Raw genomic sequence first — 48,853 nt, forward strand, 5'->3', positions numbered from 1 at the left:
TTCGCGCTGAGGCGCGTCAGTTCCGTATCGGACCGGTTGCCGGAAAATTGCGACTCCGTCGGCCAGTAGTTCTTCACGCACGTCCACGTGTCGGGACTGCTCGTCGTGTACACGCCGGTGTGGGCGTAGACGGTGCCGCCGAAGTCGATGAGGCCCTGGGTGCCCTCATCGGCGTTGAAGAACACCGTAACCGAGCCGTTTTCAGACGGAACGACCGGCTCGGTTTCCACGACCGGGCTGCTGCTCTGCCCGAAGGCCGGCGGCGCGAGAGCGAGGGACGCCGCGGCGACGACGCCAACGAACAGGGTCAGCACTCGCCGCAGAAGCGTCGAGGTGCGATAGGGAGTAGCTTCGGACATGAGATCGCGGGGACAGGCGGCGGGCTGCGAGGAAAGGAGGTGGCTCGGACGAGATCACGGCCATCCTCTCGGAGAGACGGGCGACGGACGCCATTCGTCTCTCCGGGAGGGGCCCTGGGACATCAAAAGGGCCACGTTACATCGTAGAACCCTGGTGTAGCAAAAGCGCACCGGCTACGCGGAGCCGGTGCGCCTGAGCTACCGTCTCACAACATCATGGTCATCATGGTTGCAAGAGCCTCCGTACGCGCGGAGCACCGCATCGAGCGGTGCAAGCGCGGCGGTGTGGGTCAGTTCCCTGCTGGCTGAAACTGAACGTCATCGATGAGGAAGTCTGGATCCGAGCCTCTCGACTCGAAGCCGACGTTGTTCAGTCCTTCGGCATAAATGGCCGACGGCTCATCCCCCATGGCGGACAGCGGGATCGTGACGGTGGTCCACTCCGTCGCGGCGGGGAGAGCGATCTCCGTACCGTTGTCGAAGTTGTACCCACCGGCCGCATTCGGCGTCTCAAGGAAGGCGAAGAGAGCGTCACCGTCCACGGCTCCTTTCACGCGCAGCGAAAGCACGCCGTTGTTGGGCAGGTTCACCTTCAGGCCGTTGTAGTTGTAGCCGAAGCAGCCGCCACCGTCAACGCGCCGCGAGGTGAAGCCGGCACTTTCGTCGGCGACGTCGCTGGAGCCTTCGAGCGTCACGCACGAGTACTCGAGCGTCGCGGCCTCAAAGTCGTCAACTTCGACGACATCGAGTTCGGCCGTCGACAGCATCATGTCGTCTACGGCGTAGGTTACGTTCGCGTCGGCGGAAAGGGTCACGCTTTCCAGCGGCCCGGATCCTCCGGCGCGGCTATCGACCGGGTCAAACGATGGGTTGATCTGGTCGAACCCGATCCCGTATTCGACCCACTCATCCCCGCTTTCGACGGGAATCGTGTAATCATACGACGCGGTGCCGCCACCGATGTCCTCGGTAAAGGTGAGCGTCAGTTCGAAGTCGGTGCTCGGATCCGGTCGCACGATGAACGAGAAGCGGTCGGCGGACGGCGCACTGGCGCGGCGTTCAAACGTGACGCTACCGCCCGTTCCAGGATCACTGATTTCGAGCGAGTTGACGCCCGTGCTCCGCGTCAGGTTGAGACTGGACGACTCCACGACGGTGGCGCTGGCCCCTCCGGTTTCAGACCGGGTGCGCTCGTCGTAGTCGGACACGACGGCGAAGCGCGGCTCGAAGTCGGTCGACACGACGAACGGGGCGATGGAGACGCTGACCGTATCGGCAATCTGGCGTCCGTCGGCCTGTCCGGCGACAGCGATGGTCTCACGGACGATGCTGTTGCCCGAGATCTGCCCGTCGTAGGTGACCTCAAGCTCTTGCGTGCCACCGCGCTGGGGCGAGCCTTCCTCGCTCACAACCGAGGTGACAAGGTCGCCGGAGGGCGTAATCTGCGGGGCTCCGTCGAGTCCCTGGTACGAGATCGTGAAGGTCGTGCGGGCGTCGCCAATTAGCACCAGGCTGGCAGAGGCGGGTGACCTCAGGTCGGGCTGGAAGTCGAAGTCCTCGACGCTGGTCGGCGTTTCGTCACACCCGGCGGCAACAAGCCCCAGGAGGACGGCGGCCATCAGGCCTAAGGATAACTGTATGATTCGGCGCATGTCGGCTCGAGAAAATGTGAGAACAACAGTGTGTACTTCGCAATGGGGATCGCGGATGTGTGCGTACCACCGGCGGGGCCGTCCCCGGTCCAGCAGCGCGTCAGCCGCGACGCATGCGCTACCCCGGACGCCACCGAGCCGTCAGCCGACCCGGCGCGCGTCCGAAGCAGGGCGTCGGCATGCGCTTAGCAGGTTTCATTTTCCGGAAGGTTCGGATTGGCCGCCAGCTCGCCGGCCGGCAGCGGATAGAGCGCGCGGCAGGCCCCGATGGAGGTCCCGTTCTGCGCGCCACCCTTCCAGGCCCAGACGTAGTCGCTTCCAGTGAAGCGGCCGAAGCGAACCAGGTCGGTCCGGCGCTTCGCCTCCCAGAAGAACTCTCGTCCGCGCTCTTCGAGCAAGAACTCAAGGTCGAGCTCCGACGACGTGATGTCCGTCGTCAGGCCTGCCCGTTCGCGCACGTCGTTCACGTAACTGAGCGCGGTCGATGGGTCGCCGGCGCCCGGGTCACGTGTGACCGCCTCGGCGTAAATCAGGTACGCCTCGGCGACTCGGAAGAGCGGGTAATCGGTGTCGGGGAACGTGGGATTCTGCCCGTCGGCACCGGTCGATGTCTTGTTCTGGAACTTCGGGACGGCATAGCCGGCGGTCGGATCGAGAAGATCCGTCACCTGAAGGCTCTGACCGCTCCGGAAGAACTGGTTGCCCGGTGTGTTGTCGAAGACCGGACGCTGGTCGCCTGTCTCAAACAGATCGACCGTCTCAGGCTGCGTGCGCAGGCCGTCGTACCCGGTGTCGATGCCGTATGCGGCCGGGTCCATGTTCGCGTTGATGACGGCGGCGTGCGTCAGGAACTGCGTCCCGCCGAAGTGCTGCGTCCGCTGGCCGTCGTTCGGGATCGCAAAGATGATCCCGTCCGCCGTGTGGTTGTCCGCCAGGAACAGGTGCTGGTACTCGTCATCGAGCTGGAACCCGAAGTCGATCACCTTCTGCGCGTACTCGGCTGCGTCCCCGTAGCGGGGCTCGCCGATGTAGACTTCGGCGTTCAGGTAGATATTGGCCAGCACCATGTAGGCGGCGGCTTTGCTGGCGCGTCCGTACTGCTGCTGCGATGGATCCGGAAGAACCTGCCCGTCGGGCGTGTCCGCTTCTCCGGTGATAGCCAGCATTTCGGACTCCACAAAATCGAAGACCGCGCGCCGCGCTTCTTCCTTGGTCTCGCCGGGGTAGGGCGGTGGCGTGGTACCTGCCGGGCTTTCTTCGGTTACGATCGGAACGCCGCCGAAGAGATCAAGCGCGTGGTAATAGCTGAGTCCACGCAGGAAGCGGGCCTCGGCGATAAACTCCGGAATCTCTTCCTGCAGCGTCTCGCTCACCTCCCGGTTGGCGAGCACATTGGGCTGGGACTGTTTGATGAAGATATTGGCGTTCGCCACCTGGAAGCCGATCCGGCTGTACATCCCGGCCAGAAAGGCGTTGGATGGGTTCCAGGTCGCCTGGTTGAGTTCCTGCGGAGCCCCGCCGGCATCCTGATAGGTGATGACGGCGCCGTCGGCCGGAAGCTCTTGCATCTGCCAGTACAGTCGCATGTACTGCGAGAAGCCTTCGTCGGCGATCACTTCAACGTCAACGTCGCCAAACGGGCCCACCTGCCCCGTCACGTTCAGCCCGGCGTACAGCTTGCCGAGATACTGACGATAGGCGTTTTCATCCTGGAAGATCAGCTCTTCCGAGGCCTGGCTCTTCGGGGGAACTGCGACGTTGTCACAGGCGGCGAGTCCGAATAAAACCGCGGCAAGCGCGAGCGTAAGTACCACACGCGGCAGCCGGTACAGCATCGTGCCGTTCAGTGTCGTATACATGGAGGTTCGATGTCAATCTGAGCAAAAGATGTCAGGCTGATGCAGGCGCTTGCTAGAGGCTCACGCTGATGCCTGTGGTAAAGGTGCGCGAGCGGGGATAGATGTTGTTGTCAATCCCCCGGGAGTCGTCACCGCCGACCTCCGGATCCACACCGGAGTAGCCCGTCAGAACGAATGGGTTCGAGACCGAGCCGTAAATCCGGACGCTGTTGACGTACGGGATGACATTGGTCGTGTACCCGAGCGTGATGTTGTCCATCCGCAGAAAGGCCGCGTCCTCGACGTACACGTCTGAGAGATAGAGCCCATTCTCGAAATTATTCTCGAGAGCGGAGACGTGCAGGTTCGAGAGCGCCGGGGATCCCGGCGAGATGCGGGAGTAGTTCCCGTAGTTCGAGGCCACGTTGTTGTAGACCTGGTGCCCGAGGTTCGCGCGAATCGTGAAGCTCAGGTCGAAGTCCTGGTAACGGAACTGCGAGGTATGACCCAGGACCCAGTCCGGCTGCGGCGATCCGGCAATGTAGCGATCGTCGGTGTTGATCTCGCCGTCACCGTTGCGGTCGACGTAGTAGTCGAGGCGGTTGGCGGTGCCGTCACCGTTGTGATCGACGCCGTCCACGAGCGGCTCCCCGTTCTCGTCGAGCTTGTGCTCGAACAAGTAGAAGGACCGGATCGCGTCGCCTTCCCGGATGATCTGAACGTTGTTGCCGATACCACCGGAGATGCCGCCGACCAGTTCGAAGTCGCCAGGCTCACCCCGGACTTTCGTGATTTCGTTCTGGTTGTAGGCCCCCGTGAAGGATGCATTCCAGCTGAAGGCCTCCGTCCGAATGATCTCGCCGTCCAGCGCAACCTCCACGCCCCGGTTCTCAACCGAGCCGATGTTCGTGACGGCAAAGTCTCCCGGCTGAATGAAGCCCGGAAGCTGCACGTTGAAGAGCAGGTCGTCCGTCACGGAGTCGTACAACTCGACGGAGGCGTTGAACCGGTCGTCGTAAATTCCGATGTCCAGCGCGGCGGTGTACATCCGCGTACGCTCCCAACCAAGGGTCTGGTCGGCAGCCGACGGGCGAATCGTGTTGATGAACTCCTCGTCCTCTCCGGCACCGAATTGCGCCTGGGCCTGAGGGCCACCGGGCGTGTAAAAGCGCTTGTAAAGGAAGTCGCCGAAGTTCTGGTTGCCCGTCTCTCCGTACGAGAGACGCAGCTTCAGATTCGACACCACGTCGGCGAATGCATCGATGTTCTGGAGGAACGGCTCTTGATGCGCGCGCCAGGCAACAGCGGCGGAGGGAAACGTACCGTAGCGATTGTCCGGACCAAAGCGAGAGCTGCCGTCGCGGCGAACCGTAGCGGTCAGCAGGTAGCGGTCGAGGTACGTGTAGTTGATTCGACCGAAGACGGACACGAGCCGATTCTGAAGCTCGTTCAGCGCTGTTGTACTGAACTCGGTGTTCGTGACCGGCGTCGCGTTCTCGCCGAAGGCGTTCGTGGAGAGGCCGTTGGCGGTAAACTCCGGATACTCCTCATCAAAGTCCTGGAACGAGTATCCCGCCGTCACATCGAACTTGCTGTCGATCTCCTCAAAGCGACGGTCATAGTTGAGGTAGGCGTCGAGCAGACGGTTGGTTCGCGTGAAACTGAAGCGCTCCACCACACCGGCTCGCTCTTCGCCCTGCTCGGCCTGCGTTTTCAGAAACGTCGGCTGGAACGCCTCCCGCTCACCGGTCGATACGTCCCATCCGAGATTTACACGAGCACTCAGGCCTGTCAGGTACGGAAGTTCGTATTCCGCTTCGACGTTTCCGAGCGTGCGGAAGGCCGTCCCGACATTGCGCGCCAGCACGTACTGGGCGACCGGGTTGTCCTCCGCGAGGTTGGATCCACCCCACTCGAAGAAGCCGCCGAACGGACTGGTGAAGTCGCGAATCGGCTGTGTCGGGGCAAAGCTCGCAGCGCCGCCGACCATGCCGTCGGGCTCGAAGTCGTCTTCCGTTTTCGCCCCCTTCACGTTGGCGCGAAGCTGGAGCTGATCGTCGAAAAGCGACTGCGTGTACTTCAACCCGGTGCTCAGACGGCGGGTGGCAGACTGCTGCAGCACCCCCTCCTGGTCGAGGTAGCCAAGACTGAAGCGGATCGTCGCATCTTCGTAGCCGCGCGACATGCTGAGGTTGTGCTCCTGACCAATGGCCGTCCGCTGGATAGCATCCTGCCAGTCGGTCTCGGCGTCTCCCAGCTCGGAGACGCGCGACGGCGTACGGTCGGCAACGACCTGACGGAATTGCTGCGGCCCGAGAATGTCGATGTTTTCGACTGTATTCGAGGCGGAAACCGAGCCGCTATAGGTGACGCGTGCCTCGCCGCTGTCTGCACCCTTCGTTTCAATAATCACAACACCATTGGCGCCTCGCGTCCCGTAGATGGCGGTCGCAGAAGCGTCCTTCAGGACGGTGATGCTCTCGATTTCGTTGCGATTCAGGAAGTTAAGCGGGTTCCGCTGCGCCTGCGCGCCTTCGTTATCAATCGGCACGCCGTCAACCACGAAGAGCGGCTGACTGGATGCATTCACGGAGGTGGCACCACGAATCCGGATGAACGATTCGCCACCCGGCGCGCCGTCCGTCGTCGAAATCTGCACCCCAGCGACCTTACCGGAAATCAGCTGCTCGGGACTCACGCCCGCGGACGGGTTGAAGTCGGCGGCGTTGACCTTTTCGACGGACCCGGTCACGTCCCGCTCCTCCACGGCACCGTAGCCGATAACAACGATGTCGTCAAGCTGCTGGGTGGCGGGGGAGAGCGCAATGTCAATGGTGGAGCGTCCGGCGATGGCAACCGTGCGGGCGGAATACCCGACGAAAGAGAACCGGAGCGAATCCGCGTCCGCATCGACCGTTAGCTCATACTGGCCGTCGATGTCGGTCGCTGTACCGGTCGTGGTGCCGGGAACCGACACACTGGCGCCCGGGAGGGACTCACCCGTCTGGGCGTCCGTCACCGTACCGCTAATCTGTTGCTGTGCGAAAGCTGGTGCCGCAGAGGACACCGCACATGCAAGCAGGAGCACGAAAAGAACTCGTAAGCTGCGTTGCATAATCGTGTGGATGCTAGGGAAAAAACGGATCGGATGTCGTCAAACAGGTGTTGCTCGGGCCGCCGGAAGGATCAGGCGGCGCCGACGGATCGGATGGGACGCGTCGAGGCGCGCACGACGAGTTCGGGCTCGAAGCTGACCTGCTGAATGTCGGGTTGCGTATCAGCTTCGATCTGATGAATCAGGATGTCGGCCGCGCACGCCCCCATTTCGCGTCGGGGGCTGCGCAGGGTCGTCAGCGGGGTCGGCATAAAATCCAGCAGGTCGATGCCGTCGCAGCCGATCAGGGACACGTCCCCCGGAACGTCGAGCCCGTTCTCGCGAAGCGCTCGAGCCACCCCGACGGCGACGAGGTCGTTAAAACAGGTGGCGGCCGTTGCACGGTCATCGGGGTCCACGCTCTCAAGGTAATTGAGGGCCGCGCGGTACCCGTCCTCCATCCGCGCCCCGGCCTGCACCACCATACGATCAGAAAACGCCAGTTCGGACTCGCTAAATGCATGGCGCATCCCGGCGATACGATCATCGCTGTGCGTCGAGTATGCCGGTCCGGCGAAGTGGACGATCCGCCGATGGCCGTTTTCGATCAGGTAGGACACGGCCGCTTTCGACGCGGACAGCAAGCTCACGTCGACCGTATTGGCCTTTACCCCGAGGATGTGCTCCATCAGGACGAACGGCATGCGGGCCCGGCGAAGCTCAATCAGATTCGTCAGATCGGTCTCATCGTTCATCACGGGGTAGATGATGAGGCCGTCGGTGTCTCGACGCTGGAGATCCTCGATGATCTCGGTCTCCGCGGCAAAGTCTCCCTCCGAACTCGCGGTGTAGACGGTGTAGCCCGCCTCGCGAGCGCGGCGGCTGACGCCGTCAGCAATTTCGGAAAAGAACGGGTTGGCGCGCTCCTTCACGACGATTCCGATGCTTCGACCGCTGCGCATGCGGTTGCGGGCAGTGGAGCGCGGTCGGTAATTCAATTCGCTGACCGCCGCCATGACCTTGCTTCGCGTTCCGTCGCTCACCGGCCGACTGTCGTTCATAACAGCCGACACCGTCGACTTCGAGACCCCGGCCCGCTCCGCAACGTCATCAATCGTCGTTCGTCCCACGAACCTTCGATTTAATGAGGGGTGGCGACTGGCCGGGCGTCGTGTAACGCACTCGGCACAAAACACGGCCGGAACCCGGTTCGAAGGGTTCGCGGAACCGCTTCCGCGTGTACGATAGCGACGGTCCCCGAGGATGTCAAGAAATCATTACGCCTGTGAATGCTTCGAACCCCGTCGCCACGGAGGCAAAGACATTTCAAGAAAACAACAGCAAACCGCTTTCGACCCGCAGTTTTTTAATCAAAAGACCTGTTTTACACAACAAAGTCGTGGATGAGAGCCTTTTGCCATCACAAACTGCGGCTGACGGACAGACGCGATCCCTCTTCCGTCGGTTATTAACGCATGTATGCAGCCTACCCGACCGGTTCGTTGCATCTTATTTTCACAAAAAGACCCCTGACAGCGATTGGTGTCAGGGGTCGGGTCATCCTGTTGTATGTGGTGAACCGGTCCGCAAGCGACATTCGAACCCATCCGTTGGCCCATCAGGCCGAACCGGCTTACGACGCTTTTTCGCTACCCTCGCCCGCCGGTTGCAGTAGCAAACTCCGGCCGAAGGACCGTAACGTGAACACCGGGCACGGTGCCGTCCGCACGACCTTCTCGGCCACGCTGCCAATCACGAACCGCTTCAAACCGGTCCGTCCGTGCGTCGCCATTACCACGAGATCGACGTCGCCTTCCTCTACATAGTCGACGATATCGCGCGCCGCGTACCCGGTTGTGATCACCGTTTGCACCTCATCGACACGGTCGCGAACGCGGTCAGCGACTTCCTCGAGCGCTTCCCGCGCCCGGGCCTCGACGTTCGGCAGGTCCGGCGCCAGCGGGTCCACGCCGTAGACCGTCGGGTAGGCCGCCTGCTCAACCACGTGCATAAGCGTCAGCCGCGCCTCGTACGTCGCCGCGAGCTCGGCCGCGTGGTCGGCCACAAGATGGGACTGGTCGGACAGGTCCACCGGGGCGAGCACGTGATCCACGAACGGACCGGCCGTCGGCTCGTCGCCCGCAAGCACCGTAAACACGGGGCAGGGCGCCTCACGCACGACCTCCTCCGATACGCTTCCGCTGAGGAGCCGGTCGAAGCCGCGCCGGCCGTGCGTGCCCATGACGATCAGGTCGACCTCGTCGGACTTGGCCTGCTCAATGATGGCATGGGCAGGCGAGACCGACTCGATCTGACCGTACGTCACGCGGACGCGCCCCTCCTCCTCTGAGGGCGTTTTCACGTCGACGCCTTCCGCCGGCATGTAGAACATGCCGGGACGGCCCTCCACTTCTTCAAGCGGAAGGTATTCCATCGGGTTCATCTCGTGAGCCTCCTGCGGGGTCACGACATTAAAGACGTACACTTCGGCGTCGTACCGCATCGCAAGGTGTGCGGCGTGCGAGAAGGCATCTTCCGCGACTGCCGAAAAGTCTGTCGGAAAAAGAATCCGGTTGATGTCAAGCATGGCCGTTCGGGGTTCCGTGACGATAAGAAGGGTTGGGACGCGTGAAACAGCGGGGCGATCAGGTCGCGCTTTCGCTCTCAACCCACTGCACCGCGTGCTTCATGAGTTCGGTTGCCGATTCGAGGTTCAGTTTCTTCTTGATGCGGGCCCGATACGACTCGACGGTCTTCACGGACAGGTGCAGGCGTTCGGCGATGTCGCGCGTGGACGAACCGTGGCCCGTGAGCTCAAACACTTCAAGCTCGCGGTCGCTGAGAATCTCCAGCGGCGATTGCGTGATGCGTTCCCGCCCGCCCGTGGCCATGCTCATCAGCAGGCGTTCGTTGATCTCGTCGCTCACATAGATGCCCCCACGCATGACCTGCCGGACGGCTTTGACGATCATCTCGCCGGCTTCGAGCTTCATCACGTACCCGCGGGCACCGGCCCGAATGGCACGCTCGGCATAGAGCGTTTCGTCGTGGCGCGACACGACGAGGATCTTGATGTCCGGCTTGCGAGCCTGAAGGTGCTTCACGAGCTCCATCCCGCTCATGCCCGGCAGCGAAATGTCGATGATGGCGAGGTCGGGCTCCAACTCGTCAATGTCTTCCAGCGCCTCCTCAGCACTGCTCATCTGCCCCGACACGTTGAACTCCGCCTCTGCGTCGAGCGCCAGAGCCAGACCTTTTCGCATCAGCGGATGGTCGTCAACAATGATGATATCCGTCATAATCGGTGCGGTCGGTGAACACGGTCGGTGGACACGCGACGGCCTCAACGGGCGCCCCGCATCCGATAACGTACACATGATCCAAAAAGACAGCCGTCAGGGACGGTTCCCCCACACGTACCGGGGATTTCCCTACAAAGGGGGTTGGATCGTTGGGGCGTTGGATCGTTGGGGCGTTGATGCGTTCGGGGCCGGGCCTCTTCTACCGCGCGGTATGTTGATTTACGGCGTCGGCGACGGCGACCGATACGAGCGGGGTGACGGCGAAGGTGTAAACCGCAAACCATCCCAGCCCTTCGCTGCGTCGGGATCGCCCCAGGCGCGCGAGCAGACAGCCAAGACCGACCATGACGAAATTTCCAACGACGGCCCCGCCGGTTGTGTAGCCGTAGTGTCCGTTCCGCCCGTCAACGGCGTGGAGAACGGTTCCTGCCGAGACCGCGCCGACCACCGAGCCGACGAGGAGTTCACGCACCGGAGTCCCTCGATATCGGTCTTCCGGGGTGGGTGCGACGGCATGCATGGTGAAGCCGCCGATGGTGCCACCGATCGCGTAGCCGAGAAATGCGAGCCCCACAGCCGTCTCTGAGGTTTTGTAATCCGCGGTCTCGCTGCCTGACACTGTTGCTTTTGAGGCCACGCACGGAGCAGCCGAGCTGCACGCGGACGGTGCATATACGCGCCACCCTGGTGGAATCGCCGTGACGGACGCCTCCGCACGCAGCGAAAGAGGCAGAAGCTGGGCCGTGCTATCACCCGCCGGTGCAGCGAACAGCAGCAAGAGGACAACCGCAAGCGCACGGTACACCGAGCTTCGAACCATAACAAGCGACTCCCGGAAAAAATGAGGCCTTTAAAAAAAGCACACGTAAGAATACAACAAGGGCCAATCGTTCCGAGAATTTTCGGCGGCATTCATTTGTCGCCGTTCGTGAGTGGCCCGTTGGATGGGAGTCCAGCCGCGCAACGACGGTCGCGGCACCCCGGTAGCTCCCGATCCCACAACCTACCCATTGCACACGACCGACGAAACGATTCCTTACCACACGCAGTCCGCCGCGTCGAGTCCCATGTGAATCAGCAACCCGAGGCCGGCGAGATGCGCGGCGCGGGCGAGCACCGAACGCTTATGGAGGGTAGCAGTCGACCGCACAGCCAGCGGCCCGAGGAAGAGGAGGGCGTACGCGACGATGGCCGGCACCGTGTGGAGCGGGTGAAAGCCAATCGAGCACCGCGCCGGGTCGTAGATGGGATCTGCGAGGAAATGATCTACGTCCACCACCATCGTCAGTAGCATGATAACGACCGCCTCGCGCCAGTGTGCACGGTAGAAGAGGAGTCCGACGGCGAGCGGTACGACGAGGTGGAGGGCGATGTGGATCATGCGTGCGTCAGGTGCTTTCCGCGATGTCAGTGGGCCACCGGGCATCCACCGCCGCCGCTCGGCGGGCCGCCACCGATGTTCGAGGGACCGGTGCCGTCTCCGCCTGTCGTGCCGACCGGTGGACCGGGCGGTTCCTCCTGCGCACTGCTTTCACCGTCCCCGCCACCGGGCGAGGCGCCGCCGGGCAACGTGCACGTCACCGTGGTCCCACCGGCCGGCATGCTGCTAATTTCCAGCGTCCCGCCAATGATGCGCGCGCGATAATTCATGATGTGAACGCCCATCCCCGGCCCGTCGATGTTCTCAGGGGAGAATCCGACGCCGTCATCCTGGATGCGCAGGCGAATCTGCTCGGCTCCCGACGCAAACGCGATCTTGATGCGCTCGGCGCTTCCGTGGCGGACGGCATTGCTGACGGCCTCCTGCGCAATCCGGTACATGTGCGTGGCCGCCGTGGCATTGTGCACCAGTCCGGTTCCGGCCTCGTCAAGCGTGCATTCGACACCGAAAAGACGCTCGGCGTTGTCGCTCAGTCGCTGGAGGGCCTTCGATAGACCGTTCGCCTCCAGATCGACCGGTGTCAGGCCGCGGGCGAGATCGCGTGCATACTGGTCCGCCTCCTTGATGAGGTCGGTTATTTCTTTTGCCTCGTCCACCAGCTCGCTGTCCTCGTTACCGAGCTGGCGCGACAGGTTCTGACTCAGCAGACCGATGCCGGTCAGCATCTGGCCGAGGCCGTCGTGAAGGTCCTGGCCGATGCGGCGACGCTCCTGCTCGGAAATATCCAGAATCTCTTTCTCCAGCCGCCGCCGCTCGCTGATATCGCGCACAATGCCGGTAAATGCGTGGACGGACCCCGTGTGTACCTCGCTCACCGCCAAGTCCATCGGGAAGGTGCTGCCATCCTTCCGCCGGCCCGTGACCTCGCGCCCGATCCCGATGATGCGCCGCCGGCCCGTGTCGTGATAGCTGCGCATGTAGCCGTCGTGCTCCTCCCGGTACGGCTGCGGCATCAGCACCTTTACGTTCTTGCCCATCACCTCCTCGTCGGTGTAGCCGAAGATGCGCTCCGCCGCAGCATTGAAGGACTGGATGATGCCGCCGGTGTCGATCGTGATGATGCCGTCGACGGTCGTCTCGATGATCGACGTGGCGCGGGCCTCACTCTCCCGCAACGCGCGCTCCGTCCGGGCGCGCTCGACGGCCCCTGCCAGCACATTGGACACGGACTGAAGGAAATACACGTCCTCCTCGTCGAAGCCGCGACGATCGGTGCTGTGGGCGCCGAGAATCCCGTACGGCGAGGGCGAGCTGGCGATGACGACGCTCACCCCGCTCGTCGCGCCATGCGCGGTCAGCAGCTCCGGCGGCGTGAACCGGCGTTCCTCGTTGATGTCGTTGACGACGACGGGCGCGTCGGATTGGAGGGTGTATCCGGCCTGCGATTCGACCCCGTCCGTTACCGTAGCCGAGCCGACCGCTCCCGCCGCCCAGCCAATGCCGGCCTTCATCCGAAGGCATTGTTGGGCCGGGTCGTGCTCGAGGACCTTGCACATGCTCAGGTCAAGCGCCTTCGACACGGCGCGCACGGCCTGGGCCATGAGCACCTCCAACTCGGTTCCAGCCAGTGCTCGGCGACCGATCTCAGCCACAACGGCCTGGTGCCGCGACGGGGAGGCCTCCGGCGGACGATGGATGTTCGACTCGACGTATTGCTCGACCAGACCGAGGCGTGTACTCAACCGATCGGCATCGAACCCGTCGAGAATCACGTCGCTCGCCCCGGTCTCGAACGCGCGGTGGATGCTTTCCGGATCCCGCTCAACGCCGATGAGAACCAGTTGCAGGTCGTCATACCGCTGCGTGCATTCCTCCGCTCGGCGCAAGACCGGCGGCTCCGAGTCAACAACCACGCACGCATCATAGGCAAACCGGCCTGCGTCCTCCGTTGGAGGCGCATCGTGGGATGGAGCGGCGAGGTCCAGGGCGTGCCCGCGTTCGCGAAGCACCCGCTCGACAACCGTTCGGTTCTGCGATGCAGGACCGTATACAAGCGTGTCCATACAGGTCAGCGTGGCTGTTTCCGGGTCGAAATATCGAATGCTGACGGCGGTCCTCGGCGAACGAGCAACCGCTCCCCGAACCGTTGGCCGTACAGGCGTTTCCGGTTGAGAACGTCTACGTCAAAACATACAAAAGAGATCGTTCCTCATCAGAGAATATCGGACTCGTTCACGACCACCGACGCATGCAGCCGCGTGGGTTCATGGTCCGTAGGTAGCCGTCCACAGTTACAACACCGTCGCATCCCACCCGTGGGGCTGTGGGCATTTCCCCTACATCGCTGAACAACATCTCTCCACGTAGGCCACTGTGGTGCTTCTGTCATGCTCACGACCGTTCAACCGCGTCTTTGGAAACGGATCGATGAGACCGTCGAGGGCCGACACGTTACCTCCCCGCTCTTGCCTCGCGCCGTTCCGTTCCCCCTCGATGTGGGAGCGACTCTGTTCGGAAATGTCGATCGACACGGGGATTCATCCGACCGACGTGGCCTTATGCTTCATGCCAAAACCATTCTTTGCCCGGTTCATCCCGGAGCTGACGCCCACCCATCCCTGATGCAGGCACTTTCCCTTGCGGAAACGTGCCGTGCGACGGTGCACGTGGTGCCCCATCCAGAGGCGACCGCTACGCCCGGCGCCGCACCCGTGCGCTCTCTGCACAACCGGATTCTCGACATCGTGGCTGCGGCCACAAGCGGCTCGCCGCTTCCTCCGCGCTCGATTATCACGGCGCTCGACGAGGACGTGATCACCGTCGACCGAATCCTGGAGTACGTCGAACAGGAAGACATCGACCTGGTGGTCCTGGACACGCCTTCGGACCGTGGTCCCATCCCCGCTCTTGCCAGCGAGCCGACGCGGCAGTTCGTCACGCGCCTGAACGTGCCGGTTTTCGTAACGGGTCGCTCGGTTATGCGGTGCGGAACGGTAGGCGAAGATCATAGCACGCCCGGCCGTCGCATACTGGTACCGACGGACTTTTCGGAGAACTCGATGTCCGCCCTCCGCCACGCCTTCGCGATGGCGATCGACCTGGATGCCGAGATCGACCTGCTCCACGTGATGGACCGGCCGCAGTACGTCGCGCTGAACGACACCGATATGCTATCCCTCAGCGACGCCACGCTTCCGGAACGGAAAGCCAAACGCCGCGCGCAGGCCCTCCTTCCGGACGGCCCACTGTATCCGACCGTCCACGTGCACATCCGCCATGGGGACGCGGCCGACCAGATCGGGCAATTTGCCACGAAGCGGGACAGCGACCTGCTCGTCACGTCAACCCACGGCACCATCAGCCGTGAACAGCATCCCCTCGGGCATGTCGTCGAGCGCGTGCTGCGACGCGTCGCCCGACCGGTCTTTCTAACCCGCGCCTTCGGCCGATCGCTCGTGGGCGAGTCGTGGACGCCGCGCGCCGGGGCAAATGACGGCGCACCCGGCTCCGCACCCGACGTGTCAGCTCGAACCACCGGCTGGAAAACGAACACGGAGTCGTCCACGACGGACGCCGCCTGATCGCCGCCGCCGGCAGACAGAGCCCCGGGCAGGCAGGGCAGCCAGGGCCGATGGAATCGGTCGACGCGCCCGCCACAGCCACAAGGGCCCGGCCTTTCACCTGATGCCTTCCGGGTCGCAAAAATACGTCGTTTTCCGGACGTGGGGATCATCCCCACACAGCAGGTCGGGTGAGACCTACGCCGGGCTACAGAGGCTACCGGCAGACATCCCGATCGCCACCTCATACGTTTTCGTCACAATTGCCGGATCGTGTTCTCCGTGACCGTGCTGGTCGCGCTGAGGCCGATTCCCCGCTCTCGCATCGCCCATGCGGAGCTCGCTCCACCGCCCTCACCGCTTATCCTCCGTACCTACCCATGGCTCAAGCCAGCACCGCTTCAGCGCCAACCGATATGCGTTCGGCCGGGCGCGAGCGTTCGAACATTGACATTTTCACGTACGACGAGAAGATCGTCCGCTACTTCGTGTACGCGACGGTCCTCTGGGGCTTCATCGGCATGGCCGTCGGAGCCCTGATCGCGCTGCAGCTACCCTGGCCCGCCGCCAACCTCGGCGAGTACCTTTCCTTCGGCCGCCTCCGTCCCGTGCACACCAACGCGGTCATCTTCGCGTTTGCCGGCAACTCCATCTTCGCGGCCATCTACTACTCCACGCAGCGTCTGTGCAAGGCACGGATGTTTAGCGACTGGATGAGCACGTTCCACTTCTGGGGCTGGCAGGCCATCATCGTCTCGGCCGCGATCACGCTTCCCCTCGGATACACCACCTCGAAGGAGTACGCGGAGCTGGAGTGGCCGATTGATATCGCGATTGCGGTCGTCTGGATCGTGTTTGCGATCAACTTCTTCGGGACGCTCTACAAGCGCCGTGAGAAGCACCTGTACGTGGCGCTCTGGTTCTATATCGCGACGATCGTGACGGTCGCCGTCCTGCATGTCGGCAACAGCCTCGCGCTGCCGGCCTCGATGCTCAAAAGCTACCCGATCTACGCCGGCGTCCAGGACGCCTTGGTGCAGTGGTGGTACGGACACAACGCGGTCGCCTTCTTCCTGACCACACCGTTCCTCGGCCTCATGTACTACTTCATGCCGAAAGCGGCCGAGCGACCGGTCTTTAGCTACCGCCTCTCGATCGTCCACTTTTGGAGCCTGGTGTTCATTTACATCTGGGCCGGGCCGCACCACTTGCAGTACACCGCCCTTCCCGAATGGGCCGGCACCCTGGGAATGCTCTTCAGCGTGATGCTGTGGATGCCGAGCTGGGGAGGCATGATCAACGGGCTGTTCACCCTCCGCGGTGCATGGCACAAGCTGCGTGATAGCGTGGTGCTGAAGATGTTCGTGATCGGCATCACCTTCTACGGCATGTCGACCTTCGAAGGGCCGCTCCTGTCGATCAAAAGCGTGAATGCACTCAGCCACTACACCGACTGGACGATCGGGCACGTGCACTCCGGCGCCCTCGGATGGAATGGCTTTATGACCTTCGGCATGATCTACTGGCTGCTGCCGCGCCTCTGGCGAACGGAACTCTGGAGCCAGAAGTTGGCAAACGCCCACTTCTGGACGGGCACCATCGGCATCCTGCTGTACGTGCTCGCCATGTACAACTCCGGCATCACGCAGGGCCTGATGTGGCGCGCGTTTGATGAAGCCGGCAACCTGATGTACCCCGAATTTATCGAGACGGTCGTGCAGGTCATCCCGATGTACTGGGTTCGCCTGATCGGCGGACTGCTCTACCTCGGCGGCGTCGTCATGATGATGGCCAACATGTACATGACCATCCGCTCCGCTCCGGACGAGCTGCCGGATCCGGCCTTTGCCGCCCCCCGCCAGCCGATGAACTACGGCCACGGCGACGGTTCCGGCGACGGCACCTCCGAGCAGGCCCCCGAGCCCGCTCCCGCCCGCGCTCGCACCGCCACCGAATCCGACCCGGTCCCAACCGAGGCGGAGGACACGCCCGCTACCAAGAAAGCGTCCCTGCCCGGCTCCAAGAAGGCCGACGGCCCGGGAACGAAGAAAGCGGACGACCCCGACGCGAAGAAGGCGGAAGGCCCCGGCACCAAGAAGGCGCAGCTCCCCGGCTCGAAGAAAGCCAAGGGACCCGACGCGTCCAACGACGCAGACAATGAAGCCGACGAAGGCGACGAAGACGACGCGTCCTGACGCCCGGCGCTCGGTCCCGGCACCCGAATCCCACCGGGTGGCCGGGGCCGGTCGCATCGCCGCACGCCCCCTGCCCTGTAACGATCATCTACACCTCTCCCTCCTGTCATGGGACGATTCATCAAAAGCAACGGAATGCACCGGACGCTTGAAGGCTGGCCGCTGGTCTTCACCGTCCTCACCACGCTCTCCATCCTCGTCGGCGGCCTCGTCGAGTTTCTACCGCTCGTGCTGGTAAACAACTCGGTCGACCGTATCGAAACGGTCGAGCCCTGGACGCCGCTCGAACTCGAGGGTCGTGACATCTACATCGCAGAAGGATGCAATACCTGCCACTCGCAGCAGGTCCGCCCCTTCCGCCACGAAATCGAACGCTACGGTCAGAACGGCGGCGGATACTCCAAAGCCGGTGAAACGGTGTACGAGCGCCCGTTCCTGTGGGGCTCGAAGCGCACCGGTCCCGACCTCGCCCGGGAAGGCCTGCTCCGGCCGCAGGCGCTCTGGCACGTGCGCCATATGGAGGATCCCCGCTCCACCAGCAAGGGCTCCATCATGCCTCCCTACCCGCACCTGCTCGAGAAAAAGATCGACTTCGACGGGCTGACGGCAAAACTACGAACGCTGAAACGCCTCGGAACGCCGTACCCGGAGGAAACCATCGAGAACGCCGCCACCATCGCACGAACGCAGGCGAAAGCGATCGCCACAGAGGTTGAAGAACAGGGCGGCCCCACGGGCCTGGAGGACAAGAAAATTATGGCCCTCGTGGCGTACCTGCAAAGCCTCGGGACGGACGTAGCGAGGGCCTCTGACGCCGGAACCGCCGAATCGGACGTCACGGCCGACGCCTCGAAATAAGGATCACCCGCCTGCCTCGCCCTCCCTTGAACCACTTCCGACCGACCTGTTATGTGGAAAGATGCCGTCCGCGCCCTGGAAACCGGCGCCCTCTCCGAAGTCGGCCTCCTGGCCTTCTTCATCGCGTTCGTCCTGATCGTGATCTATGCGCTCACGCTTCCCAAACGCGACTGTGAGTCGGCGCTCAACATGCCTCTCGACGACGCCGACTCCGTCGGCGGAGACGGGCGATAATACGATTCTGGCGGATTCTCCGCGATCCCGCCGCCACCCCTCTGCCCCAGCCGTTCCAACCTGCACTGCCTCATGCCCAACGACCCCAACACATCTCGCCCCGAGGGCTCCCGACCGGACGAAGGATCGACGCTCTACGGCCGCACCCACGACCAGCTGATCCAGGGTCACCGCTACGACGGGATCAAGGAATACGACAACCCGATGCCCGGATGGTGGATCTGGATCTTCTGGGGCTCTATTGCCTTCAGCGTCGTCTATTTCGTCGGGATCACGTGGTTCGACTTCGTGGATACGTACGAGGACGATCTGGCGCAAAGCCAGGAAGCCCTTGCCATCCAGCGCGCCGAGTACGCGGAAGCCAATCCCACCTTTGAGGCAACACCCGCATCGCTTGCCGAGTTCATTGGCAACAGCGACCGCATCGCATCCGGCGAGGAGACATACCAGAGCCTGTGCGCATCCTGCCACGGCGACAAAGGCCAGGGGGTGATCGGCCCCAACCTGACCGACCCGTACTGGATCCACGGCGGCACCAACATGGACATCTTTAATATTCTCACGGAAGGGGTGGCCGAAAAGGGAATGCCGGCCTGGGACGCCAGCCTCCGCCCGGAGGAACGCGCCGAGCTGGTCGCATTTATCCAGTCCATTCAGGGCACGGAGCCGGAAGGCGCCAAAGCACCCGAAGGGGAACGCATGGAATAAGCGATATGCAGTAAGCCGCATGCAGCAAGCCCGATCGTCCGGCCCGCCCGGCGAGATGGCAAACGGTGGGCTGCGAGCGTTGAGGCGACATGTACCGCGACGGCGGAGGCTCCAACAGGTGAGTCTCCGCCGTTTTTCTATTTCCCCAAATCCCCGCGACTCCGAGGCCCGGCCCGCCACCGATCCGCCTATGCCGGTTGATGAGCGTCAGCCGACCTTGCGTGTGGGGGTTTACACCACATCGGTTCTCCGTATCCAACTACGCCAAATGGCAGGAGTGCTCTGTCGAGTGGGCATCTCCCTGTTTCGTTTTCTGAAACGTGTATCGGCAGCCTCCGGCGCGCGGTCGGGTCACCGATACCTCCTCCCGCCGCCGTTTTGCCCGACCGTTCTGCTACTGCCCCGACGGGGGCTGCCGGCACGCACTCCACGGACCCCGCAACCGGCAGCGTACACGGAGGGGAGCTGCCCGTGAATCACCCTCAAGACTGCCCTCAGGAGATGGAAGTGACAGACCGCAACAGCAACGGCCGCCAGACGCAGCAATTCATCCCCGCCGGAGACGTCGGCGTGATGGATGCGCCGCCGGAAGACATCATGGCCACGCTCAACGCGGACGGCAGCCGGAAATGGTTGTATCCCGAATTGAACAAGGGCCGCTGGTACTACTACCGTCTGATCGTCGCGTGGGTACTGGTCGCCGTCTTTGTCTCGCTTCCGATCATCAAGATCAACGGCAAGCCAGCCATCTTCCTGGATGTGCTGCATCGCGAGTTTACGTTCTTCGGGATGACGTTTTACCCGACGGACACGCTGCTCCTGATGCTCCTGATGATCGGAGCGCTGGTCAGCGTCGTGCTGTTCACCGCCCTCCTCGGACGCGTGTGGTGCGGGTGGGCATGTCCGCAAACTGTCTATCTCGAATTTTTCTACCGTCCCGTCGAACGGCTCTTCGAGGGCAAGGAGCACGTGCGGAAGCGCCGCGATGAAGGGCCGTGGAGCGTCGACAAGCTATGGCGGAAAGCTGGAAAGCACGTGGTGTACCTGGGCTTCTCGCTCGCCCTCGCACATACGTTCGTCGCTTACTTCGCCGGGTGGGACAACCTGATCACCTGGATGCAGGGCTCGCCGGCCGACCACTGGGGCTACTTCGTCATGATGGCCGGCACCACCGGGCTCATCATGTTCGACTTCGGGTTCTTCCGCGAGCAAATGTGCACGATCGCGTGCCCATACGCCCGGTTTCAGTCGGTTCTCCTCGACCCGGACTCCCTCATCGTGTCCTACGACGAGGAGCGCGGCGAGCCGCGGGGCAAGGGAAAAGAACGATCAGATATGGGCGACTGCGTGGACTGCTACGCCTGCGTCCGCACCTGCCCGACCGGCATCGACATCCGCGACGGGCTCCAGATGGAATGCCTCCACTGCACCCAGTGCATCGACGCCTGCGACGACATCATGGAGAAGGTCGGCTTCGAGCCGGGCCTCATCCGGTACTCGTCCGAGCGCGAGGACGAAGGCAAGAGCCGCCGCTCCGTCCGCCCCCGCACGGTAATCTACAGCCTCCTCATGGTCCTCATCGTGTCGATCTTCGCCATCGCGTTCACGACGCGAGGATCCTACGACGTGAATGTCGGCCGTGCTTCCGGTGAACCGTTCGTCGTCCTTCCGAACGACGAGGTCGCCAACCGTCTCCGTTTCCGCGTACGCAACCAGTCGCCTAAGCCGACGACCTACACGGTCGAGGCCATCGAACCCGCGTCGGCCACCGTCAAGGTTCTCGGCCGCACGCCGATTGCCGTTCCGGAGGGCGAAATGCATCGCACGGAGATCTGGCTCATCACGCCTCCGGGCGAAATTAAGGATGGCTCGCAAACGGCTACCCTGCGCGTTCGCTTTGAGAACGGGACCACACAAGAAATGCACTTCCCGCTTCTCGGCCCATCGGGTCCGTCGGGTCCGTAGCGGAGAGGTAACGGCGGAACATTACGAAGCCCTTGCCCATGCGGTCGCATAGTCTTCGGCGAAGTGCCGGAACGACCGGGCCGGACGCTCCAGCACGGACGCCACGGTCGACGTTGTCCGAGCCGCGCCGCCGAACCGGGCAGTCAGGTAGATGCCCGTCATCACCAGAATGAACGGCCACGGGCGTCCTTCCCTCCTACTGTGCCGAAGAAAATCCAGCAGTCCGGGTTCGTCGTAGCGGATCGTACGGCCCAGCACCTCGGACAGCACGTCCGCCACCTCGTGGTACGTCAGCGCCGCCGGACCGGTGAGTTCGAATGCCCGGCCGGCGTACCGGGGCTCGATCAGCACCCGGGCCGCAACGGCCGCGATGTCTCGAGCGTCAATAAACGCCGTCCGACCGGCGCCCGCCGGGACGACGATTCGCCCGTCCCTCCCGATTTCACGGCGGTGGGTCGTGACCAGGTTCTGCATAAAAAAGCTCGGCCGAAGCAAGGTTGCCGTCACGTCCGTCGAGGCCAGCTTCCATTCGATCCAGCGATGCGGCACCAGTGGGTTGGCCTCCGCACCCTGAAGCGACAGGAACACGATGTGCCAGACTCCCGCTCTAACGGCTGCATCGATCGCTGGAAATATAGAGGACCAGACCCGGGTGATCGCCGGCGGGCGAACGAGAAAGAGTGCGTCATGGCCGGCAAACGCGGGTCCGTAGGTGGACGGTCGCTCGAAATCGAACTGGACGGTCGGCACGCCAGGCCCCACGTCCGCCGTCCGCGGATTACGAACGGCCGCCGTGAGCGGCTGCCCCGCCTCGCACAGCCGGGCGATGACCTCGCGGCCTACCGTCCCGGTGGCACCGGTCACCAGAATGCGCTGCAGCCCTGCGGATGTGTTCGACATGATACGGTCGGTTGGACATGATACGAGGATGAACGGGGGCGAATTCACACGCCGGGATTGGCATACCTGCGTTCTGCATCGAATCGGCGCAATGATTGCTTGAAAGGAACACCACTCCGTGCGCCAGAGGATACGGCTCCACTATCGTAAAAAACCCGGATTCCTTATTTACTTCCGACAATCATGAAAGGCTTAAAATTGACTTTCAGTTTGTAGCGAAGGTACATTGTGGAGCAGTTGCAACAGTTTTCCTCGGTATATTATTCGTCTGCGAGGATCTGGGCGGCGTACCCTGTTGCCCGTCCATCCGCTTCTATAACGGCTGTCTGCAGAGGACGCGTCGATAATGAGTGACGCTCACGAGCCGAGCGTGTGGGATGACCCACCTGCCGGTGCTGACTTTACGATTCGTCTCCCCGAAGTCCCCCGTCAGGTAGACCTGGATGCTGTCGACCCTGAATCGGTGGATGCTGCCCTTCGTGCGGTCGTGCACGATAGTTTGCTGCCGGTGACCACCGGTTTGAGCGTTCTGTTCATGCTCAACATGGTGTTGCATCTCATCTTCGTCTCGATGCCGTACGCGGCATATATCTCCTTTCTCGCCGCGGCAACGGCGGTCGGTGCGCTCCTCCTTCGCCTCTATTTACGCACTGTCGCCCCGGACTATCGAGGGATGCACGCCGTCAGCGGTCTCGTTGGCGGCGTTGTTCTGGTCCATACGATTTTGACGCAGGTGATCACCGGCAACGTCCCGTTGACGCAAGTGACGCTTCTGGTCGTCGGGGCCGGGGTTATCATCATGTCCCGCCGGTGGTTTGCCGGATTCCTCGGGTTGACCCTTACGGTGTGGTTCATCATTTCGGTCGTTTCTTTTCCCCTCACCGAACTCGTCATTCCCGCCATCAGCATCGGCGCGGCGGGCGCGTTCTCGACGATGATCCACGTGATCCGGCGCCGGACCAATGTCCGGGCGGAGCAGCTCCGGCTGGTCAGCGAGAGTCAGAAGCAGGCCCTCCGCGAGGCGTTGGAGGCGGAGGAACGCCAGCGCGAGTCGCTCGCACGCTCGGAGCAAACGCTACGCGAGACAATGGAGGACCTTCAATCGGCCAAGTCAACGCTGGAACGGCGCGAGGAAGAACTGTCGGACACGGTCTCCGCCCTGACCGACGCGAAGAAGGAGGCCGAGGAGTCCAGCCGGATCAAGTCGGCCATGCTCGCCAATATGAGCCACGAGGTGCGCACGCCGCTGACGGCAATCATCGGCTTCTCCGAGGTCCTCGAAGAAGAAACGGATGGGCAGAGCGAGCACTTTGCCTCGCTCATTCTAAAAAGCAGCCGTCGCCTGATGGAGACGCTTGACTCGGTCCTGAAGCTATCTCGACTGGAGGCGGGCAAGGTCCAGCTCGACCAGAAGCCACTGGATCTGGTCGAGGAAGCCCGGGCCATGATACTCGAGCAGTCGAATCGGGCCGATGCCGCGGGCGTCCAGCTTGAGGTCGAGGCGTTCTCGGATCGATGCATGTGCATGCTCGACCACGGCGCACTGCAGCGCATCCTGCGCAACCTGGTCGGCAACGCCATCAAGTTCACCGACGAGGGAGGCGGCGTCACGATCCGCATCGGCCACAGTGCCCACCCGCCGACCGACCCCGACGCCGTCCGAAGCGGGGCACAGGTTCATGTCCTCGACGATCCGCCCGAGCGGGCGTCCCATGCTGTTCTCCAGGTCACGGACAACGGGATCGGCATGTCGGCATCGTTTCAGGAGAAAATGTTCGAGGCCTTTCACCAGGAAAGCCAGGGTCTCAGCCGGAGCCACGAGGGGAGCGGTCTCGGCCTCTCCATCACGCAACGTCTCGTCCAACTGATGAACGGCGATATTTACGTCCGAAGTGACAAGGGCGAAGGAACGACCTTCACACTTTACTTTGCACTCGATGCACGGGTCTCCCGGCGTTCCTCGACGGCAAACGGAACCTCGCAGACCGACAGCGCGACCGACGAGGTTCCGGAAACTGAAGAAGTGGAGTCGATCGCCTGAGGCGACGACGCCGCGTCACGACGTATGCCAGCGGTAGCGCTCCAGCAACTCCTGGTCGTTGCTCCGTTTCATCACTGTTCCGCAATCCTGGCAGTAGAATACCACCTCTTTGACCGGGGCGGAGATACCGAGCATGAAGAAGAACCCGGACGACCAGCCGTAGCGAGGCTCGACGATCACCTCCGGGTCGGAGATATCGTTCCCGCACTCGCAGCCCTGCAGTGCGGCACCGGTCTCCACGGAACGCTCGGCGGCCGTGCCCACCCCCTCCGCAACAGCCACACCGGCGGAGGACGGCGTGCCCGCATCGGCTCCTACCGGCACCGGATCGCCGTCGCCGCCGACCGGGACGCCGTCACCGTCGTCTTCACGCCACCACATTTCGGCAACCTCTTCTTCCTCCTCGCGGAAGACGTAGTAGTCGGCCGACCACCGCCCGGGGCCGAACACAAAGACCACGACGAGCAGAAACAGAACCAGAGCGGAGAACTCGAGCGACTGGTTCGCACTCAACAGGCCGTCGTTCAGGTGCACGAAAAATACGGCGCCGATCAGTACCGGGATCTGAGCGAGAGCCGCGATGCGGGTCAGCAAGCCGACAGCCAGCAGCAGACCCCCAATCATATGAGCAAAGGTCACGTAGTGCACAACGGCGGCGGCCCAGACGTCGAACTGGGTCACGTCGACGAGGGCAGCCACACCGCTGGTCTGTGAAATGAACAGTCCCCCGCGGACAAGCAGGCCAACCCCGAGATACACTCGGATGATGTCCAGGACGACCTCCTGGTGTGATTGAATCCAGTCTACAACGGTCCGATACGTGTTCATGGGCTATCACGCTACGGTGGAAGAAGCAACCGGCTATTCGCGCGAAACAGCCGGCCGGGCTATTATGAAGAAATCTGTAAGGTATTATGAGGGAATCGTGGAGGCGTTGCATGCGTGCTTACGATTCCCTCGTTCGTTACAGCATTGCCGTGTTAGGGGGGACGATGTGCCAGGCCGCTTGCGATCACCACCGCAACCCGGATCCGAACAAACGCGCCGTGGAGTTGGTCGTACATAGCTGTGCCATCCGCGGCTTCGACAATTCTGTCACCGACGCTTCTCCCTTCCATGTCCACGTTTCCCGAGTTGCCGGACAAAGCACGGTTGTGGATCTACACGGCCGCCGATCCGCTATCGGAAGCCGAGCAGTCCGAAGTCCTCGATCGTCTCGAGGGATTCATGGACAGCTGGACATCACACAATCGCCCGGTCCAGGCGCGAGCGGCGATTCAAGACGATCGGTTTGTGATCCTCGCCGCCACAGTGGCCGACGGCGACGTCAGCGGTTGTGGCATCGATGCCTCCGTGCACGCGGTCGATGAGGTGGCCAGCGACCTCGGCATCGCGTGGGCATCCCCGCTTGATGTGCTGTATCGAGACGTCGAGGGCCTCGTCCACTCCGTCTCGCGAGCCGATTTCCGACAGCACGTATCGGATAACCGCGTGGACACATCCACACCGGTGTTCGACCCGAGTATCACGACGCTCGGTGCGCTCCGCGATGGCGAGTTCGAACAACCGGCAGGTGCGGCCTGGCACGCACGCGTGTTCCAGATTCCGACGGCAGCGTAGACCGCTGGCACCCTCTCTTCGCGTGTTCGCGTGCGTATCCACGGCCCACCCACCGATGAGCCTTTTCGGCAATCCCACCGAGCGCCTGCGTACCTGGTACGTCCGCCTGGACCAATCGCGCAGGGAGATCCTCCTGGCGACGACGACGCTCTTTGTCGTCATCGCGGTCGGGACCTCCGGATATCGCGTGATCGAGGGATGGCCGTGGATGGACGGCCTGTTCATGACGTTCATCACGCTGACCACGATCGGGTTTGCAGAAGTTCGGCCGCTTTCCGACGTCGGCCGCTTCTTTACGATCTTCATTGCCCTGACCGGGATCGGTATCGTCACCTTCGTCGCCGCCCGGTCCGCCCAGCTTCTCCTCGCCAGCGACCGACTTCGCGAACGACAGAAAATGAAGAAGATCAACGACCTCGAGAATCACTACATCGTCTGCGGATACGGGCGGGTCGGACAGCGACTCGCAGAAGACCTCGAGCACGCACAGCGAGAGTTCGTCGTGATCGACCAGGCGGACGAGGAGATCGAACAGTGTCAGGAGGATGAGCGGCTGTACGTGCAGGGCAATGCCGAGGACGAGGACACCCTGCGAAAGGCTGGAATCGATCGGGCGTTCGGCCTCATTCTCGCTCTTCCCGAGGACAGCTCGAATGTGTTCGTCACGCTGACGGCCCGGGAGATGAATCCGAACGTATTCATCCTCGCACGAACGATTGACCACCGCAACCGATCGAAGCTTCTGCACGCCGGAGCGGACAAGGTCATCGCCCCGAGCGAGGTCGGCGCCGACCGGATGGCGCAGGTGATTCTCCGCCCGAACGTCGATCAGTTTCTTGAGCGCGTTCTCCGGGCCGGTGCTCTCAGCCTCCAGATCGACGAAGTGGAGGTCATGCCGGACGCCTCGCTCGCCGGACAGACCCTCGCGGAAAGCAATTTCCGCCAGCAGTACGACGCGATCGTCATCGGCATGATCGACCAGAGCGAAGGCGACATGATGCGCTTTAACCCGGATCCGGCTGCTCGCATCCAGGAGGGCGACATCCTCATCGTCCTCGGTGATCCGGACATGATCCGGACGCTCCGAGAGAAAGGCTGCATGCCGCCCGACTGACGGCGTGGCCCTCCCCCCGGAAACTGCCCTCCCTCGTCCGGGTACGCACGATCGTTGTTTTGCGCATCAGACTCCGCTTGCCCGTATGACCAGGACCTGCTCTCCCCGTCTGCTCCGGCGCCTCCCCTCCGCGCTCGCGGCCGCTCTGCTCGCCGCCCTCCTCCTCCCCACGCCGGCATCCGCGCAGGGGTACTTCGACCAGTATGAGCTGGAAAATATTTTGACGCGGCGAGCCAGCTCGCTCGACGCGCTGCCGGAGGTCTACTACGAGTACATGGTGTACGACGACCCAAGCGGCAACAGCGTCATGGCCCGGAATCGCCTCTACTCCCGCCTCGGGGACGGCGACATGAAACTCGGGCACCAGCGCGCCCAGCTCGTCGAGCTCCTCAATCGCGTGACGCTGGAGAACGTCTCTCTCGGCGATACGCTCGTCGTCCCGACCGAATACGGCCTCGACTTCCGCGCCTACTCCCCGTTCCCACGCTACTACCCGGGCGCCCGAGACCACAACAAGGTCTTTATCATCCACAAGACGATTCAGGCCTTCGCCGCGTACGAATACGGCACCCTGCAACGGTGGGGCATCGTGAATACCGGGAATCCGGACTCGACGGCCACGCCGAACGGGCGCTTTAATTTTAACTGGAAGCAGGAGCAGCGCGTGTCCACCCTCAGCCCACCCGGCGAGGAGTGGGAGATGTTCTGGGTCTTCAACTTCCACGCGGCCCGTGGCATCCACGTGCATCAGTACGCAATGCCCACGGGCGGCCCGACGAGCCACGGCTGCGTCCGGCTCGTCGACGCCGACGCGAAATGGATCTACAACTGGGCCGATCCCTGGCAGACGACCCGTGGACACATTGGGCCGGGCAGCGGACAGGGACGCATTCAGTCCCCCGGCACGACGGTGCTCGTCCTCGGCGAAGATCCGCCGGAGCACCACCCCAACCCGTTCGTTGAGAAGCGCCGCTATCCGGTCCTGAAGCGCGTCTCGCTGCCGACGGATCCGTACAGCGTGGAACCGGGCACGCCGCAGCAGGAAATGTGGGATCGCATACGCAAACAGCGTGCATCGCGCTGAGCGTCATCACGGGGCGTACGAGCCGCGAACGCTTAAACAGCCCGTCCCCCGCGGCGCGTGAAGCATGCACGACGCGAGACGAATGCAGAATCCGTTACGGTGCCACCGTTGCCGGGATCTGCTGAAGCACCGACGTCTCTCGAAATACGCTGACGTCGTCAATCGGGCGCAGGATGCGACCGAAACGAGGTACCACGCTCGACGGCGACCGGGAGAAGTACGTCACGATGGCTTTGCCGACGATGTGATCTTCGGGCACATAGCCCCAGAAGCGGCTGTCCTGCGAGTTGTCCCGGTTGTCGCCCATCACGAAGTAGTAGTTCTGCCGGAACGTGTAGGTCGTCGTTTCCTGCCCGTCAATCGCGAACGTCGAGTCCGTCATCTGCCGCGCGTTCCGGTTCTCGTAGCGATCGATTACGGGCCCGTAAACGGCCCAGTTGTCGGCCGTCAGCTCCACGGTGGTGCCCTCTCCGGGAATGAAGACCGGACCGTAGTTGTCGCGCGAGTAACCCCGATCGCCAGGGTACAGCGTAGCCTGCGGCTGGGATGTTATCTCCGGCCGGATCTGTTCGATCCACGGCAGCTCGGAGATGGCCTGAATCGCAGACGGAGTCGCGGTCATGCGGACGGTCCGCGCGTCCGACGTCGGCTGGATCGACGAGATGTTGAGTTCTTCCCGCCGCGGGCGCGGAATCTGGTACCGCGCGTTTTCTTTCGTCACGAGCCAGTTCTGCTGCATGCCGTGGCCGAGCGGGTACGCCTGATCGTTGATGTGAACCACTTTTTCCCGCACGCTGATGGAGTCACCCGGCATCCCCATCACGCGCTTGATGTAATGCATCCGCCGGTCGATCGGACCGTCGTCGGGAGGATAGTTAAACACGATCGCATCGCCGCGTTCAACGGCGCCGAAGCCCGGAAGCCGGGTGTAGGGAAACTCGATGCCGGGGACGGACCACGATTGAACGAACGGAATCCCGACGGACATAGGCATGCGCGGCCCGTAATGCAGCTTCGACACGTAGAGATAGTCTCCCACGAGGAGATTTCGCTCCATTGACGGCGTCGGAATCGTAAACAGCGCGAAGATAAACACCCGCAGGACGAGAACGACGACGAGGGCGAACCCGAACGCCTCCACCCACTGGCGGAGCGAACTTTTCTCGGGTCGTGCGTCCGGGCGCTCTTCGTCGGAGGCGCGGGTACGCACGCGAGCGTCGGAGGTATTGGTCGAGGGCAAAGTTGGAAGCCGGGATCAGTGGAAAAAGGGACACGCAGAGCGGCGGGACGACGCCTCATCCGAACGCGTCTGCTCCTTCGGTTCGTATGGAAACGAACGCGAGCGACTCACCGCGTGCTGGCGGACGATGCGCCGGGGTCGGCCGGTGCCGAGCGTCGGGCATCAAGCCGGGGACGCTGTCCGGGCGTCGTTCGATATCGGGAGATCGGGTCCAGGAAGTAGGTGGACCCGTCGTACCCCGTACGATACCAGCGGCGTGTCTCGCTTTCAAAATAATAATCGACGTACGGCGCGGGCCTCGCGCGGAGCGCCGGCTCGAGTACGGCCTGGCGAAGGGCAAACAGGTCATCTCGGTATTTCGCAGAAGTAGCGACGATCAGCCCGCGATCGCGGGCTCCGTTGGCATCGCTGATTTTGACGGGGATGGAGTCGTTTACAACGAGCCAGTATTCGAACTGGACGTACTCGTCGCGCGGCTTTCGCAGGTTGAAGTCGGCCAGCACCTGTGTCGGATCGCCGTAGTGGGCCTGAAGCTGGGCACGAAGCCGGCGGGTCAGCGTCGTGTCGATTGGCGTGAAGTGCCGCCCGGCCCCGAGGAAGGACCACCGGGTTTCCGAAAAGCGGTCTCGATACCATCCCCGCTCCAGCTTCCGAACCGCACGCACCCGGGACACGGGGAACGAGGGAGCCGGCGACGATGCCTTCTCGCCCCCCGACGCACCGGGACGCAGCGAATCCGACGGTACGCGAAAGCGCTCGGGACCTGCAATGGCGACGCGACCCTGGGTCTCGCGCTGCATCCGCTCGGCAAGCATCTGGAGGCGGGCACGCTGATACCGCTCCACGAGTGTCGGCGACGTATCTGTCGGACGCTCAGCGTCTCCGCTGTACGTCGCCGTCCGGACCGGTGCCGTGGACCCATCCGAGGAGATCTGCTGGGCGTGGGTGTCGACCGGCATCCCGAAAAAAGCGAGACACAGGATCGGAAGCAGAAACGCCGAAGAACGAACGGGGGGAATCATCGGCAGGCGAGGGGAAAAGACCACGGGAAAGCCAGGAAGTGTATACTCGAGCGGTGGCGATTGGGATTCGCGGTACGACCGCCCGCGGCAACGCCCTTCAAGATCGGGCGCAGGGTTCGTTACATCAAGGAGTGTACCCGGATTCAACAGCCCGGCCTTCCCGGGCGCCCAGCGGCCCGACCCGGCCGGCAGTCGGGGGGAACGTTAGTTGTCGTTCATCGACAGCACGGCGAGAAACGCCTCCTGTGGCACGTCGACGCTGCCAACCTGCTTCATGCGTTTCTTCCCCTGCTTCTGCTTCTCCCAGAGCTTCCGCTTCCGGGTGATGTCGCCGCCGTAGCACTTCGCCGTCACGTTCTTTTTCTGTGCGCGAATCGTTTCGCGGGCCACGACGCGGCGGCCGATCGACGCCTGCACCGGCACCTCGAACATCTGCTTCGGGATGAGTTCTTTTAGCTTCTTCGTCAGCTTTCGACCGATCTCGTACGCCGAGTCGCGGTGAACGATGGTCGACAGCGCATCCACCGGATCCTCGTTGATGAGAATCGTAAGCTTGACGAGGTCGCTCTCCCGGTACTCGATAAACTCGTAGTCGAAGGAGGCGTATCCGCGGCTGACGCTCTTCAGCGTATCGTAAAAGTCGAAGACGATTTCGGCAAGCGGCAACTCGTAGACGAGACTGACGCGCTCGGTGTCCAGCCACCGTTGTTCGACGTACTCGCCGCGGCGGTCCTCGCAGAGCTGAATCAGGTTGCCGATGTAGTCGCTCGGCGTGATGATGTCCGCCCGGATGTACGGCTCGTAAACCTCGTCGATGTCGCCGTAATGCGGCATCTCTTCGGGATTATCGACCGTGACGATGTCTCCGTCGTCTTTTTCCCCCGGTTTGCTCACCTTAACGCGGTACTCCACGTTCGGCACGGTGGTGATGATGTCGAGGCCGAACTCTCGGTCCAGGCGCTCCTGAATAATCTCCATGTGGAGCAGCCCGAGGAAACCGACGCGGAAGCCGTATCCGAGGGCTGCCGACGTTTCCGGCTCGTAGGTCAGCGACGCGTCGTTGAGCTGGAGCTTGTCCAGTGCGCTGCGCAGATCTTCGAAGTCGTCGGTATCCGTCGGATAAATGCCGCTGAATACCATCGGCTTCACCTCTTTGAAGCCGGGAATCGGCTCCGTGGCCCCGTTCTTCTCCGTCGTGATCGTATCACCGACGCGCGTGTCCTGCACGTCTTTCACCGAGCCGATGATGTAACCGACGTCCCCGGCCGACAGCTTGTCGACCTTTTGCCGCCCGAGGCGGAGCGTGCCGAGTTCTTCTGCGTCATACCGTTTCTTATTCGACATAAACTCCATGCCCTCGCCCTGCGAGAGCGTCCCGTCGAAAATGCGGGCATACACGACCGATCCGCGGTAGGAATCGTACACGGAATCGAAGATGAGCGCCCGGAGCGGGGCGTCGGGGTCGCCGGAGGGCGGAGGGACGCGATCGATGATCATCTCCAGCAGGTCGTCCACGCCGGTGCCGGTCTTGGCGCTCACGGCCAGAATGTCTTCCGCCGGCTCGCCGATGAGGTCTTCCAGCGACTGCGCGATCACGTCCGGCTGGGCGACCGGCAGGTCCACCTTGTTCAGCACCGGGATGATCTCCAGGTCCTGCTCAAGCGCGAGATAGAGATTCGAGATGGTCTGCGCCTCAATGCCCTGGGCCGCATCAACAAGCAGGATCACGCCTTCGCACGCTTTCAGGGCACGCGACACCTCGTAGGTGAAGTCGACGTGTCCGGGCGTATCGATCAGGTTGAAGATGTACTCCTCCCCGTCCTTCGCCTCGTACGTCATCCGCACGGCGTGGCTCTTGATCGTAATGCCACGCTCGCGCTCGAGGTCCATATCATCGAGCGTCTGCTCCTGCATATCCCGCTCGCTGATCGTCCCCGTGCGTTCGAGCAGGCGATCGGCGAGCGTACTCTTGCCGTGATCGATGTGGGCAATGATGCAGAAATTGCGGATGTTCGACTGATCAGGCATGAGCGATGCGGAAACCTGAGGGATGCTCGCGAGGGACGACGGGCTAGCGGTGTGCGCCGAGACCGCCATTTTTGCAGGATGTGTTACACGCACGACAGCGTGCGGCGTTCGACAACAGCACGTCCCGAAACCGTGGGAACTGTGCGAAAAGACGTGTCCCCTACGTCACAGACTGGATCGTCGGGGTGGACCGTCGGGGGTGGGTCCTGCAGATCGCATCACGCGGTCGCGGACGTCCGGTCGGACGCGTCGGCCATCTCCGGGACCGATTCCGAAGACCGGTTCGGCGACGACGTGGACGTGCCGTTGCCGTTGTGCAGCCCATGCGGAACGTGCGCACGAAGGGGCGGGAGGGCGAAGTCTACACGTGCCGGCTCGACCGAGGCGATCCGCATCGAAGCCCGGCGGAGGCGAAGGCGCTCGCGCTCGTGAAAGGTGTGGTGGAACGTGAGAACGCCGATCACACCACCGACAATCGCCATGTCCGCGACGTTCCAGATGGGGAACAGGTCAATGTACGCACCGCCGTAGACGGGGACGGCTTCAGGGATCCACCCCTTCCAAACGCTGACGTGGATAAAGTCGACGACCTTCCCCTGAAACAGCTCGCCGTAACCGAGAAGCGAGCCGTAGAACACCCGGTCGATGATGTTGCCGATGGCGCCGCCGAAGATAAAGGCAAGGCTTAGGCGGTAGGGGAGATAGCTGTGGCGGACATGATAGAAGTAGTACGCCACGAGCCCCATCGCCAGAAGGGCAAGCACCGTCACCGTCCCTTTCGGGCCGACCTGTATCCCGAACGCCATGCCCGGGTTCTCGGTGAAGGTGAACTTGAGCCAGTCCCCCACAATGGGAATCGACTGGCCGCGATACATGTATTCAAGAACCGCTGCTTTCGTGAGCTGGTCGAGGACAACGACGAGCCCGGACAGCCAGAGTACTCTCATGTGCTTCAAAATCAGTGCATGAACGACACGGGCGGGCCGTGCAGGTTAGCGGCGTCGAACGCCTCCGCCGCCCGGCCTGCGCGTGCGGCCGTCGGGCGGTGCATCCCCCGGTGCCGCCAACCGACGGATCGGAATCCGGCTTACCCGTTCTGCTTCTCCTTCTTCTTTTGCTGCTGCTTCGCCGCGATGGAGATTTCCGTATGTGGGACGGCCTCCAGCCGCTCTTTCGCGATCGGCTCGCCGGTCACTTTGCAGATACCGTACGTCTCGTTGTCGATCCGCTCGAGGGCACGGTCGAGATATCCGATGTATTTCTGCTGGCGGGCGATCATCAGATACAGTTTTTCCCGCTCCATCGCATCCGTGCCGGCGTCGGCCATGTGAAACGAATAGGCCGTGTTATCGCTGGCCTGCTCGCGCGCCTCGTCGATCTGACCGCGCATACGTTCGATGTCTTCGCGGGCGGCGCGACGTCGTTTCATGATGAGACCGCGGAAGTGCTCGAGCTCTTCTTCGGAGAAGGGCGTTTCGCGGTCATCGGCCCCCGGTGGGGGCGCCTCTGAGGAATTCCCGTTGGTCGGTTGAGACTCCTTTTTCGCCATAATGAATGCGCCTCACGGATGTCGGTCAGAAACGAAGATCGATCCGAAAAAGTGGTCGATCGGAGAACGCCCATCGGCAACCACATCCCCCGTGGAGCTCGCGTCAGGACGTGGAGGACGGTGTACCGGCCCGTCGGACCGCAACCGTGAGCTGCTCTTCTCCAATGTCGAACGTCTCCACGGCCTCGCCCTCCGGCTGTTCGGACGGCTGCAACTCCAGAGCAAGGGTCTCGTTCCGAATCCAGTCGGCCCACTGATCGATCGCGCCCTGGATTCGATCGGAGCCGCGGTAGTCGATCTCAATCCGGTCGGTGACGTCGAAACCGGCGTCTTTGCGGAGGTTCTGAATCCGCTTGACGCTCTCTCGCGCCAGTCCCTCCTGGAGCAACGCCTCACTGATGTGAGTGTCGAGTGCGACCGTGACCCCGGCCCGCTGCTCGACCAGCCAGCCCTCGATCCCTTCACTCGTGATCTCGAGGTCCTTCGGCCCCAGCTCGATCTCTTCGCCGTCGACCTCCAACACGACGGAGCCCGTATCGATGTACGTGCTGATCGCGTCGTCGTCGAGCTGGCGCACCTTCTGGTTGACCGGCTTCATTTTCGCACCGAGACGCGGGCCCAAACGGCTGAAGTTGGGCTTCGCGGAGCGGCGCACAACGTCGCTCGTGTGATCGACGTACTGGATGTCTTTCACATTGACCTCGTCAAGAATGATGTCGGACACATCGTCGACGACGGATTTTTCGACGCCGGTGCCGGTTACCACCAGAATGCGTGGCAGCGGCTGACGAACGTTGATTTCTGCCTGATTCCGCAGGCTCAGCACGACCGACGAGATCGTACGGGCCAGCCCCATCCGGTGCTCGAGGGCGTCGTCCCGCTCGGACGCGTCGACCTCCGGAAACTCGGCCAGGTGAACGCTCTCGACGACGTCGCTGACGGTTTCGCTGGACAGTTCGCGGTAGAGCTTCTCCCCGAAGAACGGGGCGACCGGACTCATCAATTTCGCCGTCGCCAGCAGGCACTCGTAGACGGTCTGATAGGCGGCTTGCTTGTTCTCCGGCGCGACGGCTTCCCCATGGGCGCCATTGTCCCGCTTGGCGCTCCAGAAACGCCGACGCGACCGCCGGAGGTACCAGTTCGATAGCTCTTCGACAAACCCTTCCACAGCCCGGGCGGCCGTCGTCGGGTCGTAATCGTCCAGTGCAGAGACGACGTCTTCGACCGTGGTGTTGAGCCGGCTGATGATCCAGCGGTCCAGCTCGGGCCGCTCCGCCACGGGAATGCGATCCGCGCTCGCGTCGAACTCGTCAATATTGGCGTACGTGGCGAAGAAGCTGTATACATTTTCCAGCGTTCCGAAGAACTTCCGCCGGAGGTCGCGCAGGCCACGCTCGCTGAACTTGATGTTCTCCCACGGCGGGGTGTTGCTCATCATGTACCAGCGGACGACGTCCGCGCCGTACTCGTCGATCACCTCAAACGGGGCGACCGAGTTGCCTTTCGACTTCGACATTTTGTTGCCGTCCTCGTCGAGCACCAGACCGTTGACGACGACGTTCTTGTACGCAACATCGTCCATCACGAGCGTGGCGATGGCGTGGAGCGTATAGAACCAGCCCCGCGTCTGATCAACGCCCTCGGCGATGAAGTCGGCGGGGAAGTTCGCTTCGAACTGTTCCTTGTTTTCGAACGGGTAGTGCCACTGGGCATACGGCATCGACCCGGAGTCGAACCAGACGTCGATCAGGTCCGGGACGCGGCGGTAGGTGCCGCCATTTTCGGCCTCGCAGGTCCAGTCGTCCACGAACGGCCTGTGCAGATCGACGTCTTCGTCGTCGGCCGGGATCTGGTCCCCGAAGCGTTGACGGAGCTCGTCGATCGATCCGACGATAAAGTAGTCGTCCGGGTCCTCGTCATTTACCCAGATCGGTAGCGGCGTGCCCCAGTACCGGCGACGGCTGAGGGCCCAGTCCACGTTATTTTCGAGCCACTCGCCGAACCGCCCGGTGCCAATGCCTTCGGGCTGCCAGTTAATCGACCGGTTGCGCTCCACCATCTTTTCTTTGAGCGCCGTTGTCCGGATGAACCAGCTGTCTACCGGATAGCTCATCAGCGGCGTCCCTTTGCGCCAGTCGAACGGGTAGTTGTGCAGGTACGTCTCGTGCTTGTATAGCAGTCCGCGCTCCTTCAGGTCGGTCGTGATCTGCTTGTCCGCGTCCTTAAACCACTCTCCAGCCACCAGCGTCGCCTCTTCGGTGAAGCAGCCGTCGGTGTCGATCGGGTTGAACAGCGGCAGACCTTCCTGCTGCGCGACCGCGTGATCATCCGCGCCGTAGGCGGGCGCCATGTGCACGACGCCGGTTCCCTCGTCCGTCGACACGATGCCCGACGGCACGACGCGCCACGCCTCGCCCTTCTCCACCTGGTCAGTGAAGTAGCTAAAGACGGGCTGATACGTCCGGCCCACGAGGTCGGAACCGGGGAAGGTGTCGACAACCTCGTAGTCCTCATCGAGAACCCTGTCGAGCAGGTCGGTCGCCAGAATCAGGCACTCCTCGCCCTGGTGCGGGTCGTCGTGGCGGACCTTCGCATATTCGATGTCCGTGCCGACGGCGAGCGCCGTGTTGGAGATCAGCGTCCACGGCGTCGTCGTCCACGCCAGGAAGTACGTGTCCTCCTCGTCGTCGACGGAGAAACGGATGTAGACGCTCGGGTCCTGCGTTTCCTCGTAGCCGAGACTCACCTCGTGGCTGGACAGCACGGTGTGCGAGCCGGGGCTGTACCACTGCACTTTCTTGCCGCGATACAGCAGGTCGCTGTCGTGAATCTGCTTTAGCAGCCACCAAACGCTTTCGATGTATTCCGTCTCGTAGGTGACGTACGGGTCGTCGAGGTCGACCCAGTAGCCCATGCGCTCCGTGAGTTCGTCCCACTCGTCCTTATACTTGAGGACACTCTCCCGGCAGGCGGCATTGTACTTTTCGACGCCGTACTCTTCGACATCGGCCCGCGTCTGCAGGCCAAGTTCCTTCTCGACCTCGATCTCAACCGGGAGACCGTGGGTGTCCCACCCGGCCTTTCGGGCCACCCGGAAGCCCTGCATCGTCTTGTAGCGGCAGAAAATGTCCTTGATCGCCCGTGACATGACATGGTGAATGCCGGGATGGCCGTTCGCCGTCGGTGGACCCTCGTAGAACGTGTAGGCGGGCTGTCCGTCCCGCTCGGTAATGCTCTTCTCGAAAATGCTGTTCTCGGTCCACCAGTCGAGGACCGATTCTTCGAGCTCGGGCAGGGACGATGGAAGCGAGTTAAACGGCGCCATGGGCGAGAGGAGGACGTCGGAAGCAGTGAAAGGTCAAGTAGTCGCTACGGCATCGCGCGCTGCGATGTTCTTCCCTCCGATAGAAATTGGATATGATCGAATGTGAACGTTCGGGGTTCAACGTTCAGGGTTCAAGGTTCAGGGTTCAAAGTTCAGGGTTCACGGCACGGACGGCCGTGCGGATCGTGAACGTCGAGCCCCGTACCCTGCACCGCGCTTTCGTGAAGAGCGTCGCCCTGCCGGAAGGATCCAACGATCCAACGGTCCAACGATCCAACGATCCAACGATCCAACGATCCAACGAATCAACGTAAATCCTCAACCCTCAACCCGACGAATTCAAAGCTCTCGCCGTCGAAAAGGCCTTGGTCGCTAAGTTTTAGCTTGGGAATCACGAGCAGCGCCATGAAACTGAGTGTCATGAACGGGGCGTCCATCGGACTGCCGAGATCCTCCTGAACGAAGCGGCTCAGAGCCGTGTAGCGGCGGGGCACCTCGGGGTAGGACCGGTCGCTCATCAAGCCGGCGATCGGGAGCGGGAGGAGACGCGTCGTGCCTCGTCCGACCGCAGCCACGCCACCTTTCGCGTCGATGACGGCGTTGACGGCGCGCGCAAGGGCCTCGTCACTCGCACCGACGGCGACGATGTTGTGCGAATCGTGCGCGACGCTGGAGGCGATCGCCCCCTCCGGTAAGCCGAACCCGCGGACGAATGCTACTGCCGGATCGGCGTCCCGGTATCGATTCACGACGGCGATCTTCAGAACGTCACGAGACGGGTCTGCTACAACCGCACCATCCCGCAGCGCCGCTTCTACCTTTCCCTCGCCTGTCACCAGCTGATTGTCACTCGCCTGGATCACGCGCAGGCGAAACGGGTCCGGGTCCGGGTTCGGCAACCCGACACGGAACGCCTCCGCCTCGACCGGGGATGCCGCAAACCGATTGACGACGGGCGACTCTTTCCGTGGAATCCGGGTCTCTCCCCGTGAGGCGACGCGCACGCCCCGGACGTAGGTCTCCAGCACATCGAATGTCTCCAGGTCACGGACCACGATCAGGTCGCCCGGATCCCCTTCGCGAAGGAGGCCGACGTCCAGTCCATAGTGCTCAACCGGGTGGATGCAGGCTGCGCGCAGGACGTCGAATCGGTCGTACCCGAGGCCGATCGCCCGCCGAACGAGATCGTCGATGTGCCCCTCCACGATGGCATCGGGGTGCTTGTCGTCGCTGCAGAACATGAGGCGATCCGGTGCCTCCGCCATCAGCGGGATGAGCGCATCGAAGTTCTTCGCTGCCGACCCCTCTCGTATCAGGATCTTCATCCCGGCAGCCAGCTTCTCCCGCGCCTCGTCGATGGAAACGCACTCATGGTCGGTTTCCACCCCGGCGCCTGCGTACGCCCGGACGCCGTCGCCCCGGAGACCTGGCGCGTGACCGTCGACCGGTTTCCCATGGCGTTTCGCAGCGGCGATTTTCGACATTAAGTCCGGCGTGCGGTCGATGACGCCGGGGTAGTTCATGACTTCGCTCAGATACGGGACGTCGTCCCGGTCGAGAAGCCTGGCGACGGCCTCCGCGTCCAGCTCTGCGCCGCTGGTCTCGAACGGGGTGGCCGGTACGCAAGACGGGGCGCCGAAGGCGAACGTGAACGGCACGTCCGCGCCGTCCGATAACATGTAGTCAACGCCCGACACACCGAGCACGTTGGCGATTTCGTGCGGGTCGCTTACCGTCGCCACCGTGCCGTGAGTCACGACCGCCCGGGCAAACTCCGACGGCGTCAGCATCGAGCTTTCGACGTGGACATGTGCGTCGACGAATCCCGGCAGGATGTAGCGATCCGGCACGCGCCCGTCGACATCGTCGATCCGGACAATCCGGCCATCCTTAACGTGTACGACCGACGGCTGAATGTCGCGGTTGTGGAGATCGACGACGTGCCCGCGAAGGGAAAAAGAGGTAGACATACAGGCGAGAGGGATTCGATGCGCAACGGCGGGCCTGCAGCATACCAAACGCGGCGTCAAGATTCGACCCTATCAGCGCGCGCTGCACGCGCCGGCCTCCTTGATGGAATGCGCAGCCTCACCCGGACATTCCATCTCCGTTACGAGCCATGTCGTGGACGGTCGGTTTCCGGAAATGCGCGGTTTCCATCTCTACGTCATACCTGTTACCCTTACTCGTACCGACTGTCTTGTCGGTGCGCCTTTCAAACCACTCCTCTCCAGTCCCCAACCTCCTGTGCAACGCACGATCTCCTCACTCGCCGTGCTGTGCGCCTGTCTGCTCGTGATATCGGGCTGTGCCGGTGCCGGATCGGTGTCCGACGCCTCCTCGAAGAAAGCGGCCGCGGCCGCCTCGTCCGACCCGGACGACATGAAACCCTTTTCCGAGGTCGTTCCCGACGACGCGGAGACCACCGAAGGGTTGATGACAACGCACTTCGATGAGGAAAAGCTCTTCCTCTCCCTCCCGGACTCGATTCTCGACCGCGAAATACTGACAATCTCGCGGGCTTCGCAGGCCCCGGACGGACTCGCCTACGGAGGCGAGAAGGTCAACACGCAGGTCTTGCGGTGGCAGCGGCGCGGCGACAAGGTGCTGCTTCGTGTTGTCAGCTACGAGAATATCGCCGACGAAGAGGACCCCGTCTACCGGGCGGTTCAGAATTCGAACTTCGAGCCGATCATCCAGTCCTTCGATGTAAAAGCGCTGACGAAGGACAGCACCGGCGTCGTGATCGACGCCACCGATCTCTTCGCGAGCGACGTTCCGGCCCTCGGTCTGCCCCAGGAGGCACGACAGCAGTACAAGGTCCGCCGCCTCGACGCGAGCCGGTCGTTCATTACCGGCGTGAAGAGCTTTCCGGAAAACACGGATGTCGAGACCGTCCTGACCTACCAGGCCCAGAATCCGCCGTCGAACGAGTCGACGGGGACGCTGAGCGTGGCCATGAACCACTCGTTCGTGCTCCTCCCCGAAGAGCCGATGCAGCCGCGCCTGTGCGACGACCGTGTCGGGTATTTCTCGATTGAGCGCACGGATTACAGCTCGGATGAGCAGAAAGCCGCCGAGGAGTGCGTGATCACACGCTGGCGCCTGGAGCCGTCCGATCCGGAAGCCTACGCTAACGGCGAGCTGGTGGAACCGGTCGAGCCGATCGTTTACTACATCGACCCGGCCACCCCGGAGAAATGGCGGCCATACCTGAAGCAGGGCGTGGAAGACTGGCAGAAAGCGTTCGAGCGCGCGGGATTCAAGAACGCTATTATCGCGAAAGACCCGCCCACCGCAGAGGAGGACCCCGACTTCGACCCGGACGACGTTCGATACTCGACCATCCGCTACTTCGCGTCGGAGACGCAGAACGCGTACGGTCCGCACGTGCACGACCCGCGCTCCGGTGAAATCCTGGAAAGCGACATCGGCTGGTACCACAACGTGATGAACCTGCTGCGGAACTGGTACCTCGTGCAGACCGCCGCCGTCAACCCGTCCGCCCGCGGCCGCAACTTCGACGAGGACGTGATGGGGCAGCTCATCCGCTTCGTGTCGGCGCACGAGGTCGGGCACACGATCGGTCTGCCGCACAACTGGGGCTCAAGCTACGCCGTCCCGGTCGACAGCCTCCGCTCTCCCTCGTACACGTCCACGCACGGTACGGCACCGTCGATCATGGACTATGCCCGCTTCAACTACGTCGCACAGCCGGGCGATGGCGTCACGCAGTTCGGCCCGAAGGTCGGCGAGTACGACAAGTGGTCTGTGGAGTTCGGCTATCGCGACCTTGGCATTGACGACCGTGAGGCCGACGCGCAGAAGTGGGATGACCGTATCCGGGAAAAGGCCGGCGACCCGGTCTATTTCTACGGTCGTCAGACGCTCACGAAGGTGGATCCCCGTTCGCAGAACGAGGACCTCACCAATGATGCCGTCGAGGCAAGCCGCCTCGGCATCGCCAACCTGAAGCGCATTCTCCCGAACCTGATCGAATGGACCCGGAAGGACGGCGCCGACTTCGCCACGCTCGAAGAACTCTACGGAGCGGTCCTCAACCAGTGGGGGCGCTATATGGGCCACGTCGGAAGCTACGTCGGCGGCGTCTACGATACGCCAAAGACGTACACGCAGGATGGCGTCGTCTTCGAGCCCGTCCCGGGCGACCGGCAGCGCGAAGCCATGTCGTTTCTCGTGGAAGAAGGCCTTCAAACCCCCTCCTGGATGCTGGAGACGAGCATTCTCCGTCGCATCGAACACGCTGGTGCCGTGGATCGCATCCGCGACGCGCAGATGAACGTCGTCGAGATGATGCTCGAACCCCGCCGGATGGCGCGCCTTATCGAGACCGACGCCCTCGCCGAAACGGATGATGCCTACGGGCTAAACGACATGCTCTCGGATCTTCGCACCGGAGTCTGGACGGAAGTCGACTCCGGCTCCGACGTCGGAGCATTCCGCCGCAACCTCCAGCGCGGCTACCTCGAGGAAATGGGTAGCCTCATGACGGAGACGGTAGACACCCCCGACATCCCGGACGCATACGCTGATTACGTGCAGCTCACGCCGGTAACGGTCGAGCAATCGGACATCCGCGCAGCGGTCCGCGGCCAGCTCGAAGCCCTACAGGACGACGTCCAGCGTGCGCTCCGTCGCAGCAACGATACAGCGACTGAGCAGCACTACCAGGACGTGCTTGCCCGAATCGACGACATTCTGAACCCGGAGTCGACCGGCTAACGGTTAACCTCATACCGGGTCATCGAGAACGATGGCCGCACAACGACTGCGCCCTGCACCTACCACAACGACGGTGCAGGGCGTTTTTTATTACGCCGGCGGCGGGCATGGCGTAGCCGGCGATAGGGAAGCGAAATCACTTGTCCCGCGTCAGGCTCGTGAGGGAGACCGGTTCTCCGCATCCGCGATACATCTCGCCGTCGACGGTAACGGTAACGGAGTGAGAGAACGGCTTGCCGCTCATCGCATCCGTGCAGGCGTCCTCCCGAATCACGAGGCGGAGGGTGTGATCATTCGCCGTCGTGTCGTACGCAACGACGCCCGCGGGGGTCGTGTGCGCCGTCGGGGTGGGAAAAACGACGATCGTTTCTCCGTAATTGCCCTCATACCGGATCGTGTCGCGCGTCACAACCGCCCGCCATCCCGGCTCCTGACCCAGCGCCTCAAACGCTTCGTCCGGTTCTGACACCGCCGCGGCCTTCGACCCGGGGTCCGCATCGATGCCCTGGCCCGGAGCCGCATCGGCAGCGTGAAACGTCAGTCGCCGGGTCCCCTCCTCGTCGTAGAGATCCAGGCGTCCAGCATCCAGCGCATGCGAACGGATGTCCCGGAGCGTCGCGAAGTACCGATTCTCCACGTCCATCGCCGGGCCCATGCACGCCCGCTTCGTGGAGGCGATCGCGCCAACGGTGAGCGTGTCGCCCGAGACCTCGTACCCGCCGGAATACCGGTTGCAACCGCCGCGGCCGGCGACCTTGCCATCGGGACGGAATTGTGCCGTCACGCGGACGTCCTCGAGGGTGTCGCGTGCGACCCGGCCGTCTTGAAAGCGGACGAGTCGCCAAACGGGCCCAACCAGGTCCGCGCCGTCCGCCACCGACACCGTTTCTGCCGCAGGCTCGGCCGATTCCCCATCGGGGGCCGACACGTCCTCCTTCCGGTCGTCGCAACCAGTGGCCGCCGTCAGCAAGAGCGAGAGGGCGAGCAAGAGAAAGCTACGCGTACACATGGGACACAGGGTAAGTGATTCCGGGGAATGAACGGGTTCGGAACGGCGAGGTGCGGGTCATTCGCGCCGTCGGGAAATGGCGAGCATCCGAGCCCGCTGCCGAAGCCGGACGGATGCGTCAAGCAGCCGGCGCCTGCGCGTCCAGGACTTGATCCGCCAGAGCATCGAGCGACGGCGGGATTTGCGGCGCCGGCCTGGACCGCTCCATGACCTCCGCAAGCGCCTCCGGGACCGGTACCTCGCGGCCGACCAGCGAATCGACGATGTCGTCGAACTTGGCGGGATGAGCCGTCGCCACGATGACCCAGGGACGGTCGTCGCCCGACGCCAGCATCTTTTCCCGGACTTCCACGGCTGTCGCCGTATGCGGACACCAGATCTCGCCCCAGTCGTTTTCGCCCGCCGCGATGCGTTGTCGGATGACCTCGTCCGTCACACGAGCGGCCGAGATCGAGGATCGCAGGGCGTCGACCGACGGATACAGGTGACGCAGCCGCTCCATGTTACTGGGATTCCCCACGTCCATGGCGGTTGCGAGCGTCTCGACCGTCTCCATCGGCTCCCACTCCCCGCTTTCGAAAAAGGCGGTCACAGGCCGATTCGCATTCGTCGCGAGCACGACCTCCCCGATCGGGAGCCCGCTCTTCCGTGCGTACACGCAGGCGAGGGCATTCCCGAGATTGCCGGAGGGCACGATGAAGTTGGCCTGGTCGCCCGTCTCTCGCCAGATACGGAGGCTTGCGACGGCGTAATACGTCATCTGCGGGAGCAGCCGACCGATGTTGATGCTGTTGGCCGAGGACAGCCGCTTCCGGTTCTGCCACGTGTCGTTCTGAAAGGCAGCCTTGACCAGACGCTGGCAGTCGTCGAATACGCCCCGGACGGCGATCGTCTGCACATTCGCCCCCCAGCCCGTGAGCTGCTTTTCCTGCCGGTCGGATACGCGTCCTTTCGGATACAGCACGACGACCTCTACATTCGGCTTCTTCCAGAACGCTGCGGCGACAGCCGCCCCGGTATCGCCGGAGGTGGCCACGAGAATGGTGAGCGGCTCTGTCGCCGTCCGGTTCAGCCGGGACAGTGAACTGGCCAGGAACCGCGCCCCGACATCCTTGAAGGCGGCCGTCGGTCCGTGGAAGAGTTCGAGGACACGCGTCCGCCGATTAACGTCCTTCAGCGGCACCGAGAAGCCGTACATGTCCGAGACGATACCCGGCACCTCCGGCGCGAGAACGTCGCCGTCGAAGAACGGCTCCAGCATGCGCTCCGCGATCGATTCAGCCGTTGTGCAGTCTTCGAACACCTCCGGCGGAATCGTCGGAAAGGCACGCGGGACGTACAGCCCGCCGTCCGGTGCCAGACCATCCTGCAGGGCATCCGACAGGGAGACGCTGTGATCGCTGTTGCGGGTCGAAACGTATTTCATGGACAGACGGTCGGTCGGAACGCGGGTGAACGTCGTGCACGGTAACGTACGAACGGGACGGAGAGTTTGCGCAGCGGCGGCCCGTCTGCCGGGTGAGGGTGGGCAAACACGGTACCTACACGCTGATCCTCAAATCTCGTGGCTCCCATCAGCCTGCCAGGTCCCCGCCTGACGGTTAAGGTCGACGAGGTGGCCAACAGTCGGATAGGGGGCGTGAAAAAGATCGGACCCGGCGGAATGCATCTTAAAATTTTCTTTTCGTCAACGCCCAGAGGCCACGCACACCCTGTGGAATATGAAGATAAAATGGCCTCTTGAGGCATTATCCGCCAATCACCGGAGAGATGACGACTCTTTCATCTTTTGTCGTACAAGCCAGTGATCTTTTCTCGCAAGCGGGTGTTTCTTTTCGTCAACGATCCGCTCTGTGGCTTTGTGGGAAACCGCCATGCGTACATTCTCGATACTGGTTGTAATCGGTCTTACCCTCTTCCTGTGCAACCCTGCGGACGCCGTCGCGCAGTACGATCCCGGGAACAGTGGGCTACCGTCGTGGGCGGAGCCATCGCAATCGCAGCGTGTTGACCGACCCAGTAGACGTTCCCGCCGGTCGTCATCACGTCCGTCAAACGGAGACCCTAATACTCAACGTTGGGGATCTGTCGATCCTGTTCCAATGGGTAGATGCAATGTCCCGTGGGCTGGCAGTTGTGATAACCCCACCCCACCTCCGGGACAATGCAGCAACGACCCATCGCTACCGGGATGTCAGGAGACCTGCGCGGTCTCAAACGACTGTTCCGTTCCCGATCCCGTCCCCATCGACGACTGGCTGCCCCTCCTCGCGGTCGCCGGCCTTGGGCTCGGACTGTACCGATTGAACCGGCGTGAGAGTCGAGCGGAATAAAAGCGAAACGCTCACCACGGAAACGTGCGCTCTCACAGGAGCCTTTCGCCCGCGACCGGTCCGCGACGGATGATGCGTTGCAGTGCGGTCCACCGACCTACACGAGTCGCGCGCCAGGGGTGTCCGTACGTACGACCCACGCGTTCGCCGGGATGTCTCGCGCGGTAAACGCGTCGACCATGACGTCCCGGACGGCCTCCGCTTCACCGGCCCGCGCCCACGCGAAGCATGCGGGGCCCGCACCGGAGAGCGAGCAGCCTAACGCGCCCGCCTCCATGGCAGCACGTTTCACCGACGAAAAACCCGGTACGAGCTCCGCCCGGTATGGCTCCACGATGAAGTCCCGCAGCGACCGGCCAATGAGATCTATGTCACCCTGGTAGCATCCCGCGACAAACGAGGCAATATGTGCGGTCTGCTGCACGATGTCGTCGTATGGAAGTCGCTCCGGCAGTCGCGCCCGGGCATCCCGCGTGGCGACCGTCCGGTCAGGATGCACGAGGACGCACCGCACCGTCTCGGGCACGGGCAGATGAATCACATCTGGCGGGTCGACGGACCGTGTCAGGACGACGCCGCCATACAGACACGGCGCGACGTTGTCGGGGTGAATGGCGCCGCTGGCGACGGCCTCGCCGATGAGCGCATACGTGAACACGCGGTCCACGGGGAGCGGCTCGTCCAGGAGGGCATTCGCCGCGAAGGCCGAGCCAACGGCCGATGCCGCGGATCCGCCCATTCCGGACCCGAGCGGGATGCCTTTCTCTAGATGGACATCAAAGCCGAAACCCAGGCTCAGGTCATCAATCATCCGGAGGAGACCGGCCGTCGCCGTATTCTTCTCCGGCGCCGTCGGAAGATCGGTCACCGTCCCCTCGATCCCTGCGATGCGAACGATCGGCTCATCGATACGCCGGACCGTGACCCGATCCCCGGCGACATCTGCAATGCAACCGAGGACATCGTATCCAACGGCCACGTTGCCAATCGACGACGGCGCATAGACGGTCGCTTCGTCCCCGTCGACGGAGCACACCTCCGATGTACCCGACGAGTTCAGGGACGACGCTGGTGCGGACGGGGATCGCGACATGGAGCAGGACGGATCGTAGAAGCGACGAAAGACGGTGCGAAGAATTAATCGGCGGCGCGCCCTCGATCTGTGCACTCGATCTGCGCACTCGATCTACAGACGAGCCGGGTGGGCCACCGGACGGCTTACGCGATCAGGCGAAGCAGGTCGGCAAACACGCCGGCGGCTGTTACCTGCGGGCCGGCGCCGGGTCCCTGAACGATGAGAGGATTCTTGCTATACCGGTCCGTCTGGAATCGCACGATGTTATCTGTGTGGTTGATGCGAGCAAACGCGTGATCCTGGGGGTAGCGGCGAAGCTGCACGTGTGCCTCCCCGTCCCGGTCCACACTACCGACGAAGCGCAGCACCTCTCCGGCCGCCTGCGCCGTGCGGAGAATGTCGGTCATACGGTCGTCGTGCTCGGGCAGCCGCTCGAGAAAGGACGCGACATCCCCATCCCGGAGCGCATCCGGGACGAGACCGTCGACCGAGACGTCGCTCAGGTCCAGCGGCAACCCCATTTCCCGTGCGAGAATTACCACCTTCCGTGCCACGTCCATCCCGGAGAGATCGTCGCGGGGATCGGGCTCGGTGAAACCGGCCTCCTTGGCCTGCCGAAGAATCGAGGAGAACGTCTGGCTCCCGTCGAACGCGTTGAAGAGGTACGACAGGGTGCCTGAGAGTATCCCCTCGATCCGATGGACGCGGTCACCGGTTTCAACGAGGTTGTGGAGGGTCTGAAGAATCGGAAGTCCGGCTCCGACCGTCGTTTCGTAGAGGTAGCGCGGGTTCGCACCGCGCGTCAGGTGTTGAAGACGCCGGTACTGATCCCACGACGCCGTGTTGGCCAGCTTATTCGGCGTCACGACGTGGATGCCCCGCTCGAGCCATTCGGTATACTTGCGGGCCACCGTCCGGCTCGCTGTACAATCGACGATCGCCGTGTGCGGGTGGTAATCCGTCCGCACGTGATCGATGAACGCATCCAGGTCCGGCGCGGCGATCACGTCTCCGAGCGCCTGGCGCCAGTTCTGAAGGTCGATGCTGTGCTCATCGAGGAGAACGCCGGACGTGTTGGCGATCCCCCGGATCCGGACGTCGATACGACGCTCGGTGCGCAGCCGGTCGACCTGTGCGGCAAGCTGGTCCAGTAGTGCCGCGCCGACGTTCCCGACCCCGACAATGCCCACCGACAGCGTCTGCGCGGACAGATAGAACCCCGCGTGGGCCGCGCGAAGGGCCCGCTGCGCATCGGACCCGTCGACCACAGCAGAAATGTTGCGCTCGGACGCTCCCTGCGCAATCGCCCGCACATTCACCCCGGCCTTGCCGAGCGCGCCAAAGAACGTAGACGCAACACCGGGCGTGCCGGACATGCCATCTCCCACAACGGCGAGAATGCTGCAGTTGCGGGTGACCTCGACGTCCTGCACCTGCCCCTGATGCCGCTCGGCATAGAAGGCCTGCTCCGTCACCTGACGCGCCCGCTCGGCCTGCCCTTCCGGCACCGCGAAGCAAATCGAATGCTCGGAGCTGCCCTGCGAGATCACGATCACGGAAATGTCCGCATCCTCCAGCGCAGCGAAGAGACGTCGGGCGATGCCCGGCACCCCGATCATGCCGGTTCCCTCCAGATTCAGCAGCGCGACATCATCGACCGTTGAAAACCCCTTGACGGCGTCGTCAACTCCGTTGTCGCCTGCCGACCCGTCCAGATGGATCCGCGTCCCGGGCTGGTCGGATCGGAACGTGTTACGGATCGTGACCGGGATGTCGTGGTCCAGCACCGGTTGCAGGGTACGGGGATGAATGATCCGCGCACCGAAGTACGCCATCTCCATCGCCTCCGCGTACGACAGCGACTTCAGCTGCTGCGCATCCGGGACATACCGCGGATCGGCGCTCATTACGCCGTTAACGTCGCTCCAGATCTGAAGCTCTTCGGCGTCAAGAAGCGCAGCGAAAATGGCACCGGAGAAGTCGCTGCCGTTCCGGCCGAGTGTAGTCGGCACGTTTTCAGGCGTCTTCGCGATGAATCCGGTGATCACGAGGATGTCCGGGTCGCCGGCCTCATCCGAGAGTCCAGCCCGTACCTGTTCGAACCGCTGGCGGGTGCGGTCCCAGTCGATGACCGGCCCGAGCTGGCCGTGGGTGACGGTGATCACCTCCCGCGCGTCGACGAACCGGGCGTCGTGGCCCTCTGCACGGAGACACTGCGCCAGCATCCGGGCCGACCAGATCTCGCCGTAGCCTGCTACCAGGTCGCGCACCGTCTCGGGCGCCGTCTGCATCAGGCGCGTCGCTCGCAGGACGTCCGTGAGGTCGTCAATGTCGGCATCGAGCTGCCGGAGGAGCGGCGCGGCCTGGTCCACGGCGAGTAGCTCGGTGACCGCCTCCCGCTGATCGCGTCGGAGCGCCGCCAGGTCCTCCTCAAATGCCTCGCCGTCCGGCGCCTGCGTCGCGAGATTCAGCAGGCGATCGGTGACGCCCTTCATGGCCGACACGACCATAGCCAGCGACCCCTCGCCGTCGGGACGATTGGCAACGATGTCGAGGACGCGCCGGACGCAGGTCGGGTCGGCAAGGCTCGAGCCGCCGAACTTGTAGGTCGTCCACGCGGACGG

General features: G+C 63.0%; 34 protein-coding genes. 11 read left to right on the forward strand and 23 right to left on the reverse strand.

Going from position 1 to position 48,853, the window contains the following annotated elements; translation table 11 throughout:
* From ACFCU0_RS12390 to ACFCU0_RS12435, 10 genes are all read right to left on the reverse strand, one after another.
* Window positions 1-359 (reverse strand): hypothetical protein (locus ACFCU0_RS12390; RefSeq protein WP_434973991.1); only part of this gene is annotated, 359 nt, incomplete at its 3' end.
* Window positions 360-649: 290 nt separating this feature from the next.
* On the reverse strand, window positions 650-2,011 hold the full coding sequence (locus ACFCU0_RS12395) for a hypothetical protein (protein WP_434973992.1): 1,362 nt from the start codon (window positions 2,009-2,011) through the stop codon (window positions 650-652).
* A 185-nt stretch (window positions 2,012-2,196) separates the two neighbouring features.
* On the reverse strand, window positions 2,197-3,870 hold the full coding sequence (locus ACFCU0_RS12400) for a RagB/SusD family nutrient uptake outer membrane protein (protein WP_434973993.1): 1,674 nt from the start codon (window positions 3,868-3,870) through the stop codon (window positions 2,197-2,199).
* 52 nt (window positions 3,871-3,922) lie between these two features.
* Window positions 3,923-6,964 (reverse strand): SusC/RagA family TonB-linked outer membrane protein, encoded by a 3,042-nt coding sequence (locus ACFCU0_RS12405; protein WP_434973994.1) that lies wholly within the window; start codon window positions 6,962-6,964, stop codon window positions 3,923-3,925.
* A gap of 71 nt (window positions 6,965-7,035) precedes the next feature.
* Window positions 7,036-8,073, reverse strand: coding sequence for a LacI family DNA-binding transcriptional regulator (locus ACFCU0_RS12410; RefSeq protein WP_434973995.1), 1,038 nt, complete (start codon window positions 8,071-8,073; stop codon window positions 7,036-7,038).
* A 503-nt stretch (window positions 8,074-8,576) separates the two neighbouring features.
* Window positions 8,577-9,530, reverse strand: coding sequence for a universal stress protein (locus tag ACFCU0_RS12415; protein WP_434973996.1), 954 nt, complete (start codon window positions 9,528-9,530; stop codon window positions 8,577-8,579).
* Between the two features lie 58 nt (window positions 9,531-9,588).
* Window positions 9,589-10,242 (reverse strand): response regulator, encoded by a 654-nt coding sequence (locus tag ACFCU0_RS12420; protein WP_434973997.1) that lies wholly within the window; start codon window positions 10,240-10,242, stop codon window positions 9,589-9,591.
* Between the two features lie 202 nt (window positions 10,243-10,444).
* Entirely contained in the window at window positions 10,445-11,065 is a 621-nt protein-coding gene (locus ACFCU0_RS12425; protein WP_434973998.1) for a hypothetical protein, read from the reverse strand.
* 216 nt (window positions 11,066-11,281) lie between these two features.
* Entirely contained in the window at window positions 11,282-11,626 is a 345-nt protein-coding gene (locus ACFCU0_RS12430) for a DUF6122 family protein (RefSeq protein WP_434973999.1), read from the reverse strand.
* Between the two features lie 26 nt (window positions 11,627-11,652).
* Window positions 11,653-13,689 (reverse strand): PAS domain S-box protein, encoded by a 2,037-nt coding sequence (locus ACFCU0_RS12435; protein ID WP_434974000.1) that lies wholly within the window; start codon window positions 13,687-13,689, stop codon window positions 11,653-11,655.
* Window positions 13,690-14,184: 495 nt separating this feature from the next.
* Between ACFCU0_RS12435 and ACFCU0_RS12440 the strand changes: the two genes are divergently transcribed.
* The 6 genes from ACFCU0_RS12440 to ccoG all read left to right on the forward strand — a co-directional run bounded on the left by ACFCU0_RS12440 (window position 14,185) and on the right by ccoG (window position 21,146).
* Entirely contained in the window at window positions 14,185-15,207 is a 1,023-nt protein-coding gene (locus tag ACFCU0_RS12440) for a universal stress protein (RefSeq protein WP_434974001.1), read from the forward strand.
* Window positions 15,208-15,602: 395 nt separating this feature from the next.
* Window positions 15,603-17,381, forward strand: coding sequence for a cytochrome-c oxidase, cbb3-type subunit I (gene ccoN, locus ACFCU0_RS12445; RefSeq protein ID WP_434974024.1), 1,779 nt, complete (start codon window positions 15,603-15,605; stop codon window positions 17,379-17,381).
* Window positions 17,382-17,489: 108 nt separating this feature from the next.
* On the forward strand, window positions 17,490-18,239 hold the full coding sequence (gene ccoO, locus ACFCU0_RS12450) for a cytochrome-c oxidase, cbb3-type subunit II (RefSeq protein ID WP_434974002.1): 750 nt from the start codon (window positions 17,490-17,492) through the stop codon (window positions 18,237-18,239).
* 51 nt (window positions 18,240-18,290) lie between these two features.
* Window positions 18,291-18,473, forward strand: coding sequence for a hypothetical protein (locus tag ACFCU0_RS12455; RefSeq protein WP_434974003.1), 183 nt, complete (start codon window positions 18,291-18,293; stop codon window positions 18,471-18,473).
* A gap of 72 nt (window positions 18,474-18,545) precedes the next feature.
* Window positions 18,546-19,181, forward strand: coding sequence for a cbb3-type cytochrome c oxidase N-terminal domain-containing protein (locus ACFCU0_RS12460; protein WP_434974004.1), 636 nt, complete (start codon window positions 18,546-18,548; stop codon window positions 19,179-19,181).
* 501 nt (window positions 19,182-19,682) lie between these two features.
* Entirely contained in the window at window positions 19,683-21,146 is a 1,464-nt protein-coding gene (gene ccoG / locus ACFCU0_RS12465) for a cytochrome c oxidase accessory protein CcoG (protein ID WP_434974005.1), read from the forward strand.
* Window positions 21,147-21,167: 21 nt separating this feature from the next.
* Here the strand turns inward: ccoG and ACFCU0_RS12470 are convergent, their stop codons facing one another.
* Window positions 21,168-22,046, reverse strand: a complete 879-nt coding sequence (locus ACFCU0_RS12470) for an SDR family oxidoreductase (RefSeq protein ID WP_434974006.1) — start codon at window positions 22,044-22,046, stop codon at window positions 21,168-21,170.
* 346 nt (window positions 22,047-22,392) lie between these two features.
* Between ACFCU0_RS12470 and ACFCU0_RS12475 the strand changes: the two genes are divergently transcribed.
* On the forward strand, window positions 22,393-24,087 hold the full coding sequence (locus ACFCU0_RS12475; protein ID WP_434974007.1) for a sensor histidine kinase: 1,695 nt from the start codon (window positions 22,393-22,395) through the stop codon (window positions 24,085-24,087).
* A 15-nt stretch (window positions 24,088-24,102) separates the two neighbouring features.
* Here the strand turns inward: ACFCU0_RS12475 and ACFCU0_RS12480 are convergent, their stop codons facing one another.
* The gene (locus ACFCU0_RS12480; RefSeq protein ID WP_434974008.1) at window positions 24,103-24,915 is read right to left on the reverse strand and encodes a DoxX family protein; all 813 of its coding nucleotides are present in this window, start codon (window positions 24,913-24,915) and stop codon (window positions 24,103-24,105) included.
* Window positions 24,916-25,203: 288 nt separating this feature from the next.
* On the opposite strand from ACFCU0_RS12480, the gene ACFCU0_RS12485 reads away from it, so the two are divergent.
* The 3 genes from ACFCU0_RS12485 to ACFCU0_RS12495 all read left to right on the forward strand — a co-directional run bounded on the left by ACFCU0_RS12485 (window position 25,204) and on the right by ACFCU0_RS12495 (window position 27,905).
* Window positions 25,204-25,707, forward strand: a complete 504-nt coding sequence (locus ACFCU0_RS12485) for a hypothetical protein (protein WP_434974009.1) — start codon at window positions 25,204-25,206, stop codon at window positions 25,705-25,707.
* 55 nt (window positions 25,708-25,762) lie between these two features.
* Complete coding sequence (locus ACFCU0_RS12490) at window positions 25,763-26,821, forward strand: potassium channel family protein (RefSeq protein WP_434974010.1); 1,059 nt, start codon at window positions 25,763-25,765, stop codon at window positions 26,819-26,821.
* A gap of 85 nt (window positions 26,822-26,906) precedes the next feature.
* On the forward strand, window positions 26,907-27,905 hold the full coding sequence (locus ACFCU0_RS12495) for a L,D-transpeptidase (RefSeq protein ID WP_434974011.1): 999 nt from the start codon (window positions 26,907-26,909) through the stop codon (window positions 27,903-27,905).
* A 94-nt stretch (window positions 27,906-27,999) separates the two neighbouring features.
* On the opposite strand, the gene lepB is transcribed toward ACFCU0_RS12495, so the two are convergent.
* From lepB to ade, 7 genes are all read right to left on the reverse strand, one after another.
* Window positions 28,000-29,145 (reverse strand): signal peptidase I, encoded by a 1,146-nt coding sequence (lepB, locus tag ACFCU0_RS12500; RefSeq protein WP_434974012.1) that lies wholly within the window; start codon window positions 29,143-29,145, stop codon window positions 28,000-28,002.
* Window positions 29,146-29,252: 107 nt separating this feature from the next.
* Complete coding sequence (locus ACFCU0_RS12505) at window positions 29,253-30,167, reverse strand: hypothetical protein (protein WP_434974013.1); 915 nt, start codon at window positions 30,165-30,167, stop codon at window positions 29,253-29,255.
* Window positions 30,168-30,371: 204 nt separating this feature from the next.
* Window positions 30,372-32,195, reverse strand: a complete 1,824-nt coding sequence (gene lepA / locus ACFCU0_RS12510; protein ID WP_434974014.1) for a translation elongation factor 4 — start codon at window positions 32,193-32,195, stop codon at window positions 30,372-30,374.
* Between the two features lie 218 nt (window positions 32,196-32,413).
* Window positions 32,414-33,142: a signal peptidase II gene (locus ACFCU0_RS12515; protein WP_434974015.1), complete on the reverse strand. Its 729-nt coding sequence runs from the start codon at window positions 33,140-33,142 to the stop codon at window positions 32,414-32,416.
* A gap of 140 nt (window positions 33,143-33,282) precedes the next feature.
* The gene (locus ACFCU0_RS12520) at window positions 33,283-33,624 is read right to left on the reverse strand and encodes a TraR/DksA family transcriptional regulator (RefSeq protein ID WP_434974016.1); all 342 of its coding nucleotides are present in this window, start codon (window positions 33,622-33,624) and stop codon (window positions 33,283-33,285) included.
* Window positions 33,625-33,847: 223 nt separating this feature from the next.
* Entirely contained in the window at window positions 33,848-37,069 is a 3,222-nt protein-coding gene (gene ileS / locus ACFCU0_RS12525; protein ID WP_434974017.1) for an isoleucine--tRNA ligase, read from the reverse strand.
* A 305-nt stretch (window positions 37,070-37,374) separates the two neighbouring features.
* Window positions 37,375-39,039 (reverse strand): adenine deaminase, encoded by a 1,665-nt coding sequence (ade, locus tag ACFCU0_RS12530; RefSeq protein ID WP_434974018.1) that lies wholly within the window; start codon window positions 39,037-39,039, stop codon window positions 37,375-37,377.
* Window positions 39,040-39,316: 277 nt separating this feature from the next.
* Here ade and ACFCU0_RS12535 point away from each other — a divergent pair, with 277 nt between their 5' ends.
* Window positions 39,317-41,812, forward strand: a complete 2,496-nt coding sequence (locus ACFCU0_RS12535) for a zinc-dependent metalloprotease (RefSeq protein ID WP_434974019.1) — start codon at window positions 39,317-39,319, stop codon at window positions 41,810-41,812.
* Between the two features lie 136 nt (window positions 41,813-41,948).
* On the opposite strand, the gene ACFCU0_RS12540 is transcribed toward ACFCU0_RS12535, so the two are convergent.
* The 4 genes from ACFCU0_RS12540 to thrA all read right to left on the reverse strand — a co-directional run.
* Complete coding sequence (locus ACFCU0_RS12540) at window positions 41,949-42,821, reverse strand: META domain-containing protein (RefSeq protein ID WP_434974020.1); 873 nt, start codon at window positions 42,819-42,821, stop codon at window positions 41,949-41,951.
* Window positions 42,822-42,939: 118 nt separating this feature from the next.
* Entirely contained in the window at window positions 42,940-44,247 is a 1,308-nt protein-coding gene (gene thrC / locus ACFCU0_RS12545; RefSeq protein WP_434974021.1) for a threonine synthase, read from the reverse strand.
* A gap of 1,004 nt (window positions 44,248-45,251) precedes the next feature.
* Window positions 45,252-46,247 (reverse strand): homoserine kinase, encoded by a 996-nt coding sequence (locus ACFCU0_RS12550; RefSeq protein ID WP_434974022.1) that lies wholly within the window; start codon window positions 46,245-46,247, stop codon window positions 45,252-45,254.
* Between the two features lie 125 nt (window positions 46,248-46,372).
* A partial coding sequence (gene thrA / locus ACFCU0_RS12555; RefSeq protein WP_434974023.1) for a bifunctional aspartate kinase/homoserine dehydrogenase I occupies window positions 46,373-48,853 on the reverse strand: 2,481 nt, incomplete at its 5' end.

The sequence above is a fragment of the Longibacter sp. genome (assembly GCF_051155795.1).
In the GTDB taxonomy this organism is placed as follows: Bacteria; Bacteroidota; Rhodothermia; order Rhodothermales; family Salinibacteraceae; genus Longibacter.

Excerpts from the sequence above, each read along its gene's own strand:
- ACFCU0_RS12415 (WP_434973996.1), bottom strand. The coding sequence starts at position 9,530 with ATGCTTGACATCAACCGGATTCTTTTTCCGACAGACTTTTCGGCAGTC.
- ACFCU0_RS12515 (WP_434974015.1), bottom strand. The coding sequence starts at position 33,142 with ATGAGAGTACTCTGGCTGTCCGGGCTCGTCGTTGTCCTCGACCAGCTC.
- ccoG (WP_434974005.1), top strand. The coding sequence starts at position 19,683 with ATGGAAGTGACAGACCGCAACAGCAACGGCCGCCAGACGCAGCAATTC.
- ACFCU0_RS12520 (WP_434974016.1), bottom strand. The coding sequence starts at position 33,624 with ATGAAACGACGTCGCGCCGCCCGCGAAGACATCGAACGTATGCGCGGT.
- ACFCU0_RS12435 (WP_434974000.1), bottom strand. The coding sequence starts at position 13,689 with ATGGACACGCTTGTATACGGTCCTGCATCGCAGAACCGAACGGTTGTC.
- ileS (WP_434974017.1), bottom strand. The coding sequence starts at position 37,069 with ATGGCGCCGTTTAACTCGCTTCCATCGTCCCTGCCCGAGCTCGAAGAA.
- ade (WP_434974018.1), bottom strand. The coding sequence starts at position 39,039 with ATGTCTACCTCTTTTTCCCTTCGCGGGCACGTCGTCGATCTCCACAAC.
- ACFCU0_RS12550 (WP_434974022.1), bottom strand. The coding sequence starts at position 46,247 with ATGTCGCGATCCCCGTCCGCACCAGCGTCGTCCCTGAACTCGTCGGGT.
- ccoN (WP_434974024.1), top strand. The coding sequence starts at position 15,603 with ATGCGTTCGGCCGGGCGCGAGCGTTCGAACATTGACATTTTCACGTAC.
- thrC (WP_434974021.1), bottom strand. The coding sequence starts at position 44,247 with ATGAAATACGTTTCGACCCGCAACAGCGATCACAGCGTCTCCCTGTCG.
- ACFCU0_RS12400 (WP_434973993.1), bottom strand. The coding sequence starts at position 3,870 with ATGTATACGACACTGAACGGCACGATGCTGTACCGGCTGCCGCGTGTG.
- ACFCU0_RS12405 (WP_434973994.1), bottom strand. The coding sequence starts at position 6,964 with ATGCAACGCAGCTTACGAGTTCTTTTCGTGCTCCTGCTTGCATGTGCG.
- ACFCU0_RS12440 (WP_434974001.1), top strand. The coding sequence starts at position 14,185 with ATGCTTCATGCCAAAACCATTCTTTGCCCGGTTCATCCCGGAGCTGAC.
- ACFCU0_RS12460 (WP_434974004.1), top strand. The coding sequence starts at position 18,546 with ATGCCCAACGACCCCAACACATCTCGCCCCGAGGGCTCCCGACCGGAC.
- ACFCU0_RS12420 (WP_434973997.1), bottom strand. The coding sequence starts at position 10,242 with ATGACGGATATCATCATTGTTGACGACCATCCGCTGATGCGAAAAGGT.
- ACFCU0_RS12540 (WP_434974020.1), bottom strand. The coding sequence starts at position 42,821 with ATGTGTACGCGTAGCTTTCTCTTGCTCGCCCTCTCGCTCTTGCTGACG.
- ACFCU0_RS12505 (WP_434974013.1), bottom strand. The coding sequence starts at position 30,167 with ATGATTCCCCCCGTTCGTTCTTCGGCGTTTCTGCTTCCGATCCTGTGT.
- ACFCU0_RS12495 (WP_434974011.1), top strand. The coding sequence starts at position 26,907 with ATGACCAGGACCTGCTCTCCCCGTCTGCTCCGGCGCCTCCCCTCCGCG.
- ACFCU0_RS12395 (WP_434973992.1), bottom strand. The coding sequence starts at position 2,011 with ATGCGCCGAATCATACAGTTATCCTTAGGCCTGATGGCCGCCGTCCTC.
- ACFCU0_RS12470 (WP_434974006.1), bottom strand. The coding sequence starts at position 22,046 with ATGTCGAACACATCCGCAGGGCTGCAGCGCATTCTGGTGACCGGTGCC.
- ACFCU0_RS12490 (WP_434974010.1), top strand. The coding sequence starts at position 25,763 with ATGAGCCTTTTCGGCAATCCCACCGAGCGCCTGCGTACCTGGTACGTC.
- ccoO (WP_434974002.1), top strand. The coding sequence starts at position 17,490 with ATGGGACGATTCATCAAAAGCAACGGAATGCACCGGACGCTTGAAGGC.
- ACFCU0_RS12455 (WP_434974003.1), top strand. The coding sequence starts at position 18,291 with ATGTGGAAAGATGCCGTCCGCGCCCTGGAAACCGGCGCCCTCTCCGAA.
- lepA (WP_434974014.1), bottom strand. The coding sequence starts at position 32,195 with ATGCCTGATCAGTCGAACATCCGCAATTTCTGCATCATTGCCCACATC.
- ACFCU0_RS12485 (WP_434974009.1), top strand. The coding sequence starts at position 25,204 with ATGTCCACGTTTCCCGAGTTGCCGGACAAAGCACGGTTGTGGATCTAC.
- ACFCU0_RS12480 (WP_434974008.1), bottom strand. The coding sequence starts at position 24,915 with ATGAACACGTATCGGACCGTTGTAGACTGGATTCAATCACACCAGGAG.
- ACFCU0_RS12475 (WP_434974007.1), top strand. The coding sequence starts at position 22,393 with ATGAGTGACGCTCACGAGCCGAGCGTGTGGGATGACCCACCTGCCGGT.
- ACFCU0_RS12425 (WP_434973998.1), bottom strand. The coding sequence starts at position 11,065 with ATGGTTCGAAGCTCGGTGTACCGTGCGCTTGCGGTTGTCCTCTTGCTG.
- ACFCU0_RS12430 (WP_434973999.1), bottom strand. The coding sequence starts at position 11,626 with ATGATCCACATCGCCCTCCACCTCGTCGTACCGCTCGCCGTCGGACTC.